This window comes from Petrimonas mucosa (assembly GCF_900095795.1).
Taxonomy (GTDB): Bacteria; Bacteroidota; Bacteroidia; order Bacteroidales; family Dysgonomonadaceae; genus Petrimonas; species Petrimonas mucosa.
In genome coordinates this window covers 2,462,012-2,519,682 of the sequence record NZ_LT608328.1, presented here as the reverse complement: position 1 = coordinate 2,519,682, position 57,671 = coordinate 2,462,012, and the positions used below count along the sequence as shown (strand labels likewise).

At 44.8% G+C, this 57,671-nt stretch carries 39 protein-coding genes, 2 tRNA genes and 1 pseudogene (2 of these 42 running past the window's edge); 27 read left to right on the top strand and 15 right to left on the bottom strand.

Going from position 1 to position 57,671, the window contains the following annotated elements:
* Positions 1-396 carry the 3' portion of a M20 metallopeptidase family protein gene (locus tag ING2E5A_RS10125; protein ID WP_071137301.1) on the top strand. The gene continues 795 nt to the left of window position 1, outside the view, so 396 of the gene's 1,191 nt are visible here — the last part of the coding sequence; its start codon lies beyond the left edge, outside the window; it ends in the stop codon at positions 394-396.
* A 66-nt stretch (positions 397-462) separates the two neighbouring features.
* Here the strand turns inward: ING2E5A_RS10125 and ING2E5A_RS10120 are convergent, their stop codons facing one another.
* The gene (locus ING2E5A_RS10120) at positions 463-1,677 is read right to left on the bottom strand and encodes an ISL3 family transposase (protein WP_071135804.1); all 1,215 of its coding nucleotides are present in this window, start codon (positions 1,675-1,677) and stop codon (positions 463-465) included.
* Positions 1,678-1,767: 90 nt separating this feature from the next.
* Between ING2E5A_RS10120 and ING2E5A_RS10115 the strand changes: the two genes are divergently transcribed.
* The 4 genes from ING2E5A_RS10115 to ING2E5A_RS10100 are packed head-to-tail and all read left to right on the top strand — an operon-like array spanning position 1,768 to position 7,236.
* Positions 1,768-2,229 carry an Lrp/AsnC family transcriptional regulator gene (locus ING2E5A_RS10115; RefSeq protein ID WP_071137300.1) on the top strand — a complete coding sequence of 154 codons (462 nt, stop codon included), beginning with the start codon at positions 1,768-1,770 and terminating at the stop codon, positions 2,227-2,229.
* A 39-nt stretch (positions 2,230-2,268) separates the two neighbouring features.
* Positions 2,269-3,477 (top strand): glycoside hydrolase family 76 protein, encoded by a 1,209-nt coding sequence (locus ING2E5A_RS10110; protein ID WP_071137299.1) that lies wholly within the window; start codon positions 2,269-2,271, stop codon positions 3,475-3,477.
* Positions 3,478-3,537: 60 nt separating this feature from the next.
* The gene (locus tag ING2E5A_RS10105; protein WP_231960474.1) at positions 3,538-4,932 is read left to right on the top strand and encodes a glycoside hydrolase family 125 protein; all 1,395 of its coding nucleotides are present in this window, start codon (positions 3,538-3,540) and stop codon (positions 4,930-4,932) included.
* An 18-nt stretch (positions 4,933-4,950) separates the two neighbouring features.
* Positions 4,951-7,236 carry a GH92 family glycosyl hydrolase gene (locus ING2E5A_RS10100; RefSeq protein ID WP_092031432.1) on the top strand — a complete coding sequence of 762 codons (2,286 nt, stop codon included), beginning with the start codon at positions 4,951-4,953 and terminating at the stop codon, positions 7,234-7,236.
* A gap of 35 nt (positions 7,237-7,271) precedes the next feature.
* On the opposite strand, the gene ING2E5A_RS10095 is transcribed toward ING2E5A_RS10100, so the two are convergent.
* Together ING2E5A_RS10095 and ING2E5A_RS10090 are read right to left on the bottom strand one after the other, a co-directional pair.
* On the bottom strand, positions 7,272-7,736 hold the full coding sequence (locus ING2E5A_RS10095; RefSeq protein ID WP_071137296.1) for a septal ring lytic transglycosylase RlpA family protein: 465 nt from the start codon (positions 7,734-7,736) through the stop codon (positions 7,272-7,274).
* A gap of 157 nt (positions 7,737-7,893) precedes the next feature.
* A tRNA-Met gene (locus tag ING2E5A_RS10090) sits at positions 7,894-7,969 on the bottom strand.
* Positions 7,970-8,083: 114 nt separating this feature from the next.
* Between ING2E5A_RS10090 and ING2E5A_RS10085 the strand changes: the two genes are divergently transcribed.
* The 3 genes from ING2E5A_RS10085 to ING2E5A_RS10075 all read left to right on the top strand — a co-directional run bounded on the left by ING2E5A_RS10085 (position 8,084) and on the right by ING2E5A_RS10075 (position 11,315).
* Positions 8,084-8,827, top strand: a complete 744-nt coding sequence (locus ING2E5A_RS10085) for a polyprenol monophosphomannose synthase (RefSeq protein ID WP_071138312.1) — start codon at positions 8,084-8,086, stop codon at positions 8,825-8,827.
* Positions 8,824-10,164, top strand: a complete 1,341-nt coding sequence (locus ING2E5A_RS10080) for a dihydroorotase (protein ID WP_071138313.1) — start codon at positions 8,824-8,826, stop codon at positions 10,162-10,164. The genes ING2E5A_RS10085 and ING2E5A_RS10080 overlap by 4 nt, the downstream gene beginning before the upstream one ends.
* 71 nt (positions 10,165-10,235) lie before the next feature.
* Positions 10,236-11,315, top strand: a complete 1,080-nt coding sequence (locus ING2E5A_RS10075; RefSeq protein WP_071137295.1) for a glycosyltransferase family protein — start codon at positions 10,236-10,238, stop codon at positions 11,313-11,315.
* Between the two features lie 46 nt (positions 11,316-11,361).
* Here ING2E5A_RS10075 and ING2E5A_RS10070 read toward each other — a convergent pair.
* The 4 genes from ING2E5A_RS10070 to ING2E5A_RS10060 all read right to left on the bottom strand — a co-directional run bounded on the left by ING2E5A_RS10070 (position 11,362) and on the right by ING2E5A_RS10060 (position 17,292).
* Positions 11,362-11,434 (bottom strand) — tRNA-Thr (locus tag ING2E5A_RS10070).
* 545 nt (positions 11,435-11,979) lie between these two features.
* On the bottom strand, positions 11,980-12,123 hold the full coding sequence (locus tag ING2E5A_RS15355) for a hypothetical protein (RefSeq protein ID WP_154670075.1): 144 nt from the start codon (positions 12,121-12,123) through the stop codon (positions 11,980-11,982).
* Between the two features lie 24 nt (positions 12,124-12,147).
* On the bottom strand, positions 12,148-15,036 hold the full coding sequence (gene secDF, locus ING2E5A_RS10065) for a protein translocase subunit SecDF (protein ID WP_071137294.1): 2,889 nt from the start codon (positions 15,034-15,036) through the stop codon (positions 12,148-12,150).
* Between the two features lie 168 nt (positions 15,037-15,204).
* Positions 15,205-17,292 carry a M3 family metallopeptidase gene (locus tag ING2E5A_RS10060; protein WP_083373291.1) on the bottom strand — a complete coding sequence of 696 codons (2,088 nt, stop codon included), beginning with the start codon at positions 17,290-17,292 and terminating at the stop codon, positions 15,205-15,207.
* 291 nt (positions 17,293-17,583) lie between these two features.
* On the opposite strand from ING2E5A_RS10060, the gene ING2E5A_RS10055 reads away from it, so the two are divergent.
* Genes ING2E5A_RS10055 through ING2E5A_RS10045 form a run of 3 tightly spaced genes read left to right on the top strand, consistent with a single transcriptional unit; the run spans position 17,584 to position 19,238 of the window.
* A complete protein-coding gene (locus ING2E5A_RS10055; RefSeq protein ID WP_071137292.1) occupies positions 17,584-18,525 on the top strand; it encodes an SPFH domain-containing protein in 942 nt (313 codons plus the stop codon).
* 30 nt (positions 18,526-18,555) lie between these two features.
* The gene (locus tag ING2E5A_RS10050) at positions 18,556-19,071 is read left to right on the top strand and encodes a DUF6141 family protein (protein WP_092031339.1); all 516 of its coding nucleotides are present in this window, start codon (positions 18,556-18,558) and stop codon (positions 19,069-19,071) included.
* A 2-nt stretch (positions 19,072-19,073) separates the two neighbouring features.
* Positions 19,074-19,238 carry an Arc family DNA-binding protein gene (locus ING2E5A_RS10045; protein WP_071137290.1) on the top strand — a complete coding sequence of 55 codons (165 nt, stop codon included), beginning with the start codon at positions 19,074-19,076 and terminating at the stop codon, positions 19,236-19,238.
* 25 nt (positions 19,239-19,263) lie between these two features.
* Here the strand turns inward: ING2E5A_RS10045 and crcB are convergent, their stop codons facing one another.
* From crcB to ING2E5A_RS10025, 4 genes are read right to left on the bottom strand one after another with little or no spacing between them, the layout of a single operon-like run.
* On the bottom strand, positions 19,264-19,644 hold the full coding sequence (gene crcB / locus ING2E5A_RS10040) for a fluoride efflux transporter CrcB (protein WP_071137289.1): 381 nt from the start codon (positions 19,642-19,644) through the stop codon (positions 19,264-19,266).
* A 5-nt stretch (positions 19,645-19,649) separates the two neighbouring features.
* Complete coding sequence (locus tag ING2E5A_RS10035; protein ID WP_071137288.1) at positions 19,650-22,889, bottom strand: UvrD-helicase domain-containing protein; 3,240 nt, start codon at positions 22,887-22,889, stop codon at positions 19,650-19,652.
* Complete coding sequence (locus ING2E5A_RS10030) at positions 22,867-23,214, bottom strand: translation initiation factor (RefSeq protein ID WP_071137287.1); 348 nt, start codon at positions 23,212-23,214, stop codon at positions 22,867-22,869. Before ING2E5A_RS10030 ends, ING2E5A_RS10035 begins: the two co-directional genes overlap by 23 nt.
* A 55-nt stretch (positions 23,215-23,269) precedes the next feature.
* Positions 23,270-25,087, bottom strand: coding sequence for a Na/Pi cotransporter family protein (locus ING2E5A_RS10025; RefSeq protein ID WP_071137286.1), 1,818 nt, complete (start codon positions 25,085-25,087; stop codon positions 23,270-23,272).
* An 86-nt stretch (positions 25,088-25,173) separates the two neighbouring features.
* Here ING2E5A_RS10025 and ING2E5A_RS10020 point away from each other — a divergent pair, with 86 nt between their 5' ends.
* Positions 25,174-26,844, top strand: coding sequence for a nucleoside kinase (locus ING2E5A_RS10020; protein ID WP_071137285.1), 1,671 nt, complete (start codon positions 25,174-25,176; stop codon positions 26,842-26,844).
* 15 nt (positions 26,845-26,859) lie between these two features.
* Positions 26,860-28,245, top strand: a complete 1,386-nt coding sequence (gene mnmE, locus ING2E5A_RS10015; RefSeq protein ID WP_071137284.1) for a tRNA uridine-5-carboxymethylaminomethyl(34) synthesis GTPase MnmE — start codon at positions 26,860-26,862, stop codon at positions 28,243-28,245.
* Between the two features lie 20 nt (positions 28,246-28,265).
* Here mnmE and ING2E5A_RS10010 read toward each other — a convergent pair.
* A pseudogene (locus ING2E5A_RS10010) lies at positions 28,266-29,218 on the bottom strand (IS1595 family transposase).
* 257 nt (positions 29,219-29,475) lie between these two features.
* Between ING2E5A_RS10010 and ING2E5A_RS10005 the strand changes: the two are divergent.
* The 14 genes from ING2E5A_RS10005 (at position 29,476) to ING2E5A_RS09945 (ending at position 52,523) form a co-directional block, all read left to right on the top strand.
* On the top strand, positions 29,476-31,377 hold the full coding sequence (locus ING2E5A_RS10005; protein ID WP_071137283.1) for a GmrSD restriction endonuclease domain-containing protein: 1,902 nt from the start codon (positions 29,476-29,478) through the stop codon (positions 31,375-31,377).
* Positions 31,378-31,440: 63 nt separating this feature from the next.
* A complete protein-coding gene (locus ING2E5A_RS10000; protein ID WP_045089955.1) occupies positions 31,441-31,713 on the top strand; it encodes a hypothetical protein in 273 nt (90 codons plus the stop codon).
* Between the two features lie 2 nt (positions 31,714-31,715).
* Positions 31,716-32,162, top strand: a complete 447-nt coding sequence (locus ING2E5A_RS09995) for a hypothetical protein (RefSeq protein ID WP_071137282.1) — start codon at positions 31,716-31,718, stop codon at positions 32,160-32,162.
* A 33-nt stretch (positions 32,163-32,195) separates the two neighbouring features.
* Positions 32,196-35,441 carry a helicase-related protein gene (locus ING2E5A_RS09990; RefSeq protein WP_071137281.1) on the top strand — a complete coding sequence of 1,082 codons (3,246 nt, stop codon included), beginning with the start codon at positions 32,196-32,198 and terminating at the stop codon, positions 35,439-35,441.
* Between the two features lie 2 nt (positions 35,442-35,443).
* Positions 35,444-36,121, top strand: a complete 678-nt coding sequence (locus ING2E5A_RS09985; RefSeq protein WP_071137280.1) for a DUF4391 domain-containing protein — start codon at positions 35,444-35,446, stop codon at positions 36,119-36,121.
* A gap of 55 nt (positions 36,122-36,176) precedes the next feature.
* Positions 36,177-39,503 (top strand): hypothetical protein, encoded by a 3,327-nt coding sequence (locus tag ING2E5A_RS09980; RefSeq protein WP_071137279.1) that lies wholly within the window; start codon positions 36,177-36,179, stop codon positions 39,501-39,503.
* Positions 39,496-43,632 carry a DEAD/DEAH box helicase gene (locus ING2E5A_RS09975; protein ID WP_071137278.1) on the top strand — a complete coding sequence of 1,379 codons (4,137 nt, stop codon included), beginning with the start codon at positions 39,496-39,498 and terminating at the stop codon, positions 43,630-43,632. Before ING2E5A_RS09980 ends, ING2E5A_RS09975 begins: the two co-directional genes overlap by 8 nt.
* Before the next feature lie 99 nt (positions 43,633-43,731).
* A complete protein-coding gene (locus ING2E5A_RS09970; protein WP_071137244.1) occupies positions 43,732-44,817 on the top strand; it encodes an IS110 family RNA-guided transposase in 1,086 nt (361 codons plus the stop codon).
* A gap of 395 nt (positions 44,818-45,212) precedes the next feature.
* On the top strand, positions 45,213-45,887 hold the full coding sequence (locus ING2E5A_RS09965; RefSeq protein WP_071137277.1) for a DUF1998 domain-containing protein: 675 nt from the start codon (positions 45,213-45,215) through the stop codon (positions 45,885-45,887).
* Positions 45,888-46,034: 147 nt separating this feature from the next.
* The gene (locus tag ING2E5A_RS09960; RefSeq protein ID WP_071137276.1) at positions 46,035-47,150 is read left to right on the top strand and encodes a Fic family protein; all 1,116 of its coding nucleotides are present in this window, start codon (positions 46,035-46,037) and stop codon (positions 47,148-47,150) included.
* Between the two features lie 47 nt (positions 47,151-47,197).
* Positions 47,198-48,346: a site-specific DNA-methyltransferase gene (locus tag ING2E5A_RS15610; protein WP_197678499.1), complete on the top strand. Its 1,149-nt coding sequence runs from the start codon at positions 47,198-47,200 to the stop codon at positions 48,344-48,346.
* Positions 48,347-48,352: 6 nt separating this feature from the next.
* Positions 48,353-49,150 (top strand): DNA methyltransferase, encoded by a 798-nt coding sequence (locus ING2E5A_RS15605; RefSeq protein ID WP_394332584.1) that lies wholly within the window; start codon positions 48,353-48,355, stop codon positions 49,148-49,150.
* Positions 49,151-49,217: 67 nt separating this feature from the next.
* Positions 49,218-52,253: a type III restriction-modification system endonuclease gene (locus tag ING2E5A_RS09950; RefSeq protein WP_071137275.1), complete on the top strand. Its 3,036-nt coding sequence runs from the start codon at positions 49,218-49,220 to the stop codon at positions 52,251-52,253.
* Positions 52,254-52,265: 12 nt separating this feature from the next.
* Positions 52,266-52,523 carry a hypothetical protein gene (locus tag ING2E5A_RS09945; protein WP_071137274.1) on the top strand — a complete coding sequence of 86 codons (258 nt, stop codon included), beginning with the start codon at positions 52,266-52,268 and terminating at the stop codon, positions 52,521-52,523.
* A gap of 7 nt (positions 52,524-52,530) precedes the next feature.
* Here ING2E5A_RS09945 and ING2E5A_RS09940 read toward each other — a convergent pair whose 3' ends face one another.
* From ING2E5A_RS09940 to ING2E5A_RS09930, 3 genes are all read right to left on the bottom strand, one after another.
* Complete coding sequence (locus ING2E5A_RS09940) at positions 52,531-53,742, bottom strand: transposase (RefSeq protein ID WP_071137273.1); 1,212 nt, start codon at positions 53,740-53,742, stop codon at positions 52,531-52,533.
* Between the two features lie 741 nt (positions 53,743-54,483).
* Positions 54,484-57,420, bottom strand: coding sequence for a glycosyl hydrolase (locus ING2E5A_RS09935; protein ID WP_071137272.1), 2,937 nt, complete (start codon positions 57,418-57,420; stop codon positions 54,484-54,486).
* 124 nt (positions 57,421-57,544) lie between these two features.
* Positions 57,545-57,671: the 3' end of a RagB/SusD family nutrient uptake outer membrane protein gene (locus ING2E5A_RS09930; protein WP_071137271.1), read on the bottom strand. It continues 1,664 nt past the right edge of the window; only the last 127 of its 1,791 coding nucleotides appear in the window; the start codon falls outside the window, past its right edge; the stop codon is at positions 57,545-57,547.

Here is a 57,671-nt window from a genome sequence, read left to right as displayed (position 1 = left end):
CTCAGATGCATGGACGAAAACGAGCGTCGACGGATGCTCGGTGCCATTCCGCAAATTATCGATTCGGTTGCCGCCGCTTACGGATGCACCTCCGAGGTTGTCATACCTGGAGGTTACCCGTGTACGGTGAGCCATCCCGACATCACGGAAAAGGTTCGTCTGCAGGCTGTCGACTTTTTGGGTGAAGCCGCCGTTGCAACATATCCGGTCCGCATGACCGCAGAAGATTTCGGCTTTTTCTCGCAACGGTTTCCCTGTTGCTTCTACCGGTTCGGTGTGGCCCCGGCAAACGGTCTCTGCGGGAAGCTCCACTCCTCCACCTTTCTCATTGACGACAAGGCGCTGCTGACCAGCTCGTCGCTATTCGCATTTATTGTTATTGACACCCTTAAATAGTAATAATTTGTACGTTTATTGCTAACAGAATGCTGTTTTTTTATATATTTGTAGAAAAAATAGGTTCTATATGAAATACTGTGGGTAGTCAAATTTGAGTTTGCCACAGGTAAAGTAAATCATGTTAATAAAATTCCGGGAGTTTCTATAACCCCTTGCTCTTTTTTTAGCCAATTGAATTTTTGAGTTTATTCCTTCGAGTATGCCATTTGAGATTTTACTCTTTATATATCTCACAATGCCTCTCCAGTGGGCTTTAATGGTATTTACCAATCGGATAAAAGGTTGTATTTTAGATTCCATGGCAAAGTCACACCAAAAGGCCAAATAGCTTTCTGCTTCTTCCGTGTCCTTTATCTGCCAAAAGTCCTCAAACATTTCTTTAAGCCAATATCCCTGCCCTAGCTTTGGATACATCTCGAGTAGTATATCCTTCTCTGTTTGTAGTTTGTCGCTCAATTTCTTTTTCAGAAAAGTATACTTATGTCCTTTCAGCAGCTCATTTCCTGTTCGTTCTAATTTACGGAGTTCATCCATCGCCTTATTGACCTCTTTTACCACGTGAAACTTATCAAATGTTATTTGACTCTCTGGAAGATACGCTGTGCAACCCGCGATAAAAGAGGGTGACATATCTATACAAACATCTTCGATTTGAGTGGTATCTACATGTTTGCTTTCTAAATACTTTACGCTCTCTTCGATACAATCAGAACCTTTGCCCTGACAGGCGTAAAGTACACGCCGTTCGTTCAAATCGACCAAATGTGTGATGTAGTTATGCCCCTTCTTCTGTGAAGTTTCATCAAAACCGATTTGAGTTAAGTTTTCAGGGATATCTTTTTTATGTGCACGTTCTACCCAATAATTGAAAATTCCCCAGATACGTTGTGCGTAAACCTTTAACGTGGAAGCAACGCTGCTTACAGGCATTTCTTTCTCTATCAGCAACATAGAGAACGCTTCAAACAATAAAGTGAAACCACTTCCTTTTCGTGCCCAAGGTACACTTTGAACCTCCGTCTTGCCGTCAGATTGTTTTACCCGGGGTATGCGCGCATGCAAATAGCAGCGATACTGGAAAAAATTCAGATGTTGCCATGTATGATCGCTACTGTCATAAGCTGTATAATAAGCTCCGTCGGGCATTAAAAACTTTGAGCCTCGCTCAAAGTCTATGTGGATATCCAACTGTGATATGCTTGGATCAATATCTATTTTGGTAATGATCCACGGTTTTTCCAAACCTAATGCTAAAGTGAAAAGTGCTATTGAATTCATTCCACAAAGTTAATTCAATTTTAATTTACCCATACAATATCATATAGAACCAAAAAATATCCCTTTTTATAATAAATTAAAAGTAAACCAATGGCTTATCACGATTTAGACGAGCTGGATGCAAAGATCCTGAAACTGATTGTAAACAATGCGCGAACCCCTTTCCTTGAAGTTGCCCGCGAGTGTGGCGTTTCCGGAGCAGCTATTCACCAACGTGTACAGAAACTGATCAACCTGGGCGTTATCAAAGGGTCGGAATTTATTCTCGATTCGGAGAAGATCGGTTACGAAACTTGTGCTTATGTAGGATTATTTCTGGTCTCTCCCTCCTCCTTCGATGGTGTAGTGAAAGAGCTGGAGAAGATTCCCGAAGTGGTGGAGTGCTATTATACCACTGGTCAGTACGACCTGTTGATCAAGGTTTTTGCAAAGAACAACAAGGACCTGCTCCGCATTATTCACAATCAGCTTCAACCGTTGGGACTGGCCAGAACCGAAACGCTGATGTGTTTTAAAGAGGCTTTTCGCAAGAAACTCCCTATCGATTTTTAGTAACTGTTTCCAACAACTTTATTTCAAATTCAATATCTGATGGTTGGCAAAAGTACGCCGCTCTCTCTCCTTGTCTTATCTACCCTGTTACTCTTCACAACCCATGCCTCTCCCCAAGGAGGGCGTGTTTTGGGGATAGGAAATGAAATGGAGATAGCCGGCAATATCCTCGACAATATATTGCACCTTTATGATGTGCCCGAACATGGACTGTTATCGGAAACCTATCCGGTAAATCCCGACCATAAAGTGAATTATCTGGCGGAAGGAAGCGTGCAGAGACAGCATCAGGAGGTCTCCTTCCTTTGGCCCTATTCGGGCCTCCTCTCCGGAGTGGTTGCACTCTATGCCAATACGCAGGAGAAGAGATACCTCGATCTGCTGGAAGAGCGACTGCTGCCCGGGTTGGAGAAGTACCGCGATACAACGAGACAACCCGTAGGGTATCAGTCCTATCCCCTATTTGCGGGACATAGTGACCGCTTCTATGACGATAATGTATGGCTGGCTCTCGACTTCTGTACGCTATATGGTGCCACCCAAAACAGGAAATATCTCGACAAGGCGCTGGAGATATATGAGTTTGTATACAGCGGATGGGACGATAACCTCGGTGGTGGAATCTACTGGTGCGAGCAAAACAGAGGAAGCAAGAATACATGTTCCAATGCACCGTCGGCAGTACTTTGCGCCAGGTTGTACAGCTTGACCGGTAAGGAGGAGTTCCTGTTACGTGCAGTGGAGACCTACCGTTGGACAAAAAAGAACCTGCTCGATCCTTCCGACCATGTTTACTGGGATAATGTTTCACTTGACGGGAAGACCGATAAGCGGAAGTATACCTACAACAGTGGGGAGATGATTGAGGCGGGAGTGCTGCTCTACCGGATAACCGGCAACAGCACCTATCTGGAAGATGCCCGGAAGACAGCATCGGGAGTTTACCGTCACTTTACAACAATGGAGCCCACCGTAAAAGGTGATCAGCTCTTCTACCCAGATTCTCCTTGGTTTAACGTGATACTTTTCAGGGGATTGAAGGCGCTTTACCTTGAGGATGGGGAGAAGCGGTATGTCCAGTTGATGATTGATAATGCCCATTTCGCATGGGCCCATTCCTTAGATGAGAATAATCTGCTTGGAAAAGAGTGGAATAGACGTTCGGATCAACGCCATAAATGGTTGCTCGATAATGCATGCATGATTGAACTGTTTGCGGAGATAGCCGATATTGTAACAACCAATTAAAATATAGAGATGACATCAAGAAGAGAATTTATAAAGAAGAGTGCCCTTGGGTTCACGGCAATGGCTGTAACTCCCTCGTGGGCAGTGGAGAGAAATGACAGAACGGTCCGGTCGGCAAAATATGTGTCGAAACGACCACCTGTCTCCGAAAGGAAATTTGTTTCCAAGGCAGTGGAGGCTACCATAGCAAGGGTTAAACCGAAGATCAAGGATGAGAAACTGGCCTGGATGTTCGAAAACTGTTTTCCCAATACGTTGGACACTACCGTCAACTTCTCGGTGAGAGATGGGATGCCGGATACCTTTGTGATTACAGGTGATATCGATGCCATGTGGCTTCGTGACTCCTCTGCACAGGTCTGGCCATACCTTCCACTGATGAAGGATGATGACCGGCTCAGGCAGATGATTGCCGGTGTTATCCGTCGTCAGACACAATGCATCCTGATCGACCCCTATGCGAATGCCTTTTACCCGGAGCCCAATCCCAAAGGTGAATGGATAACGGATAAGACCGATATGAAACCGGAGGTACATGAACGCAAATGGGAGATCGACTCGCTCTGCTATCCTATTCGGCTGGCGTATCACTACTGGAAGCTGACCAACGACCGCTCAGTTTTCGACGGCGATTGGCAGAAGGCCATGGTTTCCGTGCTGAAAACCTTCAAGGAGCAACAGCGAAAAGAGAATCACGGGCCATACAGTTTTCTGCGCGTTACGGACCGTCAACTGGATACCCTCAACAACGGTGGGATGGGAAATCCGGTGAACCCCGTAGGACTGATCGTATCTTCGTTCCGTCCTTCGGATGATGCCACGACATTCGGGTTCCTTATCCCATCCAATATGTTTGCCGTAACCTCACTGAGACAGTTGGAGGAGATCTCCGGTCTGGTAACCGCTGATACCCGATTTGCCCAGGAGTGCAAGTCGCTCGCCGATGAAGTGGAGGCAGCGATCAGAAAATATGCAGTTACTCATCATCCCAATCATGGGGAGATCTACGCTTTTGAGGTGGATGGATTTGGGAATTATTACCTGATGGACGATGCCAATGTTCCCAGTTTGCTGGCTATCCCTTACCTGTGTGGAGCTTCTGCCGATGATGCAATCTACCGCAACACCCGAAACTATGTCCTGAGCAAGGACAATCCCTATTTCTTCAGCGGAACGGCTGGCGAGGGGATAGGGGGACCGCATGTAGGTTACGATATGATCTGGCCCATGAGTATTATCCTGAGGGCGATGACAAGCCGTAGTGACGATGAAATCCGGCATTGTATCCGGATGCTGCGAGATACCGATGCCGACACCGGATTTATGCATGAATCTTTTCACAAGAACAATCCCGCCAAATTTACACGATCGTGGTTTGCGTGGGTAAACACGCTATTTGGTGAATTGATCCTCAAGTTGGAGAAAGAGAATAAGATGGATTTATTAATCTGCTAACCTAAAAAAGAGAGAATGATGAAAATCAAATCACTGTTTTTCTTCCTGTTATTGAGTGTTTGTCTAGCAGTCGCTCAGGACAGGTCCGAGCCGGTTGATTATGTAAGTATCCTGGTTGGAACCCAGTCCAAGTTTGAACTTTCCAATGGCAACACCTATCCTGCCATCGCCCGCCCCTGGGGAATGAATTTCTGGACACCACAGACCGGAAAGATGGGTGATGGCTGGGTCTACCGTTACGATGCCGACAAGATTCGAGGATTCAAGCAAACGCATCAGCCGAGTCCCTGGATAAACGATTACGGACAGTTCTCGATCATGCCGGTTGTCGGCAAGACAGTTTTTGCCGAAGATGAGCGTGCCAGCTGGTTTTCGCACAAGGCTGAGATTGCCAGGCCCTACTACTACAGCGTCTATCTGGCCGATCATGATGTGACCACCGAAATCACACCCACTGAACGTGCGGCCATTTTCCGTTTCACCTACCCTGAAACCGCGGATGCAAACCTGATTATCGATGCTTTCGATAAAGGATCTTCGGTGGAGATTATTCCAGAAAAGAATGCAGTTATCGGCTATACTACCCGAAATAGCGGCGGGGTTCCCGAAAATTTCAAAAACTACTTCGTAATTGTTTTCGATAAGCCGTTCCAGACATCTTTCGACGTAAGGGATGGCGCCGTATTGAAAGGAAAAGCGGATCAATCGCACAGCAATCATTCCGGAGCGATTGTCAAGTTCCAGACAAAGCGCGGTGAACAGATTGTTGCACGTGTTGCATCATCATTTATCAGTTACGACCAGGCATGGCAAAACTTGAAAGAGGTGGAATCGAAAAGTTTCGAATCGGTTGTGGAAGAAGGACGCCAAGCATGGAACGATGTGCTGGGCAGGATCGAGATCGAGGACAGCAATATCGACAATAAACGGACCTTCTATTCCACCCTCTACCGTTCCACACTCTTTCCCCGCAAGTTCTACGAGATCGATGCCCAGGGGAAAGTGGTTCACTATAGTCCCTACAACGGTCAGGTGCTTCCCGGATACATGTATACCGATACAGGCTTCTGGGATACCTTCCGCTCCCTCTTTCCGCTGCTCAACCTGATCTATCCGTCGGTAAACCGGGAGATACAGGAGGGGCTGGTCAACACCTACAAGGAGAGCGGCTTTCTGCCCGAATGGGCCAGCCCCGGACACCGGGGGTGCATGATCGGAAACAACTCGGCTTCGATCGTGGCTGACGCTTACCTGAAAGGATTACGGGGTTACGATATCGAGACGCTCTATGAGGCAATGATTCACGGAACGAAGAACGTTCATCCCGAAGTCTCTTCTACCGGTAGGCTAGGTCACGAATATTACAATACCCTCGGTTATGTCCCTTACGATGTAAAGATCAATGAGAATGCGGCGCGAACCTTGGAGTATGCCTATGCCGACTGGACCATATATCGTCTGGCCAAAGCGTTGAACCGTCCCAAGGAAGAGATCGACCTCTTTGCAAAACGGAGCCAGAACTACAGAAATCTCTTCTCACCCGAGTACAACCTGATGAGGGGAAAGAACAAGGATGGCACGTTCCAGTCGCCCTTCAGTCCCACCAAATGGGGTGACGCCTTTACCGAGGGCAACAGCTGGCACTACACCTGGTCGGTTTTCCACGACCCGCAGGGGCTGATTGACCTGATGGGGGGGAAACGGGTGTTTGTAAACATGCTCGATTCGGTATTCAAGATGCCGCCGGTTTTCGACGACAGCTATTACGGTTTTCCAATACATGAGATCCGGGAGATGCAGATCATGAACATGGGACAGTATGCTCATGGAAACCAGCCCATTCAACATATGGTATATCTCTACAACTACGCCGGCGAACCCTGGAAGACGCAATACTGGGCCCGTGAGGTGATGGATAAGCTCTACACTTCGGCACCCGACGGTTATTGCGGGGATGAGGACAATGGACAGACATCGGCCTGGTTTGTCTTCTCGGCCATGGGCTTTTATCCTGTCTGCCCCGGAAGCGATGAATATATCCTCGGCTCGCCGCTGTTTGAGAAGATGACCGTACACCTTGAAAACGGGAAAAGCATGCAGATAAATGCGCCCGGAAACAGTAAGTCGACCCGCTATATCGAGGAGTTCAGACTGAACGGAAAGAACTATACCCGAAACTATCTGCGGCATCAGGATTTGATGGATGGTGCCCGCATCAATCTTCGCATGTCCGACAAACCCAATACGACAAGGGGAACGAAGTCATCCGATTTTCCATACTCATTCTCCAACGAGAAGAGGTGAGTTTGGCAAGAGAAATAAACAAAAAGTGCGGAGGGTTACTTCAGCACTTTTTGTTTCTCTATCTTCAAGCATTTGCCGGTAGGAGGTGGAACATTTATCGATATACTCCTGAAATCAAAAACAAACGGCATGAATCTCGACATATCCCAGACCCATTCGCGAAGCTCTACCGTGTTGACACCCTTATGGAGAATGTCGAGCTGCTTTGCGGCGGCGTACGACAGGTCGATGATCTTGTTGCGTGAAAAGGGGCCGCGATCGGTTACCTCTACCAAAACCTTCTTCCCGTTTTCGGGGTTAAGTACTTCCAGGATGGTTCCGAAAGGATAGGTCCTGTGTGCGCAGGTCATGCTGTCTCTGTGATAGGGCACGCCACTGGATGTTTTGCGACCGTGGAATTTGTCGGCATAATAGGTCGCATTTCCTGTTTGCTGTGCAAAGGTATAGCCATTTAACGTTATTGTAAACAGAATGATAATAAAAAAGAATAACTTTTTCATTCTCCCTTGTTTTGATTTTCACACTGCAAATGTATAAAAAAAAAGTTATTCATAGCCATTTCCCCTCATTTCTTCGCTCCATGTGAAAGTTACTCTCCACTCCCACAACCAGGGAGACAAATAAAAAAGCCGTCTCAAATTTGAGACGGCTACCTTTTGGTTGCGGAGATAGGACTCGAACCTATGACCTTTGGGTTATGAGCCCAACGAGCTACCAACTGCTCCACTCCGCGATCTGTTTTCATTAAGTGGGTGCAAAGATACGCCATTTTTTTATACAAAACAAATTTTTTTGCCTCTTTTTTTTCTGCGATAAAATGTATACTTTTGATATAAATTTTAATTTCATGTCCGACAGTCTTGTAATTATACCAACCTACAACGAGAAAGAGAATATCGAGAACATAATCCGGGCTGTTTTCGGTTTATCAAAACCATTTGATATACTTGTCATCGACGACGGGTCACCCGATGGAACTGCAGCCATTGTGCACCGGCTGGCCGAAACGGAATTTTCCGACCGGCTTTTCATTGAGGAGCGAACCGGGAAATTGGGTCTCGGGACAGCCTATATTCACGGCTTCAAATGGGCCCTTCGCCGTACATACGACTATATTTTCGAGATGGATGCCGATTTTTCCCACAATCCCGACGACCTGCCCAGACTCTATGCCGCATGTCACGATGAGGGATTCGACATGTCGATAGGCTCGCGCTACTGCACCGGAGTAAACGTGGTGAACTGGCCCATTGGACGTGTGCTCATGTCCTATTTCGCCTCGAAGTATGTTCAGTTGATAACGGGAGTCGCCATCAAGGATACCACTGCCGGATTTGTATGCTACAGGCGGAAGGTGCTGGAAACTATCAATCTTGACGAAATCAGGTTCAAGGGGTATGCTTTCCAGATCGAGATGAAATATACGACTTGTACATTGGGATTCAAGATAAAGGAGGTATCGGTCATATTTGTCAACCGACAGTTGGGAGTATCCAAAATGAACAGCAGCATCTTTGGTGAGGCCTTTTTTGGCGTCATGAACCTGCGGTGGAGAAAGATTACTGGAAAAATCAAACCGAGACAACAATGATACTCATTCATCAGGCACTTATTATCAACGAAGGCCGGTCTTTTACCGGATCGGTGCTCATTGAGGGTGAGCGGATCTCGAAACTGTTTGAGAACGGGGTTCCCGAAAGCATTCTTCAGCAGTGCGACGAGATTATCGATGCCAGGGGGCTATATCTGATTCCCGGCGTCATCGATGACCAGGTTCATTTCCGCGATCCGGGACTTACACACAAGGGAGATATCCATTCTGAGAGCCGGGCGGCCGTAGCGGGGGGAGTAACCTCATACATGGAGATGCCCAATACCCAGCCACAGACCACAACGATTGACGCCCTGCATGAAAAGTTCGATCTGGCCAGCCAGCGCTCTGTTGCAAATTTCTCGTTCTACCTGGGTGCTACAAACGACAATATCAGGGAGCTAATAAGAGTCGACAAAAAAAATGTCTGCGGCGTAAAGGTATTTATGGGGGCCTCTACCGGGAACATGTTGGTGGATAACCACAAGACACTGCAGCGGATATTTGCCGAAGTCGATACGCTTATCGCCACACACTGCGAGAAGGAGGAGATTATCCGTGACAATATGGATAGTTTTAGGAAAAAATTTGGAGAAGATATTCCAGTTGAGTACCATCCGGCCATTCGCAGCGAGGAGGCCTGTTACCGCTCCTCGGGCGAGGCGGTTGAACTTGCCGACAAATATGGTTCCCGTTTGCATGTGCTGCATCTCTCCACCGCCCGTGAAATGACCCTGTTCAGCAACTCCCCTTTGGCAGGAAAGAAGATAACGGCAGAGGTGTGTGTACACCACCTCTGGTTTACCGACGCCGATTATGCGCGGTTGGGTGCACGGATAAAGTGGAATCCTGCGGTGAAGGGAGAGACCGACCGTGATGCGTTGCGTGCCGCCCTGAGATCGGGAAAGCTTGATGTTGTCGCCACCGATCATGCTCCACATCTGTTGAGCGAGAAGAGTGGCGGATGCCTGAAGGCTGCATCCGGTGGCCCGTTGGTACAGCATTCGCTTCAGGCCATGCTGGAGTTGGCCTCTCAGGGAGTATTCACGAAGGAGTTTGTGGTTGAAAAGATGTCACATGCACCGGCCGACCTATTTCAGGTAATGGAGCGTGGATATGTCCGGGAGGGCTATTTTGCCGATCTGGTACTGGTGAACCCCGATAAACCTTATACCGTAGAGAAGGAGAATATCCTCTACAAGTGTGGCTGGTCGCCATTCGAAGGAGATACATTCCGGCACACTGTAGAGAAGACCTTTGTCAACGGAAACCTGGTATATGACAACGGTAGTGTGATTGAATCGGCATTTGGGAAGGCATTGACATTCGACCGGTAAATCGGCCGCCGCTTATGGTCCCGATATGGCAATAATTTTATACCTTTGCGCCAAATCAAGAAGTAACAACTGTGAGATTCCTATTTACTGTACAAGGCGAGGGTAGGGGACACTTTACGCAATCGCTTGCATTGGCGTCCATGTTGAGAAAGCATGGACATGAAGTGGTAGCCGTGCTGGTGGGGAAAGACGACTCACGGCAGATTCCCCGGTTTTATCTCGAAAAGATCGAAGCTCCCGTTTTTGATTTCAGAAGTCCCAATTTCACTGCGCTATACAAGCAGAAGCGACCGAACCTGGTGTTGAGTGTCATCGGAAACTTTCTGCAGTCGTTTATCTTCAGAAGGAGCATACTCTTTGTCAAATCGAAGATTCTGGAATATCGTCCCGATGTAGTGGTCAATTTCTACGAGATGATTACCGGACTGGCCTTCAGGACCTACCGGTTCGACAAGAAACTGAATGTGAAGCTGATCAGCATCGCACACCAGTACATGCTGCTCAACCCCAACCTCAGGACCACCAGCGAACAGGATATCAAGTACTATTTTCTCCGGATGATCACGCGGGTCACCTGCCAGTGCTCTTCCAAGATCCTGGCACTCTCGCTCCGCGAAATGCCCGGGTGTGAAGAGAAGAACCTGGTGGTGGTGCCGCCGCTACTCAGACCGGAGGTATTTAGCTATGAACCCGCCGAAGGGAATTATATCCACGGCTATATGATCAATACCGGTTACTATGAGGAGGTGCTCGACTGGCATACCAAGAATCCCCAGGTACCGCTCCGTTTCTTTTGGGACAAGAAGGATGCCGATGATGTGACGGTGATTGATGAGAACCTGATGTTATACAGGATCAACGACGATCTCTTCCTGAAAAGCATGGCGGGCTGTATGGCATATGCCACCACTTCGGGATTCGAATCGATCTGCGAGGCGCTCTATTACAGAAAACCGATCCTGATGATTCCCGTCCATGTAGAACAGGAGTTTAACGCTTATGATGCCAGTCTCTCCGGAGCAGGTATCAGCAGCTCCAAGTTCAAGCTCAACAAACTGCTCAACTTTATACCGAATTATCGTCCCGATGAGTGTTTTAGAGAGTGGGTGCACCAGGCGGAAGACCGTTTTATCCGGGAGATCTGTCCCTAAAACTGAAAAAGCCTCCGGTGCATCGCACCAAAGGCATTTCTTCGAGAGCCACAAGCGAGATTCGAACTCGCGACCGACGCGTTACGAATGCGTTACTCTACCAACTGAGCTATTGTGGCAATCTTTCGGGTTGCAAAATTAAAAAAAATTACCGAAACCCGAACCATTTTCCCCAACTTTTTATTGAACGTATGGGGAGAGATCCAATTCCCAAAAGAGATTGTTTTTGAAATAGTAGAGCAGATTCCCCGTCAAAAAGTTACCCGCTATTTGGCGGAATCTGCATCAAGATACTTCTTGGGCTGTTGCTGACAACAATATCCTCAGGCTTCCATCGGCAAGAGAGTAGGTTACAATCTTCTCTTTAAAAACCAGAAAGAGCAGATCGTCCACCACCTGGACGTTGCGGATCTATTCCACTGTTTTCCTATGGGCAGTTCCATGGCATGAACGCCTACATCGGTAGTTATCGGCAGGATAAAATCGGCCAGCATTCAGGTATCGTTCCAGTTGCTGGTCAACTCCAAAGGACTTTCCCATAGCATGTTCCCGTTAGTCAGTCCGATCCCCGAGAGCCGGGTTGACCTACACTACACGGGATAGCCTACACCGATATTCAGCCGATGCCATTGTTGAATCTGCTTCTGCAGCTGGTAACGGTGAGCTAGGTTTTGCCCACGATGGTGTCGCAATGCACAAAAAGATGATCATCTTGAATCGTTAAATCATCTGGAGTAAGGTTGCACAAATCTACTTGAATACAAAATACAAAAAGAACGGGTTGCAGCAATGCAGCCCGTTCTTTCATATTTATTGTGATTGATCTAGGTGATTATCTTTTCAATTCTGCCTGTTTCTCGCGCTGCCTCTTCATGATCGAGTAGGCCACAGGTGAAGCGACGAAGAGACTGGTTACAGTTCCTACAACCACACCAATCAGCATGGCGAAGACGAAACTTCTTACAGCGTCACCTCCAAGGAAAAGTATACAGAAGATCACCAGGATCGTACTCAAACCGGTATTGATGGTACGCGCCAAAACAGCGTTCATCGAGTCGTTGAATATTGCACGCAATTCACGTTTCGGATAGAGCTGGTGTACCTCGCGGAAACGGTCAAATACAACCACCTTGTCGTTGATAGAGTAACCCACGATGGTCAGTATTGCCGCAACAAACGTCTGGTCGATCTCCATGGAGAACGGCATCACCTTCCAGAGAAGTGAATAGAGTCCGATAACGGCAAACGTGTCTACTGCGAGTGCGGCAACCGTACCTACTGAGAATGCCCAGTTACGGAATCGGGCAAAGATGTAGATACCCATACAGATCAGCGCGATGGTAAGCGCAAGGAATGCGTTCTTCATCGTGTCCTCTGCAACACTTGGTCCCACCTTCTGCGAACTCAATATATGGTCGCTGATGCTGTTGCCCGGGGTGATATACTCTTTCAAGCCTTGTCCCAGCAGCGAAACCAGATCCTCTTCCACTGTCGCACTTTCGGAGTCGATCATGTAGTTGGTTGAGATACGCACCTGATTGCTTGATCCGATCGTGATAACTTGTGCCGATCCACCTAAAACCGGTTGCAGTACCTCTTCGATATCTCCAGTCTTCACCGGCTGATCGAACCGAACGATGTAGTTGCGTCCACCGGTAAAGTCGATACCCGAATTCAGTTTCAGGGTGAAGAGCGAGATGATGCTAACTACAACAAAAATTGCAACTCCCAACAATACCTTCTTGCTGTTGTGGATGAAGTCGAAATTATATACATTAAAGATAGCTTTCGAGAATGCAGTGTTGAAGGTGAGCTTCTGCCACCTGTTCCGGTCGAACTGATACTCGTAAATCAGACGGGTGAGGAAGACAGCGGTGAGGAACGATACGGCGATACCGATGATCAGCGTAACGGCAAACCCTTTGATCGGACCTGTTCCGAAGATCGCCAGGATGATACCGGTGATGATGGTGGTCAGGTTGGAGTCGAGAATGGCAGAGAATGCGTTCTTGTAACCATCTTCCAATGCTTTACGCAGCGATTTTCCATTGGCAAGCTCCTCCTTGATACGTTCGTTGATAAGTACGTTGGCATCCACAGCCATGGCGAGTGAGAGGATCATACCCGCGATACCGGGCAGCGTCAACACTGCCTGGAAAGCTGCCAAGATTCCCAGCGTAAAGAAGAAGTTGACGAGCAATGCTCCGTTGATTACCATGCCCGGGATGAATCCGTACAACAGGCAGGTGAAGATGAAGAGCACGATCAATGCGATGACGAACGAGACAAAACCGTCGTGGATGGCCTCCTTACCCAGCGAGGGACCTACAACGTCTTCCTGGACGATGCGTACACCCGCTTTCATTTTGCCCGACTTCAGCACGTTCTCCAAGTCTCCCGCCTCTTCTGCGGAGAAACGCCCGGAGATCGATGAACGTCCCCCCTCAATACGGTCCTTCACGACAGGTGCCGAGTATACATAACCATCCAGCACGATGGCGATGCACTTGCCCTTCTCTGCTCCAGTGATGGTTGCCCAACGACTGGCACCGGCAGAGTTCATGGTCATGTTCACTTCCCATGCTGAACCCTGCTGGCTCTGGTCGGCCTTGGCATTGGTCACCACATCACCCTCGAGAGCCGGTCCGCGACGGGTTCCGTCACCTTTCAGCGCATAGAGTTCGAAATAGGTTTCGCGCTGGTCGATCGGCTTGAAACCCCACTTGAAACGTACATCGGCCGGGAAAAGATCCTTGTAACGTTGAAGCAGGAAGTTCACTGCGGCAGTGTCGTTTTTTGCAGCCGTTCCAACGATGGGACCAGTGGCTCCGCTCATGGCAAAATAGGGCTGTGCAAAGTATTCAATAAAACTTTTTTCGATTACAGTTTTTCTTTCTTCAGCTTCTGTTGTCTCTGCCACTACAGTGGAATCGGTGGTGGTTGCAGCTCCACGCAGAGCCTGAGCATATTCGGCAGAACGGGTATTTATTTCGTTGAAGAAGGATCCAAGTTCATTTACATTGTAGGTTTTCCAGAACTCCAGGTTGGCGCTTCCCTGCAGGAGGTTGCGGACACGTTCGGGTTCAGTGATGCCCGGCATCTCGATAAGGATACGTTCGGCCTGATCGAGACGTTGGATATTGGGTGCAACCACCCCGAAACGGTCGATACGTGTACGAAGCACATTGAACGAGTTGTCGGCAGCACTTTTCACTTCCTGGCGGAGGACAGCCACCACCTGATCGTTGGTGGCTGTAGGAGCTACCCTGTCGCTCATGGTAATGCTGAAAATATTGGCCAGTTTACCGTTGGGATTTATTCTTTCGTAGTTTTGTCGGAAAAGAGTAACGAAGTCGGACGAGCTACCCTTCCTGTTCTGAACAATGGTCTCCTGCAGGGCCTGGTTGAACTGCGGGTCATCGGTGTTTGCCAGTGCCCTGAGCACCTGGGCCACATCCATCTCCACAATTACGTTCATCCCGCCTTTCAGGTCGAGTCCTAAACCGATCTCTTTTTCACGAATCTGTTTTAATGTGTATCCTAAATAGACTTTCTCGGTAGAAAGTGAATCGAGATACTGATTCTTTAGCTCCAAGTCTCCTTTGGCATACGCTTCGGCTTTTTTATCATATTGTCTACCTACCAAGGTAAAGGATAGGTAAAAGAGACAAATTAGCGTGAGTATGACTGCGAAAACTTTAATAAATCCTTTGTTTTGCATTTCGATATTACGTTAATTATGTGTGTATTAATCTATTTTTTGGGTATTCGTCCGAAAAACATCCCAAAAATAAAGGCATTTGGAATGCCTTTATTTTCAAGCCTGCAAATATACACTTTTTTTGTCTTTTTAAGAACAATATCATAGGTTTATTTTGTGCAACAGCAGTTATTCAACAAATCCCCTGTTCTTCAAGAGATAGACCGGATCTGGTTCTGCACCACGATACCGCTTGTAAAGCGTCATCGGATCATCCGAGTTACCTTTTGACAGGACATTTTCACGGAACGATGCGGCTGTAGCCTTATCGAATACCCCTTTTTCGACGAATGGCTGGAACGCATCGGCGTCGAGCACCTCTGCCCACAGGTATGCGTAATACCCGGCAGAATAGCCTCCGCTAAAGATATGCGAGAAGTAGGTGCTGCGGTAACGGGGGATGATTTCGTTGATCAGTCCGATCTTCTCCATCGATCTCTTCTCAAAACTGCGTACGTCGATATCCTTCTTTTCGCTCTGTGTATGGTAATCCATGTCGAGCAGTGCAGCAGCCACAAATTCGGTAGTGATGAATCCCATGTTGAACTTGGATGCAGCGTCGATTTTCGCAATCAGTGAATCGGGAATCACCTCGCCCGTCTGGTAATGTTTGGCGTAGAGCTTCAACACCTCGGGATGGAATGCCCAGTGCTCCATGATCTGGGAGGGGAGTTCCACAAAGTCGCGGGATACACTCGTGCCTGAAACGCCTGAGTAGGTCACGTTAGACAACATGCCGTGCAGGGCGTGTCCGAACTCGTGGAACAGTGTCTCAACCTCATCCAGGGTGAGCAGTGAGGGCGTAGTTTCGGTGGGACGGGTAAAGTTGCCCACGTTGTAGACGAGGGGACGGATATTTTCGCCGTCGAGGATCTGCTGACCACGGAAACTGCTCATCCATGCCCCGGCATTTTTCCCTGCCCGCGGGAAATAATCGGTATAGAAGACCGCTACATGAGACCCATCCGCATCCAGCACTTCATAGGCTTCCACTTCGGGATGATAGACCGGTACATTCTCCATTTTTTTGAAATTGAGACCGTAGAGGCGATTGGCCACCTCGAAAACCCCTTCGCGTACATTCTCCATCTTGAAGTAGGGTTTAATCTCCTCTTCATTGAGCGCATACTTCTGTTGACGGAGTTTCTCGGTGTAGTACCACCAATCCCACGACTCCAGTTTGAAATTGCCACCCTCGGCGTCGATCATCGCCTGAAGTTCGGCTGCCTCCTTTTTAGCCTGAGGCAATGCATATTTCCATACATCGTTGAGCAGTTTATAAACGTTTTCGGGTGTTTTAGCCATATTCTGTTCGAGGACAAAATCGGCGTGGGTTTTGTATCCGAGCATTTGTGCCTTCTCGATGCGAAGGTTCACAATATCGTTGATAATCTTTTTATTGTCGTTCTCGTTGTCGTTGTCGCCACGGTTAAACATCGCCTTGTAGAGTTTCTCCCTCAGCTCCCGTTTTTCGCTGTACTGCAGGAACGGCAACCAACTCGGTTTCTGAAGTGTGAAGATCCATTTTCCTTCCTCTCCCTCCTTGCTGGCAGTTTCGGCAGCCGCCGCGATAACTCCTTCAGGAAGTCCGGCCAGATCCTCCCGGTTCTCAATAACCAGTTTGAAATCGTTTGTCTCCTTCAGCAGGTTGCTGCCAAACTTGAGCGTCAAGGCAGAAAGCTCCTTGTTGATCTCGCGAAGTCTGTTCTTCTCGGCCTCGCCCAACATGCTTCCAGAGCGGACAAACCCCTTGTAGTAGTTGTCCAGCAAGCGGTACTGTTCGGTAGTTAGATTCATGCCGGTCGTGTAGTCGTGAAGTGTTTTGATGCGGGCGAACAGCTTGTCGTTGAAATTAATGTTGTCGCGGTGCTCAGACATCAGCGGTGACAATTCCTCTGCCAGTGCCTGGATGGAATCGTTGGTTTCGGCACTCTTCAAACCGTAGAAGACGCTTGAAACCCTCTCCAGTATGCGTCCGCTGTTGTCCAATGCCACGATGGTATTTTCAAATGTGGGTGCCTCCGGATTGTTTGCGATGGAATCAATCTCCCTGGCCTCCTCCTCCATCCCTCTGAGAAATGCAGGTTTGAAATCGGCAAAAGTGATCTGGTCAAATGGAGGCATTCCGAAAGGTGTCTCAAACTCGGTGTAGAAAATTGCCCCGTTCTCCCGGGTCTCTTGCCCATTTTTTGTGTTGTTGCAAGCAAGTAAAGTCATAGTTGCTAACGCGGTTAAAACTAATTTTTTCATTCGACTGCTAATTGATTGTTATTTAAACGATTATGAAAAATCATCCTCTTTTTTCTGAAAACTGCTGCAAAGGTATAACTTTTTGCTTAATAATTAAGGAATTAACTGTCTCTTTTGACTGTTGTGGCGACTCATGTTATATGCTATTATACCCTGAAGAATTAAATACAAGAAAAAAATGACAGAAAAATTTGGTAAAAAAGGAAAATAATTGATATATTTGCGATATCAAAATAATATCATTGTAAATTTATCGGTATGGGAACAAAAGAATTTGCGTTTAAGAGCTTTAAGGTCAATGGTTTTCTTATGCTCTTCTTGCTGCTGTTGATGTTGTGTGGAGTGGTTTTCTCTTTCTTTCTGGGTGTTGCCGGAATCATAACCGGTAGTTTTTTGACATTGGTCTGGATCATTCTGCTTTGCGGGTTTGTAAAACTTGAACCCAATGAAGCGGTTGTGATGATCTTTTTCGGCAAATACAAAGGAGTATTGAGAGAGACGGGATTCTTCTGGGTCAACCCCTTCATGTCGAAGAAGAAACTCTCTATGCGTGCCAGAAATCTGAACGTGAATCCGATAAAGGTGAATGATAAGGTGGGAAACCCCATCCTGATCGGTTTGGTGCTGGTCTGGAAGCTGAAGGATACTTACAAGGCGATGTTTGAGATTGATGCACAGACGATGGCCGCCTCAAAACCGGGTAAGGATGGGTCGGTAACCTATTCGGTAAGCAAGCAGATGGATGCATTTGAAAATTTCGTTGCGGTCCAGAGCGACGCTGCCTTGCGTCAGGTAGCCGGACAGTATGCCTACGACAACAACCTGGTTTCTGATTCCGAGATAACACTGCGTTCGGGTGGTGATGAGGTGAACGTTGATCTGCTCAATGAACTGAACAACAGATTGGAGATGGCCGGGATAGAGATCGTGGAGGCACGCATCAACTACCTTGCATATGCTCCGGAGATCGCTGCCGTGATGCTTCGCCGTCAACAGGCCGAAGCCATTATCTCGGCCCGTGAGAAGATTGTGGAGGGGGCAGTCTCCATGGTGAAGATGGCACTCGAGCGTATCGAAGATGAGAATATCATAGAGATGGATAGTGACAAGAAGGCGGCCATGGTCAGCAACCTGCTGGTGGTACTTTGCGCTGATGAATCGGCGCAGCCGGTATTGAATACAGGAACATTGTATCAGTAAGCGAGCCAGGGTTAAAGGATAAAGTCAAGAATGATGAAACAAGGACCGGTTGAATTTTACGAAGTACAGCGGTTTCGTCATTGGTGGGGATGGGTGCTGTTGCTGGGGGTAGATGCGTTGATGCTTTGGGGAGTGATCCAGCAGCTCCTGTTTGGGAAACCTTGGGGAACCGACCCCACAAGCGATATTGCCCTGGTGATCACTGCCGTGGTAATCATTGCGCTGAGCATCGCACTCCTGCGTTCGAAACTGATTACTTATATCGATGCCGAAGGAGTTTACGTGAAGTACTTTCCGTTTCATCTCAGGTATAAACGTTACGACTGGAACAATATCAGCAGTGTCTATTTAAGGAGATACAGCCCCTTGAGGGAATATGGGGGCTGGGGTTTCAGGGTGTCACTGAAATCGGGGAGAGCCTACAACATGTCCGGAAACCAGGGGTTGCAGCTTGTTCTGATGAACGGCAGAAGAGTACTTGTCGGAACAAGACAGCCTGAACAGCTGGCAGATATCTTGGTCAAGCTGGGTAAAATGAAGGAGTGAAAATGGCAAAAAAAGAGAAAACAACCAGAAATTTCGCGCTGCGGCTGGACTCGGAGACGATGGAGGCTATTGAAAAATGGGCGGCAGACGAGTTCCGCAGCGTCAATGGCCAAATCCAGTGGATCCTGGATCAGGCGTTGAAGAAGAGCGGGAGGTTGAAGGAGTAAGTCCGCTCTCACTTTTCTTGATACCCTATGCAGCCATTCCTATCTTCATTCCAATCCAGACTGCAGCAATACCCAGTACGACGCTGCAGAGGGTGTATCCCGTCAACAGCGTCCACTGGCCGAGTTCCAGTAACCGGAGGTTCTCAAACGCAAACGTCGAAAATGTAGTGTATCCGCCGCAGAATCCTACGATAAAAAGCAACCTGAACGGTTGATTATCGGGCTGGTTGGCGAGCATCCAGCCGGAGAATAGTCCAATCAGGAGAGATCCTGTGAGGTTTACGGTAAAGGTCCCCAAAAACAGGAAATAGCCATGGATGTACCTTGCCGCGATCTTTGACGCGAGAAATCGCAGTATGCTGCCAATTCCTCCTCCCAGCCCTACATATATGATCTCTTTAAGCATGATGTTCAGATTTTATTTACTTCGACAACCTTCCCGAGCTTGACATAAAAGATAAAACCTTTCACATTATCGTATCCCATCTCCCTGATCAGTCGCAGGTAGTGCTTCACTTGGCGCTTGTACTTCTCCTCCTCTCTTTCACCGAACTTGTAATCGACGACGATTGTCTCCTTGTCGCCGATCATTATCCTGTCGGGACGACTAAAACCAAATACCGGATGTAAAACCTCCGTTTCGTTGATCACATGATACTTTCCGGAGTACCAGCCAGAAACCTCAGGTTGCGACAGGGCCGAAGTCAACAGTCCGGTGATCTCTCTCCTCTCGTCCGAGTTAATCTCGCCGGAGATGTACCTAGCCTCAATGGCACCTTTCAGATCGTCCAAGGTATGTATGCTGCTGATGATTTCGTGCATCAATGTGCCGTAGGCGCGGCTGCCCTCCTCGGAGAAGAAGCCGGCGGAGTTCAACCGGAGCTTCAACCGCTTGTTGAACGGAACCGACTGCCATTTGCCCGAACCGAGCGTTGACGGAGCTTCACTCTCCCCTTCGGGTTTGTGGCGGAGCTTGACGGGTCTTCCCATTTCGAAAATTGCACGGTTATCCTCCTCAGTGAGGTAGTCACGTAACAAAAGTTGTCCTTCTGCACTCCCTTCTGCACTCAATGAACACCACAACAGGGAGGATATGTCGGTTACCTTGTCTGCTGCCGGCTTGGGAGCGTAAGCCACGATCCGGTTTTTGGCACGGGTGAATGCCACGTAGAGCAGATTCAGGTTGTCGATGTAGGTATAGAGTTTCTCCTGCAGGTATTCCTCCTTGAAAAGGGTGTTTTCAAGTGAACTTTTGTACTGCAGGGGAATTGTTCCCAGCATGTTGAATGGCTCTACTTTAGGTTTGCACCATAAAATCGGTCCCATGTTCCCGGTATGATCGATCTCCCATTTCAGGAACGGCATAATGACTGCTCCGAATCCCAATCCTTTCGATTTGTGTATGGTTATCAACCGGATCGCATCCTGGTCGTCCGGTGAAAAGAGTGTCTTGCCGCATCCTTTCTCGTCCCACCATTCGAGGAAGTCGTTGATATCTGATGAAGCATCCGCGCTGAACTTCAGTACAATATCCAGGAATGCCTGAACATAGGCATTCTCTTTTTCGTCGAGTGCATCGCTGCTCATGGCAAAGAATGCCTCGATCATCTCGTAGAAGGGCAGGGTAGAGATACGATAAAGTTCCGTCTTGATCTCAACGGGAAAATCCTGCTCTTCGTCAAAATAGGTGCCGATGGCTCTATCTGGCTGCAACTTCCGGTGAAACCTGTAGAATTCATATACGGCAAGCATGCGACGGGTCTCGTCGTTGCGGTTCTGGAAATGGCGCAGCATGGCGATGACAGCCTTTACGCTTTGTGCATTGCCGATAACAAGCGCATCGTTGGATATGATATCGTACCGGTAAGGTGACTGGGGATTTTGCTCTTTGTAGTGCAACAACGTCTCGGCTACCTCAACCGCCTCGTCATTCTTCCTTACCAGAATGGCAATCTCTTTCAAGGAAAATCCCTGATCCTGCAACCGTTCGATTTCCAGTGGCAGTTGCTCCAACGCCTTCGATTTCCAGTCGTTCTCTTTATCGGAAGCATCCAGAAAGGTAATCTTGACGTACCCATCTTCCCGATCTCTTCCCGGCGGCACCGCTTGTCTGACATGTTGATATGCCTCCGTTATCTTCCGATTGGGGTTTGTTTGCAACTCTTCGGATGAGTTGAATTTCTCCTGTAGTTTATTGGCTGCAGTGGCGAAGAGAGCATTGTTGAAATGTACAATGTTACTGTCGCTTCGCCAATTTGTATCGAGTATGCTGTTTCGGATGGTATTGTTCTGGAAGTCCTGCAATATGCGGCTTTCCAGCAACTCCCAGTCGGAGTTTCGCCAACGGTAGATACTCTGCTTCACGTCGCCCACAATCAGGTTGAAATGTCCACTGTCGAGACTCTCCTTGATTAGCGGTCTGAAGTTTTGCCATTGCATGGATGAGGTGTCCTGGAACTCGTCGATCATGTAATGGTCTATGCGTGTGCCGGTTTTTTCGTATACAAAGGGCGACTCGCTGTCGGATACAATCTTGTTCAGCAGTTCGGTGGTGTCGGATAGGAAAAGGGTGTTGTTCTCCTGCTGGTACTCCTGCAGTCGCTGGCGTATGTCGGTGAGAATACCCAGGGTGTGGTAGTTTTGAAGGATGCTCACTGCCGTATTGTAGTGAAGGTTGTTTTCAAACAGATGTACAACCTGTTTCACGCAGTCGTTCAATCCCTCGTAGTAGGCGGAGGTGATGGCTTCTCTCTTGTCGCTCTTATTGGGGATCCACTCTTCCAGATTGTCGGCCCGGTTCTTGAAACGATCCGATGGCTCTTTGAAATCGCCATTGGCCAACTTGACAAAAGTCAGGAACCCGGAATTTTTACCATGTTTGAAATCGGTATAACTCAATCCGAATCGATTCATCAGGTCGTGGGCACGGGTACCTGTCGATTTCAGTTCCCCCTCCCACGAACGGATAATCTTCAGCAGTTCCTGCCGGTAATCGTTCAGCTCTTTTTTGTCCCCGATCTTCTGCTTGTCGTCTCTGGTCAGCAGTTTATACTTTTCGTTAAAAAGTTGGTTTCCCAGCTTGCCGATATTTTGCCTGATGTTCCAGCTCTTTCCCTCCTCGATCTGGGTTTTCATATAATCGAGAATCCATCCTGCCAGTTCGCTGTTCTGCGGTTTATCGAGCTCAAAGATCATCAGATCGATAACCTGGGTCAGTACGAAATTGTTGTCGAGCTCCAGTTTGAATCCTCCCGACAAACCCATCTCGCGGGTAAAGGCGCGCAATGTCTGCTGGAAGAACTTGTCGATGGTGCTGATGTAGAATGCCGAGTAGTCGTGGAGTATGCTTTCGAGTATCGATTTGGCCTTTTCCCGGATGCGGCTTTCCGGTATCTGGAATGTTTCGGTCAGCTCCTTTACATACCCCGACTCTTCACCGGTCGAGAGTTTGTAGAGCTCTTTGACCACGCGCGACTTCATCTCGTCGGTGGCCTTGTTGGTAAAGGTGACGGCCAGAATATGCCGGTACTGGTTTTCGGCAGAGAAGAGCAGGCGCAGGTACTCCCCCGTCAGCCGGTGGGTTTTTCCCGATCCGGCGGAAGCTTTTATCAGTAGCAGGTGATTGAAGTCAGATGATGCGCGACTTTGCATATCCCTCTTTTTGCAGTATCTCGAGTACCCTTTGCCGGTGGTCACCTTGTACGATAATATCGCCATTCTTTACCGAGCCGCCTACACCGCATTTGCTCTTCAGCAGTTTTCCCAACGTCTCCAACGCCTCATCCGACCCGGTAAATCCGGTAATAAGCGTGACGGCCTTTCCGTTCCGGTTCCGTTTATCTAGACTTACGCGCAACTGCTGTTTCTCCTTTGGAAGAGTGACAACCTCTTCTTCCGTATCCTCTTCCTGGTAGTGGTAGTCTGGATTGGTAGAGTAGACGATGTTCAACCTTTTTTTCCAGTCATTATCCTTCATTGTTCCTTGTTTTAACCACGAAGGTAGGAAATTTTCTCGGTAGATGCCCCGGAAATCATTCCGGTTTCACTTTCAATGATTCAATTACGTTGATGATATAGTCGCCCATCCGTTCCGATTCCGAAATAATGTCCATATAGAAGACCCCATTCTGGTATGAGTACAGGTTTTCGTTCAGATCTTCCACATTCTTCAGTTTCAGTTCGTTCCGCTTGCTGTTGATCTTCTTTTCCAGGCCTTGACTTTCAAGTAATTCAATTTCGGTAATCTGCTGGTTCTTCAACAGCAGTTGCATATTCTCGAAAGCTTTATCCAGCAGCGCGTACATCGAATTGATATTGGTGATGATCTTCTCATCAAATACAACATTTGCATCCATCTTCCGTTTCAAGTGCCGTCCGATATTGCAACAGGAGTCGGCTATACTCTCAATTTCCGTTACTGCACGAAGGATGGCACGAATATGCTCTTTACTCCTGTGACTCAATCTTCCTTCGGAGACTTTACCCAGGTAGGATCCTATCTCCACCTCCATCCGGTCGCAGATATCCTCGTACTTCTCCAACCGGTTGTAGAGCTTCAGGAATTTCTTGTCGTTGTGATCCATATTGGTCATCTTCTTGACAAACCCAAACATCTTCTTTGCCCGCTTGGCATACACTTCGGTCTCCTTTTCGGCTTGCAGGATAGACAACTCGGCCGTAGAGAGGATTCCCGTCGAGATATATTGGAGAACAAATTCCTCGTCTTCCTCCTCACCTGCTTTAGGACGTATAACAGTGATGCATATTTTCTCGTAAATCTTAACGAACCATATCATTATCATCACATTGCAGATATTGAACAGTGAGTGGAACAATGAGAGACCAAATGAGGTTGCACTCTGATAATTGAGATAAATCTCCTGTTTGGAGATTAGGTCGGCAGGAAGTTCCGACCTTGAGAGTGTTGTTATCTGCTTATACTCTTCGGGGGAGAGTGATGCAAAAAATGTAGAAATATCGGCCGGATTGGCAGGTCCGAAAGTTGCCACCAGATTTTCTACCATATTCACGAAAAACTTGAAAACGAATAACATCCAGATAACTCCCAATACATTGAACATGAAATGGGCAAAGGCTGCACGTTTAGCCGACAGGTTTGCAGGGATAGCGGCCAGATTTGCAGTTATGGTGGTGCCGATATTTTCGCCCATAATCATTGCTGCTGCGGCTGGAAAATCGATCCACCCTTTTGTGGCCATGATCAGTGTGAGGGCTACGGTAGCACTCGATGACTGTACAATAATGGTCAAAACGGTTCCTATCAGCAGAAAAATCAGAACCGACCCGATTCCCATATCAGAGAAGTTTTGTACGAACGACAGCACTTCGGGATTGTTCTGCAGATCTGGCATTGCGCCCTTGAGGAAGTCCAGCCCCATAAAAAGAAAGGCAAATCCGAAAATGAATTCGCCGATGGACTTGTTTCTGCTTCTGGATGAAAAGATCAGTGGAATCGCAATACCCATCAGCGGGATGGATAAAGCGCTGATGGAAAATTTCCCGAATCCAAACAGAGAAATTATCCACGCCGTAACCGTTGTCCCGATGTTGGCTCCCATGATAACACCGATCGATTGGACCAGGCTCAACAGTCCCGCATTCACAAAACTCACTACCATAACTGTGGTAGCCGACGAGGATTGTATGAGTGCGGTGATCAGCACACCTGTCAATACACCCATGACACGGTTTTTGGTCATTGCCGACAAGATCGTCCTGAGCTTATCTCCTGCAAGTTTTTGCAGTCCTTCGCTCATTATCTTCATACCATAAAGGAAAAGGGCTAAGGAACCGATGAGCTTTAAAAAGTCGAAGAAACTGTAGTCCATTATTGAAAAAATAGCGTATATTAGCATGCAAATATAGCTAAAATAAGCTTTATTGCAAATGTTTGTAAATATTAATTGAAGTAAAAATGATTGATACTGTTCGTATTCACTGCCTTAACACAGGAGAATACAAGGATGTTCCAGTAGGCTCTTCGTTGGAAGAGCTGATTGACATTTTTGGAGTGAAAAAACCATACCTGATTGCAAACGCGAGGGTGAACAACAAGACGGAAGCATTGACCTATAAAGTCTATCACCCAAGAAGAGTGGAGTTCAACGACCTTTCCGATTCGTCGGCCATGCGCACCTACGTGCGTTCGTTGTGCTTTGTCCTCTCGAAAGCGGTTGATGATACGCTCCATAACGCAAAGGTCTTTATCGAACATGCAGTTTCGAGGGGTTACTATTTCTACATCGAAAGTGAGGAGGCCGTTGGAGAAAAGGAGTTGATGGCAATCAAAAAGCGGATGCAGGAGATTATCGATGCCAATATACCGTTTGTTCAGGTGGAGGAGGAGATCGACCAGGTAGTGAAACTCTTCCGCGAGAACGGAATGGATGACAAGGCCCTGTTGCTTGAAACTTCTGACGAACTGTTGTATGCACGTTATTCCAAATTGGACAATTATATCGATTACTATTACGGCTGCCTGTTGCCTTCGACCGGCTACCTCAATCTGTTCGACGTGGTTCCCTATAATGGCGGCTATCTGCTTGTGATTCCCAACAGACAGAACCCGGTTGAACTTGAGCCGGTCATCCCGCAACAGAAGCTGCTGAAGGTCTATCGCGAACATATCGAGTTTTTGAAGATCAGCAAGCTGGATAATGTGGGCGACCTGAACAAGGCTATCCGATCGAATAAGATTTCGGAGATCATCCAGATTTCCGAAGCCTATCAGGCGAATGAGATTGCCGATATTGCCAAGGAAATTACCGACAGGTACAACGACGGTTTGAGGGTTGTACTGATCTCAGGTCCGTCGTCGTCGGGCAAGACTACATTCCGAAAACGGCTGGAGGTGCAACTGTATGTGAATCGGTTAAAGCCGGTTGGTATCTCGCTTGACGATTACTTTATCGACCGCGAACATACTCCACTCGACGAGTTTGGCGAGAAAGACTACGAATCGCTTTACGCCATAGATCTCGACCTGTTTGAAAAGCATGTGATCGCTCTGCTTAACGGGGAGGAGATTGAACTGCCGTCTTACAATTTCGTGACGGGTCAAAGGGAGTTTCGCAATCACCGTCTCGTCATGGACAATAAGAGCGTGTTGATCGTTGAGGGGATTCATGCACTCAATCCCAAACTGACGGAGCACATCTCACGTAATCAGAAGTTTATGGTTTATGTTTCGGCATTGACCTCCATCTCGCTGGACAACCACAACTGGATCCCGCCAGCAGACAACCGTCTGTTGCGAAGGATTGTCCGTGACAGCCGTTACCGCGGATATTCCGCACAGGAGACCATCTCCAGGTGGGACAGCGTGCGACGCGGTGAAGAGAAGTGGATCTTCCCGTTTCAGGAGAATGCCGACGTGATGTTCAATTCGGCCATGATCTATGAGCTGGCGGCCATCCGTCGCCATGCGGAACCGGTTTTGCAACAGGTTCCCCGTGTGGCTAAAGAGTATTCCGAAGCATACCGTCTGCTGAAATTCTTGCGCTACTTCAATTATATTGGGGACAAGGAGCTGCCGCCCACTTCGTTGCTGAGGGAGTTTCTAGGAGGTAGTAGTTTCCGGTATTAAACCACAGTTATATATATGAACGATATTATCTGTGCCATCTCCACTCCGCCCGGAATGGGAGCAATTGCCGTTATCCGCCTTTCAGGCAAGGGATCCATTGCTGTGGCCGATACCCTCTTTGTCTCGCCTTCGGGTAAGCGTTTGGCCGATGCAAAGGCCAACTCTGTTCTTTTCGGTGAGATCCGCTTCAATAACGAAGTTACGGATGAGGTGCTCGTCACCGTTTTTCACGCCCCCCGTTCGTTCACGGGTGAGGAGAGTGTGGAGATTTCGTGCCATGGTTCGGTATATATCCAGCAGAAGATCATTGAGGCATTGATTGCCAGGGGGGTCCGGCTGGCAAAGCCGGGTGAGTTTACGCGCCGCGCTTTCGGAAACGGGAAGTTCGACCTGAGTCAGGCCGAAGCGGTGGCCGACCTGATCGCCTCCTCGTCGCAGGCATCACATCGAGTAGCCATGAATCAGATGCGTGGCGGATTTGCCAGTAAGCTGGCTGAACTTCGGGACAAGCTTTTGCAGTTCGTATCGCTGGTTGAACTCGAGCTCGATTTCGCCGAAGAGGATGTGGAGTTTGCCAACCGGCAGAAGCTTTACGAGCTGACTGAAGAGATTGAACGGGAGATCGACAAGCTGGCCCGTTCATTCCAGTTGGGCAATGCGATCAAGAATGGTATTCCTGTGGCGATCATCGGTGAAACTAACGCCGGAAAGTCCACCTTGTTGAACTTGCTTCTGAACGAGGAGAAAGCGATTGTTTCCGATATTCACGGTACCACACGCGACGTGATCGAAGATACGGTCAACATCAACGGGGTCACCTTCCGTTTCATCGATACTGCCGGCATCCGCCATACGACAGACACCATCGAAACGCTGGGGATCGAACGCACCTACCAGAAGATTGCCCAGGCCTCCATCGTACTCTGGATGATCGATCTGACCACTCCCACAGAGGAGATCAATACACTTGCCCAATCCATTATTCCTAAACTTGTCGACAAGCATGTGCTGCTGCTGCTTAACAAATCAGATCTTCTGTCGGAATCAGAGCGGGAGGAGAAGCAGCATCTGTTGCCAGAGCTTAAGGCAGAGCGGCTGTTCATCTCTGCAAAAAAACGGCAGAATACCGACCAGCTGCAGCAGTTGTTGTTAAAGGCGGCCGATATTCCACAGATTGGCGAGCACGATGTGGTGGTGACCAACCTGCGTCATTACGAAGCGCTGATGAACGCACTCGAGGCAGTCCGCCGAGTAAAAGAGGGACTCGATACCGGCATCACCAGCGATTTCATCTCGCAGGATATCCGCGAGTGCATGTTCTACCTAGGGGAGATCACCGGCCAGATCTCCACGGACGAGATACTGGGGAATATCTTCAGTAAGTTCTGCATCGGAAAGTAACCACACAAAACAATAAATGATTATCCGCAATAGTTCCTATTGTAAATTCTTGATTTGAAATCAGGCGCACACGATACGGCGGCTATCAACAGCCTGTCAAACTGGTTCTCGCCGAAGTAACGCCTGTTGAACTTGTAACAGAACTGGTTGAGGTAATATTGCAAGTATTCTGGTTTTATCTTGTAATACACGCCCAGGAGCTGTCGTTTGGCATTGCTGATCGCGGTATGCACCCAGGGCAGCACCTTGGAAAGATCCTGGTGTGGAATAACAGATGCCGTATGTGAATGAACATGCTCTTTCAATTTAGTGTAAGAAGTTGAATCATCGGTGGTCAGATCCGCCGTGCTTTCGACATGCTCTTTGACATTCTTTGTAATTGTATCGGCTTTCAAGTCGTTGATGACTTTCATCTTCAGGTATCTGGCCTTCTTGGGTTTTTTACCCGGTTTGGGGTTTTCAACCGTTTTGCTTTCAGCCATCACCAGGACCTTGGTCTTTTTTGGCTTCCACGGCCGCGTTTCAACGGTTTCTCCTTCTCTTCAACGGATATCTCGGTGGAAAAGAAGGCGTCGTCCAGCTCGATGGCGCCCTCGAGCGTGTACTTGTCGTCACGCTTGCCCATCACGTCACGCAGTTTATTGACCATTTCCCATATGGGCTGGTAACGCTTGTGCCCCAGCTGTCGCTGTATCTCGGCGGCGGAAAAGGAGCCCTTGGTAGCCGTGAGCAGGTGCATGGCCACGAACCAGTAACGGTATGGCAGGTTGGAATGCTGCATGACCGTGCCCGAACGCAGCGTCTGGCGCGCTTGGCAACGCTTGCATTCGTAAGCCTGCTTGTTTTCCAGCCAATAATGCTCCTTACAATTACAACGACGGCAGGTAACTCCCATTTGGTCTCTTTGTTGTTTGAATTTTTCCCGACAGGTTTCCTCATCGGGGTAATTTATAGCAAAATCCAGGATATTCATAGCTTGAAATATTACATGTGTTCAGAATGTAAATATAATGAATATCTGTGATTTGTGTAAGCATTTGCGAACTTATTTATAACTATTTTTCCGCTAAATTCTTTAGGAATAACTGCGGATATACATTAAGAAAAATTATTGGTCGTTTAGAAAACTTTTTTTAACTCTTTTGCTGTTTTAATTTTATATATTTGTAAATCATTTTAACTTGTAGAACAAAATAATTTTTCTAAATATTTGAATTAGCTTGATCTGCTATGGAAACATTTGATTCAAAAAAAACCAGTCTGTATGAGATATTAAAGAGTATCCATGAAGGGAAAATTCAATTGCCCGACTTTCAACGAGGATGGGTATGGGATGACAATCGCATAAAAGGAATATTAGCTAGTGTCGCGAAGTCATTTCCCATAGGAGCGGTGATGCTGCTTGAAAACGGAAATGAATCCATCCGGTTCAAGACAAAAGCCATTGAGGGTGCACCTGATGTAAACGGCAAAAAACCAGAGATGTTGATTCTTGATGGACAGCAACGGCTCACGTCACTTTACCAGGCAATCATATCCAATAAAGTTGTAAAAACAAGAAATGCTAAGGGGTATGAGATAAAAAGGTGGTATTATATTGATATGCAGAAAGCCCTGGATCCGGATACTGATCTTGAAGAAGCAATATTTTCAATCAACGAAAACAAAATAGTAACTGAGAATATTGGTCGCGATGTAGTATTGGATCTAACAACCCGAGAGAAGGAATTTGAGAACATGATGTACCCCGTTAGCCTTATAGACGAGTATGATACATGGTTCCCATCTTTTTTCGAATTTTGGGAATATGACAAGGAAAAAATTAAGTTTTGGAATGAATTCCACAGAAGAATTATTCTGGGTTTTAATAATTACTCGCTTCCTGTGATTGAAATGACTAAAGATAATCCTAAGGAAGCAGTATGCCAGGTTTTTGAAAAGGTAAATACGGGTGGTGTATCGCTCTCTGTTTTTGAATTGCTTACTGCTTCTTTTGCCTCTGAAGAATTTGATCTGAAGGAAGATTGGAATCATATTAAATCGAAATTCAAATCTTTTAAAGTACTCGATAAGACCAGTGAGATTGATTTTATTCAGGCTATCACTCTCTTTTCTACTTATCGGAGAAAAATTGATCTTGAGCAGGTGGGTCAAAAAGATAACTTTCCTGCAGTAAGTGCCAAGAGGAAAGAGATGCTCAATCTGGAGTTGTCTGATTATAAAAAGTATAGAAATCAGATTGTGGATGGTTTTATCAAAGCCTCCAAAATTCTCGTAGAAAACCATATCTTTCACTCAAGAGATGTCCCATATACAACTCAATTGGTGCCTATGGCAGCCATTCTCTCACAACTGGGAAAGGATATTGACAATGTGGGAAACAAAACCAAGTTGATGCGGTGGTTCTGGTGCGGTGTTTTCGGTGAATTATATGGCTCTGCAAACGAAACAAGATATGCCCTCGACATTGTACAGGTTGTTGATTGGATATTAAAGAATGGTCCTGAACCGAAAACAATCTATGATGCCAATTTTGTTCCGTCACGACTACATACACTGAGAACACGAAATAGTGCCGCATATAAGGGAATCTATGCTATACTGATGGATGATAATACCAGAGACTGGTTATCAGGAACGAAGATTGATATCAGTACTTACTTCTCTGAGTCGATAGATATTCATCATATTTTCCCGGTGGCGTGGTGTGAAAAAAAAGAAAATGCCATTTCCCGTGACGAATATGATTCTATCATCAACAAAACACCCTTATCGGGCAGAACAAATCGTATTGTAAGTGGAGATGCACCCAGCAAATATCTGGACCGTATAAAGAAAAATGTTGGTGTATCAGATGATGAATTTATTGAAATATTAAAGTCACATGTCGTCAATCCTGAATTTATGTATAAGGACGACTTTAAAGGTTTCTTCAATGACAGAAAGGAACGCATCTTGCAGAAAATTGAAAAGGCCATGGGAAAACCAATCATGCGAGAACAGGCTATCTCTGAAGAAGGTGAGTATAAGAATGATGAAGAGCTTATTGATGAAACGGTTGACTTTTCCCAGCTTATGTTGCTTGATGAAGAAAATCAACTTACTTCCAGTGATATAACACAAGATGACTGAGCAGCCAGCTTGGAATGAAACCAATGTCAGGAATATCAAGTAGGATCACCACAATTATTTTTCATGAAAGAAAATTACAATAGGAACATTTTATTGAGATGTATCGTTTGTGGAGATACTGATTTGGATTGCGTTGAAAACGAATTGTCTGTTAAGTGTAATCGGTGTGGAAAGGAATATCCCGGTGGATATGATGAGTTAGTTGAGTTGAACCAACCCTATATAGACGATGAAATTCTGAGAATGAAGACTGAAATTGAGAAAGATGCTCAGAAAGCGTTGGATGATTCGTTTAATAAAATCTTTAAAGGGAGTAAAAATTTTAAAATAAAATAATTATGGCAGTTGCTGGTTTAATTATCTCCTGTTTAGCATTATTATGGGGTGTGTTTACGTATTGCAAGCACGACAAAAAAATTAAAAGTCAAGATGAAAAGATTAATCAATATAAACTTGAATTAATTAAGAAACAAAAAGTAGATGAGAAGAAAGCCATTATAGAAGCACACATCATAAAGGGAGATAGGTATAAAAGGATTATTAAAGTTTACAACAAAGGAAAAGCAATTGCTAGAAACGTAAACGTTATTATTCCAGAGATGGGTAACTTTCAAGTTGCTAACAATCCTTGTCCCATTGACATTCGACCCCAAAACAACATTGATATCGAAATTCGAGCTTTCATGAGTAAAGATAGTAGTTACAGCAAGATTGATATTGAGTTCGAATGGTCTGATGATTTTTGTGAATTAAATAAAGATATACAGACGATTCAATTATTTTAATATTGGTCCAATTAGAGACACTTGGTAAGTTCAATGAAGTTAATCGACAACATCAACCATAAGCTCGGGGATGAGTTAGAAAAAACGATAGGCAGGGGGAGTAAGCTTTCGATAGCTGCTGCCAGTTTCTCAATCTTCGCTTATCAGGAACTGAAGAAAGAGTTGCAGGCGATTGATGAGCTGCGCTTTATCTTCACCTCACCCACTTTTCTGAGAGAGAAAACGCCCAAGGAGAAGCGAGAGTTTTTCATTCCACAGTTAACCCGGGAGCGGAGCCTGTATGGAACAGAGTTCGAGGTGCGACTACGGAATGAACTGTCTCAAAAGGCGATTGCACGAGAGTGTGCCGAATGGATCCGTCAGCGGGTACGTTTCAAGACCAACACTACCCACGACCAGATGGGCGGGTTTATCCATCTCCGTCAGGAGGAAGAGGTGGCTTATGCCCCGGTGAACGGTTTTACCACGGTGGATCTGGGAAAAGAGAAGGGTAATCAGATGTTCAGCCTCATCAACCGCATTGCTGCTCCTTTGAGTGCACAGTACCTGGAAGTATTCAACGAGCTGTGGGAGGATGAAGAACGGATGCAGGAGGTGACCGATCAGGTAGTGGAACACATTTCAAATGTTTATCGGGAGAATGCCCCTGAGTATATCTATTTCATCACCCTCTACAATATCTTTAATGAGTTTCTGGAAGATCTTTCGGAGGATGTGTTGCCCAACGAGGCCACCGGCTTCAAATCGAGTGAGATTTGGAACAAACTCTATAATTTTCAACAAGATGCCGCCCTGGCCATCATCAACAAGCTGGAGAAGTTCAATGGCTGTATCCTGGCCGACAGTGTGGGGCTTGGCAAAACATTTACCGCCCTGGCGGTAATAAAGTACTACGAGAACCGGAACAAGTCGGTGCTGGTACTCTGTCCCAAGAAACTGGGCGACAACTGGATCACCTTCCGCAGCAACCTCACCAACAACCCCATTGCCAAGGATCGCCTGCGGTACGATGTGCTGTATCACACCGACCTGTCCCGCGACAACGGCAACTCCAACGGGCTGCCGCTCGACCGGATCAACTGGGGCAATTACGACCTGGTGGTGATCGATGAGAGCCACAACTTCCGCAACGGCGGACAGATCTATGGTGATGAGGAGAAGAAGGAGAACCGTTACCTGAAGCTGCTCAACAAGGTGATCCGTACAGGCGTTCGCACCAAGGTGCTGATGCTCTCCGCCACACCGGTAAACAACCGCTTCTTCGACCTGCGCAACCAGCTGGCGCTTGCTTACGAAGGTGAACCCGAAAAAATTGAGCAGCTGCTGGATACGAAACAGAGCATCGACGATATTTTCCGACAGGCGCAGGCTGCCTATAACCGGTGGAGCAAACTGGGTGTGGAAGAGCGAACCACCAATACGCTGCTCGACATGTTAAGCTTCGACTTCTTCGAACTGCTCGACAGCGTCACCATCGCCCGCTCCAGAAAGCACATTCAGAAATATTATGATACTACCGCAGTTGGAAACTTTCCTACACGTCTGAAACCGGTCTCCATCCGTCCGTCGCTTACCCAAAAGAATGGAGCCATCAACTACGATGAAATATACGAGTTGCTCACCCAGCTCAACCTGAGCATCTATACCCCCTCGGAATATGTTTTTCCCAGCAGGCAGGAGAAGTATGAAAAAAAGTACGGAAGAGATATGGGTAACACCTTTTTCCGTCAGTCCGACCGTGAAAAGGGCATCCAGCGGCTGATGAACATCAACCTGCTGAAACGACTCGAGAGCTCGGTCCATTCGTTCCGTCTCACCGTAACCAAGATCAAGCAGCTGATCGACGATACCCTCGAGACCATCAACTCGAAGAACTACACCGAATCGTTTCAGGTGGAAGGATTGGTCAGTGAAAACGATTTGGAGATCGATGACCAGAATACCGATCTCTTCGTGGGAAGAAAGGTGAAAATTTCCCTGGCCGATATGGATACCGCTTCCTGGGCTGCAGAGCTGGCACATGACAGTGCCATCCTGCATGAACTGCTCTTCTTTGTCAATGACATTACCCCTGAGCACGACTACAAACTGCAGACGCTGCTCTCGGTTATCGACGATAAGATGGCACACCCCATCAATGGTGATAATAAGAAGATTTTAATCTTCACCGCTTTCTCCGACACATCGGAATACCTCTACGAACATGTCAGTGCCCATGTTAAACAGCAATACGGGCTCAACACCGCGCTGATCTCCGGCTCGGTGGAAGGCCGATCCACCTGTCCACGGCTACGTAACGACATGAACACCGTGCTTACCTGCTTCTCCCCAATCTCCAAGCAGAAAGAATTGATTATGCCGGAGAATCACCATGTGATCGACGTCCTGATTGCCACAGACTGTATTTCCGAGGGACAGAACCTGCAGGACTGTGACTACCTGATCAACTATGATATCCATTGGAACCCGGTGCGCATCATCCAGCGGTTCGGACGGATCGACCGTATTGGAAGTCGCAACGAGGTGATCCAACTGGTCAACTTCTGGCCAGACCTCTCGCTCGATGATTACATCAACTTGAAAGCAAGGGTGGAGACACGGATGAAGATCTCGGTGATGACCGCCACGGGTGATGACAATCCCATCAGCGAGGAGGAAAAGGGTGATCTGGAATACCGCAAGCAGCAACTACAACGGCTGATGGATGAAGTGGTCGATATTGAAGAGATGAACAGTGGTATCTCAATAATGGATCTTGGCTTGAACGAGTTCCGGCTCGACCTGCTTGAATACATGAAATCCGATCCCGATATCAACCACGCTCCATTCGGGCTGCATGCCATTGTGGAAGCCAGTGATGATGCTCCCGAAGGCGTCTTTTACATTCTGAAGAACATCAGCAACGGCGTGAACATCGATAACCAGAATCGGTTGCATCCCTTCTACATGGTATACATTTCATCCAATGAGGAGGTGATCTGCAATCATCTCTCCCCGAAGAAGCTGCTGGACACGATGCGTCATCTCTGCAAGGGCAGGTCTGAGCCGATCGTGGAACTGTGCCGCGAATTTAACTCGGAGACACACGACGGGCGGAAGTTGGATCGTTACTCCCGTCTCCTGGAAGCGGCGATAGGATCCATCGTTCAGGTGAAAACCGAAAAGGAAATTGAAAGCTTCTTCACGACTGCCGACACCATCCCTACGGGCGCAGCCATCAAAGGGCTGCATGATTTTGAACTGATCTGCTTTCTGGTTGTGAAACATAAATCATCCTGATCATGATTCAGTTCCCTTCATCCACCCACAAAGGCCTCAGGCTGCCGAAAGAGAGTTTTTACACCCATGCCACGATGACTCCCATCGTAAAAAGAGCCATGATCGATGATATTGAACAGATTGTCTGGAGCCATACCCTCACAGCCGAAACCCTCAACGTGAACAGGAGCGATAAGGTGCGGCAGATAGACGTGCTGACCGTTTTCCTCAAAAAAAAGGAATGTAACGAGAAGATCTTTGAGGTGATTGAGAGAGTCATCCCCAGGCATATCCTCTTTATCCTCAGGTTTAAAAGTGAGTACCGTTTGTTGATTCACTACAAGGAAGAATACGAGAACGTGAAAGGGAAATTCCGGATTGTGGAGTCATACACCACCGATTGGAAACCTGAAGAGGAAGTCACCCTCTCCATTACGGGACTCGATCTGGAACGTATTTACCACAACTTTGTCTATCAGATTGCCGGCAACAAATTGAAGAAAGAGCCCGGCAGGGAACTTAGCAAAGCAGTGGAACAGCAACAGGAAGCGGAGAAGATCAGAAACAAGATTGCCCGGCTGGAAGCCAAACTGAAAAAGGAGGTACAGTTCAATCTTCAGCTTCAAATATCGATGGAAATAAAAGTACTGAAGAAACAGTTGTTAGATACAACCGATAAAGAGAAATCGCTGCCTCGATGAAGATTTTCTATCAACACTCTGGAAGAATTAATATAACCTGATAAACGCAATTATTATGGAATACGTTAATGAAATAATTAAATTTTCACAAACTTATCCGTCATCTATTTGGGTAAGTTTAATCGCATTTAGTGCGACTATTATATTTTTAATTGTTCGATTAATACGAAAAAGAAATCTTCACAAATCTAAAGGTAAGAGAGACACTTTTGATGTTACTTCAATTGAGATTAAAAATCCTGAAATTAGCAATTTTACTAACTCAAATATTCAAGAAGACATAAACGATTGTGGAAGAAATAATAAATCAAGAACAGAAACGGGACAAACACCATTTGTGAAAGAAGAAAATATAAATGAGAAAACACAAATTGATGTAAATGATCAAATAGAATATGATAATAGTGTCACAATTAACACTTTACTTAATGAACCTGAAAGCAATAATGGTACTGAAAATATTGAAGTTGAAATAAATCCTCATATTATTTCAAATGAAAAAATTGCTGAAGATGACCAGTTATGGACAATTCCCCAAAAGCGTAGAATACCATGCAAAGATGTGCAAAAAAATGACATATCCGAATTGCTTCAAAAAATAGACAGAATTTTCGCAGAGAATAAATTATTAGGCAACTATGATTTTACTGAAGATGAGTATTCAGCACTGCTTGAAAATGTTGGTCTTTTATGTAGTTCTCTTCTTTCTTATGGTAACGTGTTTGAAGAGAATTACCATAAATTAATATTTGCCACTCTTGTTGAAATTGCAAAACGATGGAAGGATTTTGATAATAAAGACGACACCGAAGAAAACAGTCGTTTTTGGGATTATATATCCAAACATCTAATAAATGAGGATTATATCAACCAAAAGTTATATCAAGCTTTTACAGATGTTATCTCGCAGTTGGGAAGAAAACACTTAATTCCTATTGTTTTGACAGGCAAAAAGTACTATTCAACCCTGATGATGCATTCATTTGCTCCGAAGAATAGTATTTTTTCATTTTATGACCTATGTTATAATATTTTCAAAAATGATTTGGATTTTGGTTTTACTAATGATGACGAATGGCAATGTGAAAGATTTGCCTCAGAAATCGCAAATTTTTTAGGTCATGGGTATCGTGAAGACAAAAAAGTTACTATCGGCTCAAGTGTATATTCTATTAAAATTGGTTTACGGTCTTTTGCTCTGAATGAGGATTTATTCATTGATTTTGTTGAGTTTATAAAAGATACGCTTTTTCATATCAATAAATTGTTCTATAAAGAGCCGATTAACGAAGACACAAGATTAAAACATTACATCGTAGAATGGTGGAAAAATAAATCTGAATCTGAGAAAGTATCTGGTGATACAAACCGGAAAAGGAGAGTTCCAACTGTTTCAAAAGGAGATATTGTTGCGAAATATATAAGAGACGATAGTTCTGTTTTTATCTACATTCCTTCAATCAGACTGGATGATGACAACAGCATTGTGTCGCTTAAGGTTTTTGTGAATGGAGAACAGATTCGTTCTGAAGAAATTAAAACAAAACGTGGCGAATTAGTTGTTGCGACAAAACAAATTGAATTGGAATTGAATGATTTGTTGAAATATTCTGATGCAATTAATCTGAGAGTTGAAATTAAAGAAAATCATAAGATAATTTTTGATTCAGAAAGAAACAAAGCGACATCATTACATAGGGAGTTTATTTTATTTGAGGGAGAAAAAGAAGTTTTAAGTCAAATAAATAAGCCGAATAATTATTTCGTATATTCCAAGGACATTGATGCGTTAAAAAGTGTACCAAACGAATTGACAACATATGGAACTAATTTATATAATATATATCCTAAAGCAGGTGAAAGTTTATCGGGTGAAATAAAACAAGTTTTTTTCGTAGATAAGACAAAAACAGCAAGCATAGGTAAGACTCCTTGTTTGATTGGAGAGGTACAAAATGTAGAATGGTTCTTTGATGATATTTCTTGTATGGTCTATTCTGGTGGTGTTAAATTGTTGATTCCAGAAAATACCAATTTGAAAGCATTAGAATTGAGAATTGATGATAAAGCTCATAAATTGCACGAACTTGGCTTTGAAAGAATTGAAAGCGGTTGCTATCATTTTGGTTTAAAAGTAATGGGTTTGATTCCTGAAAATAATCCAACCGAAATCATTTTATATTCCTACGAAAAAGAATTAACAATCTTAAGAGAAACATTAATTGTTATGCCGAATCTTAAAATACAGTTTAATCATCCTTTTTATTACGGTGATATTGAGCGAAAGCTAACTGTATACAATGGTGATGAAGATATAGTATTAACGTGGAGCAAACAAGATAATGAGATAAAATGTCCAATCAATGATGGCATGCTAGTGATAAAAATTGCATATCTAAGATGGAGAATAAACAACAATGATTGGCACAATGAACCCATTAACAGAAAATTATGGTATAAAGATTTTTTAGCAAATGGGGATATATTAGAAATTGATAATCCCAATGAAAATGATGACATTACAATATTGGGCAAGGTAAATGGAGAATCATTTGAAATTATCAAAAATCAAAATGGAAAATTTGAAATCGGAAGGGCAATTTATGCCAATGAGGGCATAACAGATATTTCTGTTTGTATTGTTTATGGGAAAGAGATTTTTGAAATTTTTACTGTTTCCACAAAAGAGCATTTTATTGCAAATCCATTGTCATACATTGATGGAAAAGTGCTTTGGAATGTGGAAGATACTTTTATCGGAGATAAAAACAATGAATTTTTTCTTATCATTAAATCACCTGATAATAATTTTCGATCTAAAATCGATTGTAAGACCTGTGAAATTAGGAATCTGCATGAAGATATATGTAAAATTCAGGTAAAAATTAAAGACAAAAATATCTTCTCAAAAGCAGAAAATTATCAACTAATCTTTGAGGGGGAATTGCTGATTGGCTCACCTGACAAACTTCGATTTAAGTACAAAAAGATAAGGTTGTTAAGCGCAAATTGTTTTAACAGCAAAAAATCCGAATGGATTCCCTTTATTCCAAATTACTTTATTGACAAATTGCAGTATTTAGAAGATTCTGAAACTATCTATTATATTGGACGATTGCATGTAATTGACCAAAATGGTAATACAAGAGTGTTAAACACCATGATAAATGAAAAAGGGACTTATGATATTATTAATCCTGTAAGAATTGAATTAAGAGACAATAACACATTATGGCTGGCAGCTGGTTTGGAAGGAAGAGAAATTAATATTGGTAACTTATTCTGTGATAAATTGCGTAAGGGTATTTGCAACATTCAAAAGCAGGACAATCGTTATGATGAAATAATACTTTACAAATTTAAGGAAGAAGAAGATGTTTAATCCGGCAAAAGCAGCAGATGAAATTAAGAAAGAGTACATTGGTTATATCAGTACTACCTTTCATTTTCGCAATCAAAATCTGCAGAAAAAATTAGTTGAAGAGTTAGATAAAACTGTTTCAAACGGACCATTCGTTGAAATAAAAGATTCTTTTAAATCTGGGAAATCAATTGAAGAATTGATTGATAATGGAACGTTGTCACCACTTTTTAGAGATTTGGAAAGCAAAAAAAAATACCCACCAAAACTTCCCATTTCCCGACCTTTGTATTTACATCAGGAAAAGGCTGTTGAGAAAATTGTCTCTGGAAAAAATTTAGTAGTATCAACAGGTACTGGGAGTGGTAAAACAAATTGTTTTTTGATTCCCGTTATCAACGAATTACTCCGAGAAAAAGAAAAAGGGCAACTGAATGATGGAGTCAGGGCAATTTTCATTTACCCGATGAATGCATTGGCAAACGACCAGATTAAAGGACTGCGTGAAATTCTGATGGCATACCCTGATATTCGTTTTGGGGTTTATAATGGTGGTACGGAAAATAGAGAAATGGATGCAATTAAGCTTTATGAAGCAATGTATGCCAACGAAAAATATCCGGAATTGAGAAAGAGGTTGCCAAATGAGGAGGTGTCCCGTGAAAGGATGAAGGAACACCCACCCCATATTTTGTTTACAAACTATGCCATGTTAGAACACATGCTTTTTCGACCAGGCGATGATTCAATATTCAGTAATTCCAATTTCAAATTCGTAGTATTGGATGAGGCGCACGTTTATGCAGGGGCGACTGGAATTGAAACTGCATTTCTAATGGGAAGATTAAAAGGCAGGATAACCGGTAAAAGAAAGCCTCAATTTATTCTAACATCAGCAACATTAGGAGATGGTAGCCCATCAAGTAATGAGAGGGTCGTTGAATTTGCGGAACGATTAACAGGTTGTAATTATACCACTGATGAGATAATAACAGCCTATCGTGATAACTCACAAAAGTCATCTAAAATTTATCAATATCCGATTCAATTATTTACTGACTTAGCAAATGAGGAAAATTTCTTTAATGATATTTTAGATAAGTACAACCTTGATTTCAAATACTCTAAAGAAAGAGAGGAAGGAGAGGCAGAAGTATTATATGATATCATTTCTTCTTCGAGTTTTTATGCTAAAATGAGAAGCAAGGGCAGTTTATTAAAACTCAGTGATTTTGCCGAACTTCTTGAAATAACAAGCCAGGAAGCAGTAAGATTTATTGCGTTGTGTGCGAAAGCAAGAAAAAATGGGAAACCGCTCATTGATATCCGATATCATTATTTTCTCAAAGCATTAGATGGCTGTTATTTAGCACTTGACTACAAAAATAGTTTGTCGCTAATAAGAAGAGACCATTTTCCTATTGCATATGAAAAAACAGCAAAAATGTTTGAAATTGCTGTTTGTGAAGATTGTGGAGAAATTGCTATTCTTGGAAAGGTAACAAATGGTAAACTGCTTATAGCAAGTAATTTGGATGAACTGAGTTATTATCAAGTGCAATACAACCAAAATTTATTTGAAGAAGAGGAAGAAAACGGTAAAAATGAAATCAAGATAAAAGCGAAGAAGAAAAATGAAGATAAAGTTTTTTATTTATGCAAAAACTGCGGTGCAATAGTGGAAGAGGACGAGGCTCATAATAGTTGGTGTACTTGTGGAAACATTCAACAAATAAAGATTTTTAAATCGCCCAAAGATAATTGTTTAAATTGTGGTGGACATTTGAGACGATTTAATTTGGGGTATGATGCAGCCACAGCAGTTATTGCAACCTCTTTATACGAACAAATACCAGAATATAAATTTGATGTTGAAGAAAACGCTGAAGAACAATCAACTACTAATCCATTTTTACAAAAAGTCGAAAAGAAAAAAATTAAATCAAGAACAGGGAGTCAATTTCTAATTTTCTCAGACAGCCGTCAGGGAGCTGCAAAATTTGCTTGCTATTTAAGTGAATCTTATAAAGAATTTTTACGTCGACGAGGAATTTGGAATGTAGTTACACAAGAAGAAAGCAATTATAAAGAAGGTCTGAACATTAGTGATTTTGTAAGCGTACTTGACAATTATTATTCAGGATTGAATTTGTTTCGTAAAAGCAATTCCGACCATATAGAATCGTCAATTACCGAAAATCGGCGTAATGCATGGGTTGCTGTCCTTAATGAGCTTTATAATTGCAATCGAGATACATCACTCGTTTCATTGGGTAAAATCTCTTTTGAATATCTTGGAAATAGCGATGATATTATTCAGGTGGTTGTCAAAAATTTTAATCTTTCCAAACAGGATGCAAAGAATTTCCTAAATTTCCTCGCGTTTGAAATTGTAAGATCGGCTGCAATTATTACAGACAAAATAACAGATATAAATCCTAATGACAGGGAATACTTGTATTATACACCATATCAGAAATTTATAACTAAGTACAAGGATGATTCTGTTTTTAATTCTCAAGGTTTCATGCCTACTCCAAGAATATTGAAAAGCGGAGAAAAAAAATACTATCGTTCGAATAAATTATGGCTCACAACAAAAATTCTCCAATTAGATGGTGATAAAGCAGTTGAGTTTTTAGGTAACTACTGGGATTATTTGGTATCAGACAATAACAAATTCAAACTTCAAACAAATGATGGTAAAGGTTATTTTATTCCCGCAAATTATTTCAAAGTCAATTTAGGGAATAATGCAGTTCTTTGGAAATGTAAAAAGTGCGGTAAAGTAACTCAATTTAATATAGGCAATAATTGTATTCAAATTGGTTGTGAGGGAATACTGGAAAGATTAAACTCCGAAGAATTTTGCAACGACAATTATTATGCAATGTTATATAAAAGTGAAAAAGTATCGCCTTTATTTGTTAAGGAACATACTGCTCAACTTGCAAAAAAGGATGCGTTAGATTATCAGCAACAATTTATTCGAAAAGAGATTAACGCTCTTTCTTGTTCTACGACGTTTGAAATGGGGGTTGATGTCGGAGAATTGGAAACAGTATTTTTGCGAAATATTCCACCTCTCGCATCGAATTATGCACAAAGAGTCGGACGTGCAGGTAGAAGAATAGATGCAGCCGCTTTTGCATTGACATTTGCAAGGTTAAGTTCTCATGATTTTACTTTCTTCGATAGTCCAATAGAAATGATAAATGGAGTGATTTATCCACCAAAGTTCAATTTAGATAATGAGAAAATATTAAAACGTCACATATACGCCGTGGCTTTAAGTTTATACTTAAAAATCAATCCAGATTTGTATTCCGCTAATAATGCGAAACCATTTATTAACGAAAAGGGGTATCTGGGTTTTCTTGATTGGCTTAAATCTGAACCAGTTGAATTATCCGATTTATTAAGAAATTCTATTTCAATCACAGATAAACAACTGAAAAACAAATACATCAATAGTTATGAATGGTTAGAAGAATTTATTGGTGAGCAAGGAATATTTTCAAAAATCATGAAGGAGTTTGAACAGAATGTCGAGTATTTAAAAAGGGAATACGAAAAGGCAATTCGAGCAAGAGATGTAGATACTGCTACTATATTTAGTCGGAAATTAGAAAGGTATCAAAAAAACGATTTGATTGATTTTCTGGTTCGAGGTAATATTCTTCCAAAATATGGTTTTCCTGTTGATTCTGTAGAATTAACTCAGAATATTGCTGCAAAAAGTTTCAAATCATTAAACTTAAGTCGCGATTTATCAGTTGCCATTGCCGAATATGCACCGTCATCTGAAGTGGTTGCCGACGGTGGCTTATATACAAGTCGTTACATTAGAAAACCTATTGTAAACAAAAGCGAAATGAGCGACTTTGAGACTGGATATTTTTCAAAATGCTCAATCTGTGATGAAATAAATTATTCGAAAATGCCAATAGGTACAGATGGAATACCGTGTGCCATTTGTGGCCATATACTAAAAAATAGAGATTTCTATAAAAGTATTGAGCCAAGGGCAGGTTTTATCGCAGAAGAGGAAATAAAAAACGTCCCGCTTCGTTCACAAGAACGTAAATATAGAACAGATGCCATCTATATTGGTGACGAAACGGCTTATCCAATTAGTTCCTATGTTTGAAATTGTAAAAGACGGATAGGTAGTCCAGTAAAAAAGCTATATCATTTTAGTTAACTTTGTTTTTGAGAGATAACAATCTTAACTTAAACAATATAGCTTATGAACAGAGGACAAAGTAACAAATTAGATTTCAAAGGGCAAAATATTTACGTAGGAATCGACGCCCATTTGAAAAGTTGGTCGGTGGCAGTGTTATCCCAACATTCTGTTCTGAAGAAGTTCAGGCAGGATCCGAGTCCGGAATCGCTGCACAAGTTTTTGACAACCCATTATCCGGGAGCGGATTATCATTCGGTTTACGAAGCGGGATTCTGCGGGTTCTGGATACACGAGAATCTGACAGGATTAGGGATCAACAACATCGTTGTCAATCCGGCTGATGTGCCGACCATGAGCAAGGAGAAATTACGCAAGACCGACGCGGTTGATTGCGGGAAACTGGCCAGGGAATTACGGTCGGGAACATTAAAAGGCATTTACGTGCCGGATGTCGCCACCCTGGAAATGCGTTCTTTGATAAGGTTGAGAAACAGGATCGTAAAAGACACCACGAGGGAAAAGAACCGGATAAAGTCGTTCCTGCGATTTCACGGGATAGACATCCCGGAAGAATTTACACGTCATTCGGTGGGGAACTGGTCAAAGCGGTTTTTGGCATGGCTGCGCGAAGTGTCGCTTTCCACCGAATATGGGCGGCAGGCACTGAACATACACATAGAGCAGTTTGTACGCCTGCGCGGCATGCTTCTCGAACAAACGCGGATATTGCGCGCATTATCCCGCAGTGAAGTACTCAAGGAGCCGATACGCCTGCTTGCATCGGTTCCGGGAATAGGGATAACCACCGCCATGTCGTTGGCGGTCGAGATAGACGATATCCACCGGTTTTCCAGCGCCGACGCACTGGCTTCCTACATCGGACTGATTCCCATGTGCCACTCCAGCGGGGAAAGTCAGGGCGACGGCAACATCACGGTTCGCAAGCACGCGATGTTGCGCTGTTACATAATCGAGGCTGCATGGATAGCCATAAGGAAAGATCCGGCAATGACATTGGCCTATGAGGGATACCGTAAACGGATGAATGCCCAGAAGGCCATAGTCAAGGTAGCCCGTAAACTGGTGAACAGGATATTTTTCGTGCTCAAACATGGACAGGAATATGTGCCGTGCGTTGTCAATTAACATACAATCCTACAGTGTAAGCAATTTTTCCACGGGGGAAACACTGTCATATTATTGCAGCTTTGAAGTCTGCTTAAATTAGTATGTGACCCCCGCCTATCGTAAACTGATACAGGAATTTGCAGCTCCCGCCGCAAGGCCGGGTAGTCTGCTGTGGAAAGATTGTTTACCGTAGGATGTAGGATCGGGTTTTCTTAGCCATATGGACAGTGTCAGTAATACTGAAAAAGGAGGCAGAATATCCACCTCCTAAAGTAGCATTACTGCATACCGTCAGGGTGCTTATTGCTGACAGGTTGCCCCCCGGCAGAGCCTGTTTCCTCTTAACACCCTGATGCAAAGATAAAATTTAAAAGTTAATTAAAATGAATTGTCCAATTTTATTGGGATTTTAAATGGAAAGTAAATATGAATATGAATTTGAAAATATCAAATTAGAGGTTGAATCCACTGCGAACGATTCTCTCGTGGTTAAGTCTACTGACTTTTTTTACGTATGCCCAAAATGTGGATATTCAATCGCAAGCGACGAAGCAAGTAAATTATCAGAATATGAAGACTACAGACCAGGTGTTGCTCGAATAGAAAAGAATAATAAGAGTCATAATAATCCTTTTGGAAAAGGCAAATGTAGTAATACTTCACTCATAAGATATAGCTTGCATCATGAATTTAAAACAGATGTGGCAAAAATATCCTTTGAATGTGATACTTCAGACTATTCAACAATGTTGTCGGTAATGCATGCTCTACTTAATTCTTTTGCGCATGAGTTCAGCATTGAAAGACGAGATATTAAGGCATGCTTAACTTATAAGAAAACAAATGGGAAAATGGAACATAAGATTATAATATACGATGCTGTTCCGGGTGGTGCAGGACATTCAAGACGTCTTGTAACAGAAGATGGAGAAATATTAAAAGCAGTAATAAAGAGAGCAATAAATTTACTGGATACTTGTAAATGTTCTCCTTCCTGCTATCGTTGTTTACGTAGCTATGAAAACCAAAAAATACATGAAATTCTTGACAGAGAACATGCACTGAAGTTTTTAAAACAATTCGTATAGTCTTATTGGGATAATTCAAATAAGTTTGAGTACATGTTTCGGAGACAAGACATTTAGACAACAATTTAACAGTAATATTTGTAAAGAAATTGCGTACGTTACATAATTAACGCTATTTTTGTTGTCAAACTGCAAATTTTCTTTGTTATGCAATACAATACAGAAGATTCCGTCAAATATCATTATGGAGCATTTCCGCCGAAGGAGATTGATTACTCCCTCTTTATCAGTGAACTGTTAAGTGCCACCGATGTACTGGCACGTTACGACCAGATGCTGAAAAATATGCATAACAATGAGATTCTACTGGCTCCGATGCGTAACAGAGAAGCTCTGCTCTCCTCGCGAATCGAAGGGACCATCAGCACAATGGATGAGATCATGCAGTATGAGGCAGATGATGACGGAACCGCTTCGGTACAGGCAAAATCGGATGTGATTGAGATAGTCCTTTATCAACGTGCATTGAAGAACGCGCAACAGGTTCTGGATTCCAGGTACCAATTCAATGTGAACTTTATCAAACAACTCCACCAGCAAATGCTTTATGCCGGTAGGGGTGCCAGCAAATCGCCTGGGGAATTCAAAACATCGCAGAATTTCCTTGCTGATAAAACACGTAGGAACGTTGAATATGTTCCCATCAGTCCCGAACATTTGCAGGAAGGATTGGATAAACTGATGCACTTTATATCGGACAGCTCACTCCCGTCCCTAGTGAAAACGGCCATCATCCATCTCGAGTTTGAAGCCCTGCATCCGTTTCAGGATGGAAACGGACAGATAGGAAGGATGTTGATCACGTTGCATCTGTGGATGGAAAAGATGTTGTCGCAACCCTACTTTTACATCAGTGATTATTTTGATCAGAACAAAGAACTTTATATTAAAGCCATGAGAAACGTATCCAAGACAGGAGACTGGAACGAGTGGATCCGTTTTTTTCTGGAAGCAGTAAAAGCTCAGGCAATATCCAACCTGGATATCTCGGAAGAGATATACAACCTCTATGAGGAGATGAAGTCGGAGTTTGTCAAACTGCTGGCTTCAAAATGGAACACGGAGATTTTGGATTTTATTTTCACCAATCCGGTTTTCCGTAACAATAAATTCATCAGGAATACAGGAATTCCCACTGCTACAGCAGGTAACATCATCAAAAGATTACTGGATGCAGGATACCTGGTTCAGAAAGAAGAACCGTCTGGCAGAAGGGCAGCCCTTTATTCATTCGAACCCCTGATGCGTCTGGTAAGGGTGTAAGAAAATCAATCAAGCAATTAATACAATAGAGATACAAATCATCTGCAATGGAAAAATTAACACAGGAAACAGTGAACTTCACGGAGAAAAATATCGACAAGATAGCCGCTCTTTTCCCGAGTGCCATTACCGAAACCAAAGATGCCGACGGCAAACTGAAACGAGCCGTGAACTTCGACCAATTAAAGCAGCTGTTATCCGATGAGGTGGTCGATGGGGATGAATGCTACGAATTCACCTGGGTGGGGAAGAAGCAATCCATCATTGAAGGAAACCGTCCCATTCGTAAGACACTTCGACCTTGTAAAGAGGAGAGCAAGAACTGGGACACTACCGAGAATCTCTATATTGAAGGCGACAACCTCGATGTGCTAAAGCTCCTCCAAAACTCCTACCTGAACAAGGTGAAGATGATCTACATCGATCCCCCCTACAATACCGGGAACGATTTTATATACCGCGACAATTTCAAGGTCTCGAAGGAGGATTACGAGGAAGAGTTGGGTCTGTTCGATGAGGAAGAAAACCGGCTGTTTAAAAATACTGAAACCAACGGCCGCTATCATTCCGATTGGTGCAGCATGATGTACCCACGTCTGCAATTAGCCCGCAACCTGTTGACAGATGATGGGGTAATTTTTATATCGATTGATGACAATGAAGTACACAATCTTCGAAAGATATGTGATGAAGTGTTTGGGGAGGAGAATATGATTGCATCAATAATTTGGCAAAAAAAAACAGGTTCATCTGATGCTAATCTTATTGCAACTATAACAGAATATTTATTAGTATTTGCTAAAAACATAAGCAATTCAGTTTTCAATCAGAATGAAGAGGCTCACGATGAAAAAAGATACAAATTCAGAGATGAATTTTTTGAAGAAAGAGGTCCATACTATTATGATAATTTAGATAGAGGTACTCTCGGATATCATGAAAGTCTTGATTATGAAATATCAACTTCTGATGGTAAATCTACTTTTCCAAATGGAAGAATTTATAAATTCAATGATGGTTGGAGATGGAAATGGAGTAAAGATAAAGTAGAATGGGGTTTGAAAAATGGATTTATTGAGATCCAAGCTTCAACTTCAAAAAAAAGTGGTTGGAGTGTATATTATAAAATATATTTAAACGTAGATAACGAAGGTAAACCTATCAAAAGGAGTTCACCATACAAAAATATTATCTAGGGTATTTTGAATACCCATGCTTCGTTAGAAGCAAAAGAAATTTTTGGAACAACTACTTTTTTCTCTAACCCCAAACCAATAAGCTTAATTGATAGATTATTAAGGTTTTCTTCACAAAAAGATGACATTATTCTCGATTTCTTCTCCGGTTCGGCAACAACCGCCCACGCGGTAATGCAACTCAATGCGGAAGATGGGGGTAACCGTAAGTTCATCATGGTGCAGCTGCCAGAAGAGACCGATCCCAAATCAGAGGCTTACAAGGCGGGGTACAAGAACATCTGCGAGATCGGGAAAGAGCGTATCCGCAGGGCAGGAAAGAAAATTGAAGAAGAACTTAAGGCAAAATCAACCAAAGGTGATTTATTTGAAGGTGATAAAGAAGTAAAAATGGTTGACACCGGTTTCCGGGTACTGAAAGTGGACAGCACTAATATGAAGGATGTCTATTACAGTCCATCGCAATACAACCAGCAGATGCTTCTGGACCTGGAAAGCAACATCAAGGATGACCGCACCGATATTGACTTGCTGTATGGAGTACTGCTCGACTGGGGTGTGCCGCTCTCATTGCCCCACATCACCGAAAAGATTGGTGGGAAGGATGTGCACTTTGTGAATGATACCGATCTGGTGGCCTGCTTTGAAGAGCATGTGCCGGAAGAGGTGATCCGGGAGATTGCCAGACGGAAACCGTTGCGGGTGGTGTTCCGCGACAGCTCGTTCCGTAACAGTCCGGACAAGATCAACGTGACTGAGATATTCAAGACACTTTCTCCTGAAACAACCATTAAGGTGATTTAATTCAACTATTCGGAATTCCCGAATAGTTGAGACATTAAAACACAAAGACACAAAGAGATTAGAAGCGATGAAACTGAAATTTAAACACCAGAAGTTCCAGGAGGAGGCTGCCAAGGCGGTATGCGATGTGTTTGCCGGGCAGCCCTATTTGTCGGAAATCAATTACCTGATCGACAGGGGAGATTCTAAAGGGCAGGGCGAGATATACGATTTTACCGGATTCAAGAACCATAAGATCGTTCCGCAACTGACGGACGAGATGATTCTGGAGAACATCCGGAAGATTCAACGGATGCACCAGATCCCGCCATCGTCGGCGCTGGAAGGACGATACAACCTGACCATCGAGATGGAGACGGGTACGGGAAAGACCTATACCTACATCAAGACGATGTACGAGCTTAACAAGCGGTATGGCTGGAGCAAGTTCATCATCGTGGTGCCAAGCATTGCCATCCGCGAGGGGGTATATAAGTCGTTCCAGATCACGCAGGAACACTTCACCGAGGACTACGGAAAAAAGATCCGGTTCTTTATCTATAACTCGTCCCAACTGACCGAGATCGACCGTTTTGCCAGCGACAACTCGCTCAACGTGATGATCATCAATGCCCAGGCGTTCAACGCCCGGGGAAAGGATGCCAGGCGTATCTACATGAAACTGGATAGCTTCCGCAGCCGCAGGCCGATTGATGTGATTGCCAAAACCAATCCCATCCTGATCATCGACGAACCGCAATCGGTGGAGGGAAAACAGACCAAAGAGAACCTGAAGGGTTTCAACCCGTTGTTCACATTGCGTTATTCGGCCACCCACAAGAAGGATAGCCTCTATAACCTGATCTATCGGCTGGATGCCATGGAGGCCTACAACAAGAAGCTGGTGAAGAAGATCGCGGTGAAAGGGATTGCCCAGACCGGTACTACCGCGACGGAAGGATATCTCTACCTGGAGGGGATCAATCTCTTCAAGGAGAAGAGTCCCACCGCAAACCTGGGATTCGAGGTGAAGCAGTCCGCCGGGGTGAAAGCAGTAGTCCGGAAAGTCGAGATCGGACACAACCTGTACGACCGGTCGGGATTACTTGAACAGTACCGGGATGGATTCACCGTGACAAATATCGACGGACGGGACAACTCCATCACATTTCAGAATGGTATCAAGCTATTTGCCGGCGATGTGAAAGGGGCGGTGAACGAGCAGCAGCTTCGCCGGATCCAGATCCGGGAGACCATCCTGTCGCATATCGAACGTGAACGAATGCTTTACTTCAGGGGTATTAAGGTGCTGAGCCTCTTTTTTATCGACGAAGTGGCCAAATACAAGCAGTACGATGCTTCCGGCAATGCGTTTAACGGTTCCTATGCGGATATGTTCGAGGAGGAGTACGACGATGTGGTGAACAGCCTGCAACTGAAAATTGGCGAAGATGCCTATATCAGTTACCTGCAATCGATCACGGCAGACAAAACACATGCGGGATATTTCTCCATCGACAAAAGGAAGAATCAGTTCGTGGACGGAAAAGTGGAAAGAAGCACCCGGGAGAGTGTGGACACCGATGCCTACGACCTGATCATGAAGGATAAGGAGCGGCTGCTCTCTTTCAGTGAACCGGTACGCTTTATCTTTTCTCACTCTGCGTTGCGCGAAGGATGGGACAATCCGAACGTGTTCCAGATCTGCACGCTGAAACAGAGCGATGCGGAAACCCGCAAACGGCAGGAAGTGGGACGGGGACTCCGCCTGTGTGTGAACCAGGAGGGGGAGCGCATGGATACCAATTTTCTGGGAAGCGAGGTGCATCACATCAACCAGCTGACGGTGATCGCGAGCGAGAGCTACGACCGGTTTGCGAAAGCACTACAGACCGAGATTGCCGAGGTGATTGCCGACCGGCCACAGAAAGTTTCTCCCGCGTTGTTCAAGGATAAGGTGCTCTCAGATAAACAGGGTAATCCCTATCCGGTAAGCGAGGAGGCGGCCCTGGTACTCTACGAGAGCCTGGCGGGCTATGGTTATGTGAAGGCGGGGACCCTGACCGATAAGTACTACGAGGACAAGGAGAACGGCAGCTTCCAACTGCCGGAGGAGGTGGAAGCCAGCAAGGAGTCGGTGATGCATATCCTCGATTCGGTCTACAACCCGAAGATGCTTGCTCCCGAGAATGCACGGGACAACAACGTGGAACTCCGTTTCGATGAACAGAAGTTCAACCGGGAGGAGTTTAAAAAACTGTGGGCGAACATCAACACGAAGACGGCCTATGTGGTGGACTTCGAGACGGAGGAGTTGGTACGCAAAGCGATTCAGCGACTGAACAACCATTTACACGTGTCGAGGATCTTTTTCACCGTCACCTCGGGAGCTTTGGAAAAGATTGAGTCAAAAGAATCGTTAGAAGTAGGAGAGGGCTTCAAGCAGCAATCGTCGAAACACATCGATGTGCACTCTGCAGTGAACGGCAACGTGAAGTATGACCTGGTGGGCAAGGTGGTGGCTGAAACGGGACTGACCCGCAATACGGTGGTAAAAATCCTGACCGGCATCGAGAAACCGGTGTTCGACCAGTTCGTGCTCAATCCCGAGGAGTTTATTCTCAAATGCTCCAACTTGATCAATGAGGAGAAAGCTACGGTGATCATTCAACATATTGCTTACAACAAGCTGAACGACAGTTTTGGCACAGAGATCTTCACGGAACCAACCCTGAAAGGCAAGCTCGGGGTGAACGCAATAGCGGCAAATAAACACTTGTACGATTACGTGATCTTCGACTCTCCCTCTGTGGAAAAACCATTTGCCGAACAACTGGATATTAGCAGTGAGGTGAGCGTTTATGTAAAGCTTCCCAAGGGATTTTATATCAGTACTCCGGTGGGGAAATACAATCCCGACTGGGCCATCGCATTCAATGAAGGAGCGGTGAAGCATGTCTATTTCGTGGCAGAGACCAAAGGCGATATCTCCACCATGGAGCTCAGGGAAGTGGAGTCAGCAAAAATATCCTGCGCCCGGAAACACTTTCAGGCGATCAGCAGTGATAAGGTGAAATTCGACGTGGTGGAAAACTACAAGCAGTTGATGAGTTTGGTGAAATGAATCTTGGAAGCCATGGATAAAGAAAATTTCCAAATATTTAGTGACGAGTCTGGATATTGTGGGAAAGATAGATTTGGATCAATAGCTGTCATTTCAGGTCCAAAATCGATAACAACAACCCTTGATGACGAACTAAAAGCGATTCTTCATAAATACAACCAGAAAGAGATTAAATTCGCTGGTGTTGGTGGGAACTTTGAATTTATGAATGCCACAAAAGAATGTATTTCGTTGGGAATAGATTACTGCAATAGTTCGTTAAAAATATAGTTTGGAGTCAAGCAGCACTTGCTGCAAACTCAATGAGTTCCTTGACAAGTTTATCATTTAATCTTCTGTTCGGTTTAATGCCGGACACGCAAATAAATCGTTCAAGCAAGTAGGCATTGTGTATCATCGTTTTACATGATGCCATCGAAAAAGGAATACCTCTTTCCCTTGCCAGCACCTTTGCCAGGTTGACCGAGGTAAGAGATGCATTAAAGTTGAACGATAGCTTTGCTACGTCCCTTGCCTGCGATTGCATCAGTCCTGTGAAGCCTTTGGCATCCCTGAAGCAAAACTCGATCTGAAAACGGGTGCGGTAAAATTCTATAACATCTTTTCCACTCATCTCAGGATTGGTAGAGAAGAACAGTTTGGGATTTTTCCCATCCTTGGAATACCAGATGACAAGCCTGACCATCTGTTTAAATGATTTGGAATAGGCTATCAAGGTGTAGAGATCACCGTTATCAATATTGATCTTTTGCACTCTGGTTGTATCCAGGTTGGCCATGTCAATCTTTCCGTCGTAGAGTTTAGGCCTGCCTTTCTTGCCTGTCGGTTTCTGCAGTGTTGGATAATAAAGTGCGGCGTCATCCCTGAAGCGGCTGACCAGATCAAACTTCATCTCTTGCAGACCCGTAACGAAGTTGTTCTTTGCGAAGTAGGCATCGGCAACCACGTGACGGCTTGCCCGATGGAGTTTCTCCCGCATCGATTTAATGACCAGCAGGTACCAGTCAATCAGGTTGGCATCACGACTCTCCAGGGTTTGACGGTCCGGAGTCTGAACGGCCTGTAGACTGATGCAATCCTTGTTGTCGACGTCTATAAGGCCCACTCCCAGGATTTCCAATCCTCTTTTCGCCTGACCGGCTGCACCCGACCAGAAGTAACCAATCCAAGGGGTATTCTTTCCTGATTTGGATATATAACTGGGATCAATGGCAATTGCCTTGCGATCTCCGGTTAATACCCTATCAGACAAAGACAAGTTAAACTCCAGCCAATCAAAATCCTTCGAGAAGTTCTGGCGAAATCGCTGTTCACACGACTTGCCATATCTCCCCAATTGTAGGAAATTAATCCTGCCGGGAATGACCAGATACAAAATAAGCGTCTCCATAAGGAATGATTTGAAACTTTTGTTTAACTTCGTAGTTAGTTCACCAAGAACATCACTACAGATACCTCTATATTGGTTAAGTATGCTGGTTCTATCCATCTTTATTAGGTTTTGATCAGCTATAAAGATACTGATAATCAGCTACTTAACCATCTTTTTTATGTTAAACTATGTTATGTAAATCATTGAATTTTAATTGGTTAATTGAATATTTACCGAAGTATTGATATTTGTACCGCATATTTATAATAAACAGATAATCATATTATAATACATTTTGCATCGGAAAGTGAATAGCTCACTTTCGTATCTTGAAAGAGAACTTACACGGAATTTTGCCATGCCACTTACAAGTATTTCTATCGGAAAGCAATGTGGTACTGCATGCCGCCCCGGATCGGGCAAATAAAGGTTGCCAAATATTTAGATATTGCCTAATATCTCGTTTGCAATCTCGTTGTTGTATAGGAAAGCTTCACTGCCTGTTCTCATGATCATTTTACTATTCATTCAAAAACCTCGTATCTTGTGGCGCTATTAAATGTGCAATTCATGGCATAAAATTAGATATAAAAGATTGAACAATGGTTAATCAACTATCCGTTTTCTGGTTTGAAAGGGGAGACAGTTCTCCTGTCTGCGGTTTTTGGGGAGTCGATGCAACTTCGACCGGTTGAATATCAATGGATCTACCGACATGGTCGTCAAATAAAAGAAGCGCAAGAGCATGAGAGATAAATCCTGCTACTTGCGCTTCTCTCTATACAAGTTATCTCCCTGCTTTTTACCTGGGGACTTCTCCGGAGCCATCTTTCCTCCAGGTGCAAAAGGGTTGATTTCTCATTGCGCCTTTTTGATTGAAACGGGACCAAGCAACCCGGATGGTTCCAAAGGAATTTCAGTGCGTGGACGCCCTCTAAAGTCGTTCTTCAAAATAATATTGGTTCGGGTAATCTGATCATCACGTGGATTCATCTCATCACCTGCCACGCGATTATACCAGGAGTTGAGTACGGTTATCTCCAGGCTGTTTTTGCCCTCTTTCAACTCGTCGGTTACATTGATACTGAATGGTTTGGTCCATACTACTCCCTTGTCTGTCCCGTTTATCTTGATCCTGGCAATTCCCACATCTTTTACATTCTCCAATTGGAGGAAATAGGAGGTTTGTTTCTCAGGGCTGAAATTGAACTCCTTGTAGTAGGTTGCAGCTCCCGAGTAAAACTTAATCCCCTCGATCCCGGAGGTGGTCCAGTCGGTCAGTTCATCGAAAGTGACCATACCGGGTCCACCATATTGGGGATCAAAGTAGACATCCCAGCTGCCATCTACCACTTGGGCCAAAGTGAGAGCCGGGTAGTTTGTCTTTTCTTCTCCCTGGATATTCTTCCCGATCTTCTTGTTGAACATTATCATGATGGATCCGTAGGGGTCAAACGAAAGTGGAACTGTTGTCCGTCCGTTTTGCTGAGTAAATGCTCTTGCGTCACGGATCTCTCCGTCTAAAGCGTTCCAGATCTCCGGTTGACGTCCTTCGATGCGGAATGTGCAGGCCATATCTCTGGCCTGATCTGTCTGGTTACTGATAAAGTAGAGATCGATATCTCCAATTGTATAATGTATATAGTCGAAATCTTCGATATTCGGGATCTCCAGGTCTGGAGTGATGCCCTTGGCCAGCAAATAATCCCTGGCAGTAACACCCCACGAAACCATCCCCTTCTTGTATTTCCTGCTGCCCTTCTCCGGTGAGCCGTTTCCCCAAATCTTGTCTGCAAGTTCTGTGAATTCACGTTGGGCCTTTTCACCACCGGTAAGGCTGATCAACCGTTCTGGCTTGTATCCGATCACTTCGGCACCCTGCGATAGGATAGATTCCACCTTTTTAAGTGCGTCGAGCGAAAGGACCTTATGGTCTGGGAGTACCAATACCCGGTACTCGATGCCTCCGGGAACAACAATCTTGCCCTTTTTAACCATCAACTTCATCAGGATCGTCTCGTCGGTTACATCGTAGTCGAATCCCGGTAATGCGCCGGCCGGATCCGACTGCTTGTTTGAGAAGACATTGGGTACGTGATCTCCGTAATAATAGAGTACATCCGCTACAAATTTACCTTGCTGAACCAGGAATTGTGTCCGGTGCAGATAGTCGATAAATGCATCGGAATCATGCCACCAGGTGACCTGCGGATTGATGTGTGTGCCTGCAAAGTATTCCTGTCCCGGGACTCCCATCTCTTCTGGCGAGCCGGTGAATGTATGGAAATAGACCCTGTTCAGTCCTGCACAGACTTCGTGATCGAATGAGGATTTCTGATCGTGCCAGAGTTCGTCATTCCAATGGGGGCCTATCGTTGTAAATGATTCGGCTCCCACGATCTTCTTGCCATAAATATGGGCAGCCGCAGATGCCTGTTTCACAAAAAAGCGATGTTGAGGAGTTGGCCGGTGAGGTGATGGTGACCAGAATTCGCTCATGACAATATCGCTAAATCCATAATTTTTTATTCCGTCTAAAGGTCCTGCATGGGGACCGGCCGACTCCGGCTGGATCCCGATGTTGTATTCATGTGCATGCTCCGCAAAACGGGCATAATGGTTGTTTGCCACCAGATCGGCGAGTGTCTTCCTGAAATCGGCCAGGAATGCATGTGAAGCGTCAATATTATCTACAATATGTCCCGCAATGATCGGCAGGTACTGTTTCAGGTCATAGTTACGATAGCGTTTGAACTCTTCAGGGAAATTATTTGTCCAGTTCATGCCGCCACATTCCCAACTGTCGGTCTCCATGAATTTAAGTGTTGTTCCCACATGTTTGCCCGAGGCAACCAATATTGGATCGACCACCTCGTGCCAATAGAAATCGAAAGCATCCTTGCTTAGATAGTCGAGTACCATCCCTTGCCATCCTTCGCTTGAGGTTGAGACATCGGCCCTGGTGCAGGTATAGCCAATTCGCATGATATTCCATTCCCCTTCAGGAGCTTCCCAATTCAGGGTGCCCTGCTCATCCATATGGTGTGAGATATCGATCACCTCCTCCTTGTCAATCCGATAAACCGGTTTGAAACTCCCGGCACCCTGTGGCTGGCTCTTGTTGTCAAGCAGAAAACGGGTATCGGGTGCAGAACCGCCCAGTTCATGGAATCCGAGTTTATAATCTAGGAAGTGGATCTCTTCATCTGCAGTGGCATCTACACGAACGGGAAATGCCAATACTGCAATCTCTTCGTACAACTTATGGTGTGGTGGCTGGCTCAACAGTTGAGTGATCTTCTGCCCTCCTCTGATCTTGACTTCAGAAAAAGTCAACTGTTTGGCTGCATACTCCGGCGTTACGCAAGGTCCCCCCAGATTCCATCCGCTCTGGATGTTGAATCCGATCTCCAATCCGAGTCTCTCGGCTTCGTCGAGGGCGAATACGAAAAGCTCGATCCACTCTTTCGAACCGTAAAGTGGACCAGCGGGGATTTCGTTGTTCCCGCGTTGATTGTGTCCGCCCGCATCAAAGATCATGGCCCCCTGGAAGTTCTTTGACTTCATGGCTTCCAGGTCTTTGGTTATGGACGCTTTGGTGACATTCCCATTCAACCACCACCACCAGCAGTTCACACCGCTGGATGGATCAGGCTCTTTGAAATTATCGGATAGATAACTGTAGTCTACCGGTTTAGTTCCTGTATGGTCAGACTCTGTCTGCTTGCAGCCTGACAGCAACATCAGAAGGATTATCGCAGCGGATGTAAATCCCTGAGTTTTCTCTATTTTCATTGATTTATTCTTTTGACTGGATCGTTTTTTAATCGATTTTATGCAAATTCCCGGTCAGATTTATAAAGATTACCGGAGGGGTACGCCCCCTCCGGCATCATCTCATCTCTAAATATTGGGACTGTTAGTTCCAACCCGGATTTTGTGCCATTACAATATCTTTGTTCGTGTCAATGACGATTTGAGGTATTGGCCACAGGTTGAAGTTTTTCGTCAAGGTTGCCCGTGGATCGTCCCAGTAGGCGTACTTT

Excerpts from the sequence above, each read along its gene's own strand:
- ING2E5A_RS10120 (WP_071135804.1), bottom strand. The coding sequence starts at position 1,677 with ATGAATTCAATAGCACTTTTCACTTTAGCATTAGGTTTGGAAAAACCG.
- ING2E5A_RS10115 (WP_071137300.1), top strand. The coding sequence starts at position 1,768 with ATGGCTTATCACGATTTAGACGAGCTGGATGCAAAGATCCTGAAACTG.
- ING2E5A_RS10110 (WP_071137299.1), top strand. The coding sequence starts at position 2,269 with ATGGTTGGCAAAAGTACGCCGCTCTCTCTCCTTGTCTTATCTACCCTG.
- ING2E5A_RS10105 (WP_231960474.1), top strand. The coding sequence starts at position 3,538 with ATGGCTGTAACTCCCTCGTGGGCAGTGGAGAGAAATGACAGAACGGTC.
- ING2E5A_RS10100 (WP_092031432.1), top strand. The coding sequence starts at position 4,951 with ATGAAAATCAAATCACTGTTTTTCTTCCTGTTATTGAGTGTTTGTCTA.
- ING2E5A_RS10095 (WP_071137296.1), bottom strand. The coding sequence starts at position 7,736 with ATGAAAAAGTTATTCTTTTTTATTATCATTCTGTTTACAATAACGTTA.
- ING2E5A_RS10085 (WP_071138312.1), top strand. The coding sequence starts at position 8,084 with ATGTCCGACAGTCTTGTAATTATACCAACCTACAACGAGAAAGAGAAT.
- ING2E5A_RS10080 (WP_071138313.1), top strand. The coding sequence starts at position 8,824 with ATGATACTCATTCATCAGGCACTTATTATCAACGAAGGCCGGTCTTTT.
- ING2E5A_RS15355 (WP_154670075.1), bottom strand. The coding sequence starts at position 12,123 with ATGAAAGAACGGGCTGCATTGCTGCAACCCGTTCTTTTTGTATTTTGT.
- secDF (WP_071137294.1), bottom strand. The coding sequence starts at position 15,036 with ATGCAAAACAAAGGATTTATTAAAGTTTTCGCAGTCATACTCACGCTA.
- ING2E5A_RS10060 (WP_083373291.1), bottom strand. The coding sequence starts at position 17,292 with ATGACTTTACTTGCTTGCAACAACACAAAAAATGGGCAAGAGACCCGG.
- ING2E5A_RS10055 (WP_071137292.1), top strand. The coding sequence starts at position 17,584 with ATGGGAACAAAAGAATTTGCGTTTAAGAGCTTTAAGGTCAATGGTTTT.
- ING2E5A_RS10050 (WP_092031339.1), top strand. The coding sequence starts at position 18,556 with ATGATGAAACAAGGACCGGTTGAATTTTACGAAGTACAGCGGTTTCGT.
- ING2E5A_RS10045 (WP_071137290.1), top strand. The coding sequence starts at position 19,074 with ATGGCAAAAAAAGAGAAAACAACCAGAAATTTCGCGCTGCGGCTGGAC.
- crcB (WP_071137289.1), bottom strand. The coding sequence starts at position 19,644 with ATGCTTAAAGAGATCATATATGTAGGGCTGGGAGGAGGAATTGGCAGC.
- ING2E5A_RS10035 (WP_071137288.1), bottom strand. The coding sequence starts at position 22,889 with ATGCAAAGTCGCGCATCATCTGACTTCAATCACCTGCTACTGATAAAA.
- ING2E5A_RS10030 (WP_071137287.1), bottom strand. The coding sequence starts at position 23,214 with ATGAAGGATAATGACTGGAAAAAAAGGTTGAACATCGTCTACTCTACC.
- ING2E5A_RS10025 (WP_071137286.1), bottom strand. The coding sequence starts at position 25,087 with ATGGACTACAGTTTCTTCGACTTTTTAAAGCTCATCGGTTCCTTAGCC.
- ING2E5A_RS10020 (WP_071137285.1), top strand. The coding sequence starts at position 25,174 with ATGATTGATACTGTTCGTATTCACTGCCTTAACACAGGAGAATACAAG.
- mnmE (WP_071137284.1), top strand. The coding sequence starts at position 26,860 with ATGAACGATATTATCTGTGCCATCTCCACTCCGCCCGGAATGGGAGCA.
- ING2E5A_RS10005 (WP_071137283.1), top strand. The coding sequence starts at position 29,476 with ATGGAAACATTTGATTCAAAAAAAACCAGTCTGTATGAGATATTAAAG.
- ING2E5A_RS10000 (WP_045089955.1), top strand. The coding sequence starts at position 31,441 with ATGAAAGAAAATTACAATAGGAACATTTTATTGAGATGTATCGTTTGT.
- ING2E5A_RS09995 (WP_071137282.1), top strand. The coding sequence starts at position 31,716 with ATGGCAGTTGCTGGTTTAATTATCTCCTGTTTAGCATTATTATGGGGT.
- ING2E5A_RS09990 (WP_071137281.1), top strand. The coding sequence starts at position 32,196 with ATGAAGTTAATCGACAACATCAACCATAAGCTCGGGGATGAGTTAGAA.
- ING2E5A_RS09985 (WP_071137280.1), top strand. The coding sequence starts at position 35,444 with ATGATTCAGTTCCCTTCATCCACCCACAAAGGCCTCAGGCTGCCGAAA.
- ING2E5A_RS09980 (WP_071137279.1), top strand. The coding sequence starts at position 36,177 with ATGGAATACGTTAATGAAATAATTAAATTTTCACAAACTTATCCGTCA.
- ING2E5A_RS09975 (WP_071137278.1), top strand. The coding sequence starts at position 39,496 with ATGTTTAATCCGGCAAAAGCAGCAGATGAAATTAAGAAAGAGTACATT.
- ING2E5A_RS09970 (WP_071137244.1), top strand. The coding sequence starts at position 43,732 with ATGAACAGAGGACAAAGTAACAAATTAGATTTCAAAGGGCAAAATATT.
- ING2E5A_RS09965 (WP_071137277.1), top strand. The coding sequence starts at position 45,213 with ATGGAAAGTAAATATGAATATGAATTTGAAAATATCAAATTAGAGGTT.
- ING2E5A_RS09960 (WP_071137276.1), top strand. The coding sequence starts at position 46,035 with ATGCAATACAATACAGAAGATTCCGTCAAATATCATTATGGAGCATTT.
- ING2E5A_RS15610 (WP_197678499.1), top strand. The coding sequence starts at position 47,198 with ATGGAAAAATTAACACAGGAAACAGTGAACTTCACGGAGAAAAATATC.
- ING2E5A_RS09950 (WP_071137275.1), top strand. The coding sequence starts at position 49,218 with ATGAAACTGAAATTTAAACACCAGAAGTTCCAGGAGGAGGCTGCCAAG.
- ING2E5A_RS09945 (WP_071137274.1), top strand. The coding sequence starts at position 52,266 with ATGGATAAAGAAAATTTCCAAATATTTAGTGACGAGTCTGGATATTGT.
- ING2E5A_RS09940 (WP_071137273.1), bottom strand. The coding sequence starts at position 53,742 with ATGGATAGAACCAGCATACTTAACCAATATAGAGGTATCTGTAGTGAT.
- ING2E5A_RS09935 (WP_071137272.1), bottom strand. The coding sequence starts at position 57,420 with ATGAAAATAGAGAAAACTCAGGGATTTACATCCGCTGCGATAATCCTT.